The 42413-nt window shown below is 37.1% G+C and carries 36 protein-coding genes, 1 tRNA gene, 3 pseudogenes and 1 riboswitch; of the genes and pseudogenes, 20 read left to right on the top strand and 20 right to left on the bottom strand.

All coding sequences use genetic code 11. From position 1 onward, the window contains the following. Positions 1–267: 267 nt before the first annotated feature. From ACHJH3_RS10260 to ACHJH3_RS10250, 3 genes are read right to left on the bottom strand one after another with little or no spacing between them, the layout of a single operon-like run. On the bottom strand, positions 268–3189 hold the full coding sequence (locus tag ACHJH3_RS10260; RefSeq protein WP_407064718.1) for a type III restriction-modification system endonuclease: 2922 nt from the start codon (positions 3187–3189) through the stop codon (positions 268–270). Then, positions 3189–5147: a site-specific DNA-methyltransferase gene (locus tag ACHJH3_RS10255; protein ID WP_407064717.1), complete on the bottom strand. Its 1959-nt coding sequence runs from the start codon at positions 5145–5147 to the stop codon at positions 3189–3191. The genes ACHJH3_RS10260 and ACHJH3_RS10255 overlap by 1 nt, the downstream gene beginning before the upstream one ends. Before the next feature lie 39 nt (positions 5148–5186). Continuing rightward, complete coding sequence (locus tag ACHJH3_RS10250; RefSeq protein WP_407064716.1) at positions 5187–5663, bottom strand: hypothetical protein; 477 nt, start codon at positions 5661–5663, stop codon at positions 5187–5189. Positions 5664–5822: 159 nt separating this feature from the next. On the opposite strand from ACHJH3_RS10250, the gene ACHJH3_RS10245 reads away from it, so the two are divergent. Continuing rightward, positions 5823–6830: an IS1595 family transposase gene (locus ACHJH3_RS10245; protein ID WP_407064715.1), complete on the top strand. Its 1008-nt coding sequence runs from the start codon at positions 5823–5825 to the stop codon at positions 6828–6830. Here ACHJH3_RS10245 and ACHJH3_RS10240 read toward each other — a convergent pair. Then, the gene (locus ACHJH3_RS10240) at positions 6819–7244 is read right to left on the bottom strand and encodes a hypothetical protein (protein ID WP_407064714.1); all 426 of its coding nucleotides are present in this window, start codon (positions 7242–7244) and stop codon (positions 6819–6821) included. The genes ACHJH3_RS10245 and ACHJH3_RS10240 overlap by 12 nt on opposite strands. 570 nt (positions 7245–7814) lie before the next feature. Then, a riboswitch (TPP riboswitch) is annotated at positions 7815–7914 on the top strand. Positions 7915–7938: 24 nt separating this feature from the next. On the opposite strand from ACHJH3_RS10240, the gene thiS reads away from it, so the two are divergent. The 6 genes from thiS to ACHJH3_RS10210 are packed head-to-tail and all read left to right on the top strand — an operon-like array spanning position 7939 to position 12158. Next, positions 7939–8133, top strand: coding sequence for a sulfur carrier protein ThiS (gene thiS, locus ACHJH3_RS10235; protein WP_407064713.1), 195 nt, complete (start codon positions 7939–7941; stop codon positions 8131–8133). Next, entirely contained in the window at positions 8133–8735 is a 603-nt protein-coding gene (gene thiF, locus ACHJH3_RS10230; protein ID WP_407064712.1) for a sulfur carrier protein ThiS adenylyltransferase ThiF, read from the top strand. Before thiS ends, thiF begins: the two co-directional genes overlap by 1 nt. Next, positions 8666–9496: a thiazole synthase gene (locus ACHJH3_RS10225; protein ID WP_407064711.1), complete on the top strand. Its 831-nt coding sequence runs from the start codon at positions 8666–8668 to the stop codon at positions 9494–9496. The genes thiF and ACHJH3_RS10225 overlap by 70 nt, the downstream gene beginning before the upstream one ends. Positions 9497–9517: 21 nt before the next feature. After that, the gene (gene thiH / locus ACHJH3_RS10220; protein ID WP_407064719.1) at positions 9518–10651 is read left to right on the top strand and encodes a 2-iminoacetate synthase ThiH; all 1134 of its coding nucleotides are present in this window, start codon (positions 9518–9520) and stop codon (positions 10649–10651) included. Continuing rightward, the gene (locus ACHJH3_RS10215; protein WP_407064710.1) at positions 10644–11228 is read left to right on the top strand and encodes a thiamine phosphate synthase; all 585 of its coding nucleotides are present in this window, start codon (positions 10644–10646) and stop codon (positions 11226–11228) included. Before thiH ends, ACHJH3_RS10215 begins: the two co-directional genes overlap by 8 nt. Before the next feature lie 60 nt (positions 11229–11288). After that, positions 11289–12158: an EamA family transporter gene (locus ACHJH3_RS10210; RefSeq protein WP_407064709.1), complete on the top strand. Its 870-nt coding sequence runs from the start codon at positions 11289–11291 to the stop codon at positions 12156–12158. 377 nt (positions 12159–12535) lie between these two features. Here the strand turns inward: ACHJH3_RS10210 and ACHJH3_RS10205 are convergent. From ACHJH3_RS10205 to ACHJH3_RS10195, 3 genes are all read right to left on the bottom strand, one after another. Continuing rightward, positions 12536–12622: transfer RNA gene (locus ACHJH3_RS10205), tRNA-Leu, on the bottom strand. Between the two features lie 113 nt (positions 12623–12735). Then, the gene (locus ACHJH3_RS10200) at positions 12736–13038 is read right to left on the bottom strand and encodes an HU family DNA-binding protein (RefSeq protein ID WP_169942840.1); all 303 of its coding nucleotides are present in this window, start codon (positions 13036–13038) and stop codon (positions 12736–12738) included. A 129-nt stretch (positions 13039–13167) separates the two neighbouring features. After that, entirely contained in the window at positions 13168–13905 is a 738-nt protein-coding gene (locus ACHJH3_RS10195) for a YaaA family protein (RefSeq protein ID WP_407064708.1), read from the bottom strand. Between the two features lie 141 nt (positions 13906–14046). On the opposite strand from ACHJH3_RS10195, the gene ACHJH3_RS10190 reads away from it, so the two are divergent. The 3 genes and pseudogenes from ACHJH3_RS10190 to ACHJH3_RS10180 form a co-directional block, all read left to right on the top strand. Beyond that, entirely contained in the window at positions 14047–16299 is a 2253-nt protein-coding gene (locus ACHJH3_RS10190) for a flagellin N-terminal helical domain-containing protein (protein ID WP_407064707.1), read from the top strand. Positions 16300–16380: 81 nt separating this feature from the next. Next, positions 16381–16695, top strand: a pseudogene (locus tag ACHJH3_RS10185) (DNA translocase FtsK 4TM domain-containing protein); the annotation flags it as partial. Between the two features lie 312 nt (positions 16696–17007). Next, positions 17008–18477 (top strand): annotated as a pseudogene (locus tag ACHJH3_RS10180) (DNA translocase FtsK); the annotation flags it as partial. 47 nt (positions 18478–18524) lie between these two features. On the opposite strand, the gene truA reads toward ACHJH3_RS10180, so the two are convergent. The 7 genes from truA to glmU are packed head-to-tail and all read right to left on the bottom strand — an operon-like array spanning position 18525 to position 25015. Then, on the bottom strand, positions 18525–19379 hold the full coding sequence (gene truA, locus ACHJH3_RS10175) for a tRNA pseudouridine(38-40) synthase TruA (protein ID WP_407064706.1): 855 nt from the start codon (positions 19377–19379) through the stop codon (positions 18525–18527). A gap of 1 nt (position 19380) precedes the next feature. Further along, on the bottom strand, positions 19381–20406 hold the full coding sequence (locus ACHJH3_RS10170) for an LptF/LptG family permease (RefSeq protein WP_407064705.1): 1026 nt from the start codon (positions 20404–20406) through the stop codon (positions 19381–19383). Next, a complete protein-coding gene (locus tag ACHJH3_RS10165) occupies positions 20399–21196 on the bottom strand; it encodes a prepilin peptidase (RefSeq protein WP_407064704.1) in 798 nt (265 codons plus the stop codon). The genes ACHJH3_RS10170 and ACHJH3_RS10165 overlap by 8 nt, the downstream gene beginning before the upstream one ends. Continuing rightward, positions 21193–21864, bottom strand: a complete 672-nt coding sequence (gene uppS, locus ACHJH3_RS10160) for a polyprenyl diphosphate synthase (RefSeq protein WP_407064703.1) — start codon at positions 21862–21864, stop codon at positions 21193–21195. Before uppS ends, ACHJH3_RS10165 begins: the two co-directional genes overlap by 4 nt. Before the next feature lies 1 nt (position 21865). Further along, positions 21866–22549, bottom strand: coding sequence for a hypothetical protein (locus ACHJH3_RS10155; protein ID WP_407064702.1), 684 nt, complete (start codon positions 22547–22549; stop codon positions 21866–21868). Further along, positions 22546–23721 carry a bifunctional phosphopantothenoylcysteine decarboxylase/phosphopantothenate--cysteine ligase CoaBC gene (gene coaBC, locus ACHJH3_RS10150; RefSeq protein WP_407064701.1) on the bottom strand — a complete coding sequence of 392 codons (1176 nt, stop codon included), beginning with the start codon at positions 23719–23721 and terminating at the stop codon, positions 22546–22548. The genes ACHJH3_RS10155 and coaBC overlap by 4 nt, the downstream gene beginning before the upstream one ends. After that, the gene (glmU, locus tag ACHJH3_RS10145) at positions 23708–25015 is read right to left on the bottom strand and encodes a bifunctional UDP-N-acetylglucosamine diphosphorylase/glucosamine-1-phosphate N-acetyltransferase GlmU (protein ID WP_407064700.1); all 1308 of its coding nucleotides are present in this window, start codon (positions 25013–25015) and stop codon (positions 23708–23710) included. Before glmU ends, coaBC begins: the two co-directional genes overlap by 14 nt. 208 nt (positions 25016–25223) lie before the next feature. Here glmU and ACHJH3_RS10140 point away from each other — a divergent pair, with 208 nt between their 5' ends. The 7 genes from ACHJH3_RS10140 (at position 25224) to ACHJH3_RS10110 (ending at position 33294) form a co-directional block, all read left to right on the top strand. Then, positions 25224–25988, top strand: coding sequence for a motility protein A (locus ACHJH3_RS10140; protein ID WP_169942818.1), 765 nt, complete (start codon positions 25224–25226; stop codon positions 25986–25988). A gap of 8 nt (positions 25989–25996) precedes the next feature. Next, complete coding sequence (locus ACHJH3_RS10135) at positions 25997–26773, top strand: OmpA/MotB family protein (protein ID WP_173031151.1); 777 nt, start codon at positions 25997–25999, stop codon at positions 26771–26773. A gap of 9 nt (positions 26774–26782) precedes the next feature. Beyond that, on the top strand, positions 26783–27517 hold the full coding sequence (fliP, locus tag ACHJH3_RS10130) for a flagellar type III secretion system pore protein FliP (protein ID WP_173031150.1): 735 nt from the start codon (positions 26783–26785) through the stop codon (positions 27515–27517). A gap of 108 nt (positions 27518–27625) precedes the next feature. Beyond that, positions 27626–28909 (top strand): TolC family protein, encoded by a 1284-nt coding sequence (locus tag ACHJH3_RS10125; protein ID WP_407064699.1) that lies wholly within the window; start codon positions 27626–27628, stop codon positions 28907–28909. Continuing rightward, entirely contained in the window at positions 28906–29649 is a 744-nt protein-coding gene (locus ACHJH3_RS10120) for an efflux RND transporter periplasmic adaptor subunit (protein ID WP_407064698.1), read from the top strand. The genes ACHJH3_RS10125 and ACHJH3_RS10120 overlap by 4 nt, the downstream gene beginning before the upstream one ends. Further along, complete coding sequence (locus tag ACHJH3_RS10115) at positions 29650–32670, top strand: efflux RND transporter permease subunit (protein WP_407064697.1); 3021 nt, start codon at positions 29650–29652, stop codon at positions 32668–32670. It begins immediately after the preceding gene. A gap of 9 nt (positions 32671–32679) precedes the next feature. Further along, positions 32680–33294 carry a tetratricopeptide repeat protein gene (locus tag ACHJH3_RS10110; protein ID WP_407064696.1) on the top strand — a complete coding sequence of 205 codons (615 nt, stop codon included), beginning with the start codon at positions 32680–32682 and terminating at the stop codon, positions 33292–33294. Here ACHJH3_RS10110 and ACHJH3_RS10105 read toward each other — a convergent pair. The 5 genes from ACHJH3_RS10105 to ACHJH3_RS10085 all read right to left on the bottom strand — a co-directional run bounded on the left by ACHJH3_RS10105 (position 33291) and on the right by ACHJH3_RS10085 (position 37571). After that, positions 33291–34457: a sensor histidine kinase gene (locus ACHJH3_RS10105; protein ID WP_407064695.1), complete on the bottom strand. Its 1167-nt coding sequence runs from the start codon at positions 34455–34457 to the stop codon at positions 33291–33293. The genes ACHJH3_RS10110 and ACHJH3_RS10105 overlap by 4 nt on opposite strands. Further along, a complete protein-coding gene (locus tag ACHJH3_RS10100) occupies positions 34450–35112 on the bottom strand; it encodes a response regulator transcription factor (RefSeq protein WP_170019923.1) in 663 nt (220 codons plus the stop codon). The genes ACHJH3_RS10105 and ACHJH3_RS10100 overlap by 8 nt, the downstream gene beginning before the upstream one ends. Continuing rightward, complete coding sequence (locus tag ACHJH3_RS10095; RefSeq protein ID WP_407064694.1) at positions 35112–35405, bottom strand: hypothetical protein; 294 nt, start codon at positions 35403–35405, stop codon at positions 35112–35114. The genes ACHJH3_RS10100 and ACHJH3_RS10095 overlap by 1 nt, the downstream gene beginning before the upstream one ends. Positions 35406–35535: 130 nt before the next feature. Further along, entirely contained in the window at positions 35536–36588 is a 1053-nt protein-coding gene (locus tag ACHJH3_RS10090; RefSeq protein ID WP_407064693.1) for a hypothetical protein, read from the bottom strand. 68 nt (positions 36589–36656) lie between these two features. After that, the gene (locus tag ACHJH3_RS10085) at positions 36657–37571 is read right to left on the bottom strand and encodes an AEC family transporter (protein WP_407064692.1); all 915 of its coding nucleotides are present in this window, start codon (positions 37569–37571) and stop codon (positions 36657–36659) included. Between the two features lie 183 nt (positions 37572–37754). Between ACHJH3_RS10085 and ACHJH3_RS10080 the strand changes: the two genes are divergently transcribed. The 3 genes from ACHJH3_RS10080 to ACHJH3_RS10070 are packed head-to-tail and all read left to right on the top strand — an operon-like array spanning position 37755 to position 42242. Continuing rightward, positions 37755–38954, top strand: a complete 1200-nt coding sequence (locus ACHJH3_RS10080) for an efflux RND transporter periplasmic adaptor subunit (protein ID WP_407064691.1) — start codon at positions 37755–37757, stop codon at positions 38952–38954. Positions 38955–38956: 2 nt separating this feature from the next. After that, on the top strand, positions 38957–40891 hold the full coding sequence (locus tag ACHJH3_RS10075; protein WP_407064690.1) for a MacB family efflux pump subunit: 1935 nt from the start codon (positions 38957–38959) through the stop codon (positions 40889–40891). Position 40892: 1 nt separating this feature from the next. Then, entirely contained in the window at positions 40893–42242 is a 1350-nt protein-coding gene (locus tag ACHJH3_RS10070; RefSeq protein ID WP_407064689.1) for a TolC family protein, read from the top strand. Positions 42243–42257: 15 nt separating this feature from the next. Here ACHJH3_RS10070 and ACHJH3_RS10065 read toward each other — a convergent pair. After that, positions 42258–42344: pseudogene (locus tag ACHJH3_RS10065) on the bottom strand (hypothetical protein); the annotation flags it as partial. Positions 42345–42413 lie beyond the last annotated feature (69 nt).

The following is a 42413-nucleotide window of genomic DNA, read 5'->3' as shown; positions in this document are numbered from 1 at the left end:
AAGAGTATCTATTTGGATTTTTTGATTTAGAGAGTGATTGTATGAGGAGGATGAAATGGAGGATGGAAAGTAAAGAGCGATATTATGTAGCAAATACACCCAATTCAAAATTTTAAAAATTTATTAATATAAATATCCGAATCAAGAACAATAAAATGGCGACAAAGAAACTACTAGGATTTCCAATCTCATTTAATTGGAATAGTCATTAAAATTACTATATCTAAGGTTTCCATTGAGCTAAAATAATATCCTTATTTTCCAAATTTATCTCATCATAATTTCACTAATTAAATCTTTAATTTTTTGAGTTGCAAATTGCGTCTTAAAATCTATTTTTACATTATCGTCGACAGCTTCAAAGAATTTCTTTGCGTGAGCTATTTTTTGTTTTTCATCGCTCAATAAATCACGCTCCTCTTTATTTTTAACTTCTACAATCAAATGCAATGTTTTATTTGCTTCTTTATCTTGTATGACGTATGCAAAATCTGGACTGTATGAGCCGCCGCCGCTAACTGGAATTCTAATTGAATTTTTAGGAATTTTTGTAAATACCGTTATTGTATCAATGTTTTCAGATATATTTTCTTTTTCAAGCTCCGAGTCAAAGTATATCTCATCAAACAAATAACTACTTACAGCTACCCCATCGCTTTTTTCTGCTCCTAAATTTCCAGCCTGTATCTCGCTAAGTGGTTTTCCGTCCTTGTCCGTAAATTTCGTAGGATGTATGTTTATTAGATTTTGGATTTTTTGGTATTTTACGGAAAAATTACTAATGGAATTGTCTAATATATATTTTGAAAAACCGTGCTTAATAAATCTAATGGTTTGATTGCTTAAAAAGTTGTTGATATCTATCTTGTCTTGCTCTCGATAAATTTTACAAAAAGCCTGGTGCAAAGTATTGATATTAGCCTTTAATTCGCTAGATAGCTTTAACAGAAATTCGCCGTATTTCATATACGATATCGGTAGTATTTCCTCACTTATATTGAAAGATGTTTCATAATACCCCATATTGCCGTCAAATTTCATAGTTTGCTCTTTTGAAACTACTGCGCCGACTTTGAAATTTGATTTATTTTCTTTCAAAAAGCTGGTAAGTAGGCCTAAAAAGGTTTTTTCATCCTTAATGTTGTATTGCAATATAGCTTTTTGATTGATTTTTTCCCAAAGCTCTTTTAGCTCGTCGTATTTGCCGACTCTAATATGCGCCGCTTGTTTTTTATCGCTGGAGTTAATAATTTTAGATTTTCTCACGCCTCTATCAATAAACGCTTGCGGATATAGCTTTTTAAGTTCATCAAAGCCGTTTTCTTTAAAATTTCTACCAAAGTCGATAATGCCTTTTTCACCTATTTCATTAAGCAAGCTATCGCTTTCAAGGTTTTCATAGCTATTGCAAATGGCATGAATTAACTCATCGCTTAGTTTCTCGTTTTCACTAAAATCGGCGATATTGGATTTAGAATTTATCTCACTGATTAGGCTTTCGGCAAAGTCTTTTTCAGTAAAATCCACAAAATAGTTTAAATAAAATCCGCCGTCTTTTATGCGTGAGCCGTATTCATTCACTGGTAGTCTTAGTCCGCGTCCGACTTCTTGTAATTTTGACGTAACGCTACCGCTGGAGCGCAGTTTGCATATACCAAATACGTTAGGGTTGTCCCAACCCTCTCTTAAAGTCCATTTTGAAAAGATGAAACGACGAGGATTATCAATACTTAAAAGGCTTTCTTTATCGTGTAAAATTTCGTTTATCTCTTGCTCTATCTTTTCGTCATTATCGTTATTATCTTTTGAAAAATATCCGCCGTGCGTAAGCGTTATATCAGATAGAGATTTTTTGAGATATTCGATATAAGCTCTGTTCTTATCACTTTTAGACTTTTCGTTTTCTAAAATCTTGTTTATTTTAGATTCAATAAGTTTTTCAAAAAAAAGTCTGAAATTTCCATCTTTATTTCTATATCCATCGATATCATCTATAAAAAACAGAGTGAGCGGCTTAATCTTATCTCTTCTTTCAAAGAAAGCTTGTTCTAGCTTAAAATGTTCCTCGACGGCTTGTTTTACCATTTTCTCGGCAAGAGTTTCATTGTAAGAATAGGGATTTATGACGCTATTTTTGGCTAGCTCCAGGCCATTTGACAAAAGCACGAAGTTTTTTGCGATATTCTCTATTTGTAGATTACCCAAGTCGGGGTGTATTTCTTTCATCGGTTGCGCTTTATGGATTATGTGCTGTTTGCCATCAAGTTCAAAGGTTGCTTCATTTTTGTTAAAATCTATAAGCTTTAGTCTCGCATTCTCTTGCGCCGTATCGTTAAAATCACTAATGAAAATCTTAACACCTTTAACCAGGTCATCATTAAAAGCCTGAACCGAATTTAGCCTATAAACTAAATTTTTTTCTTCTCCATCAAACGTTGCTCCAAATCTAAATATCCATTGAGCTTTTATCTTTTCTATATTTTTAAAGGTTTTATTGTCTTGTTTAAATCTGTGCGGTTCATCTATGATGATTATCGGGCTTATACTTTCAAGCGCCTCAAATGGATTATCAAACATATCATTTAGCATTTTTTGATATCGTTTGTCCATAGTGTCCGAATTTAACATACCTTGATTAATAATCAAAACCTCGATTCCTTTATCTGGTTGAATTTGCTTGCTTACAAAATCGCTTATAGCTTGCGGTAAAACTTCTTTTTTTGCCTTAGTATTTTTCTTGCTCTCAACGATATATAAATTTATTTCTTTTGAATATATATTTCTAAAATGTTCTCTAGTGGCACTTGATTCCAAAAAATTTATCGTTCCAGCTTTGATTGAAAGAGTCGGCACGACGATAATAAATTTACATTGACTTAAATTTTGATTTAGCTCAAACATCATTTTAGTATATGTATAGGTCTTACCAGTGCCAGTTTCCATTGAAATATCAACGATATTGCTATTTTTATCGTGATATTTTTTAGTGTCAATGTCGTTGTCTTTTTGAATTTCTTTTATATTTTTTGAAAATTGAGCTCTGTCTAAAAATATTATACGAGGATTTGAGTAGTTGGCTAAAATTTGGTTGTTATTAATTTCTCTAATGGTATTGTTGAAAATAGCAAGGATGGATTTAACGGCTTTTTCTTGGTGCGGCAAATTGTGTTCGTAAGTAAAACCGGCCATTAGATATCCCTTATGATAATTTTTAGCTCGATTGACTTTGCATTGGTTATGACATTGAGGTTGTGGCAAATTTCGTTTTGCATTGCGCTTTCAAAGTGTTTCCCGTATATCACTATAACATTGGGTTTAAATGTTTTATCGGAGTCTATTTTTTCTACCAATGCCACTAAATCGTCGTGCGTGAAGTTTGGATTAATTAAATATAGTTTCTTGTCGCCGTCATAGTGCGCAATATATTCCTTTAGTTTTATTTCTTCGAGGTTTTTATCTAATTTAATACCGTCATAAAGTTTCCAAGTAGTTACAATAGCGTTTGCGTCGCACTCGTATAATGGTAACGACGCATTATTATCGAATCGCTCCATATCCTCTATAAACTTATCTTTTTTGATAATCTCGTAAATCTTAAAATCCAGGTCAAATTTAGACATATCTTTATCTTGATTTACTTCGACCAGCTTATTTTTGGCTCTTATTAGTCTTTCTCTTGTAATGTCAAAAATGCTAGGTTCTTGTATTCGCAGCTCATTTTTACAAAAATCATAAGCTATTTTTTGACTTTTATTTTCTGATTTTAATTTCTCGTCGAGTTGGACTAATATAAATTTGCGGCTACCGCCATCTTCTAAGTTTTGAGCCATTGCAGCGTGAGCTGTCGTGCCAGAGCCAGCAAAGAAGTCCAAAATGATATCGTCATCATCGGTGCCAACTTGCATTAATTTTTTAAGTAAGTTTGTAGGCTTTGGTGTGTCAAAAACTTTTTTACCGTTAAATAAAGTTTGTATTTCTTTTGTAGCCTCTGTGGTAGTTCCGAATTCTGTAAATATAGTCCTAGTTTTTATAATTTTTTCTTTTTCAACTTCATCAAAATATGTTACTTCATAAGGAGTTAAACGCCCCCTTGAATTTTCCTGCCAAAAAATATGATCTTTGTCTAAATTTTCAGGTTTTTTACGCCAACGACCATCTTCGTTATTTGGCGCAACTGGATAAAAATCATTGCCGCTTGGGTCTTTGATGGGGTAATAAAGAGTTGGTCTATCAATTCGCAAGGCATTATCGCCATCTTTTTCAAGTTTTCTAATTTTTGCTCTTCTATTATTGATTGTTTTATTAAAATCAGTTTCATTATACTCATCTGTTTTATCAAGTATTTTCCAACTTTTCTTTGTGTAACATAAAACATATTCGTGTTCTTTTTGAAAAAATTCTGAATCACTTCCGCCACCACCTTTTTTCTTTTGCCATATTAAGTTGGCAATAAAATTCTCTTCCCCAAAAATTTCATCGCAAAGCATTTTTAACTGCGCCTGCTCGTTATCGTCTATTGAGATAAATATCACACCGTCATCCTCAAGAAGCTGTCTAGCAACGTAAAGCCGAGGATACATAAAGGTTAGCCAAGCTGAATGAGAATTTGAACCTTTGTCTATAAATTCAAGTATTCTTTGTGCCTCTTCTTCACTAATTCCAGCCTTTTGCGACAATTTTTCTTTAGTAAATTCTCTTTTGTCTTGATAGATGAAGTCCGTGCCAGTGTTATAAGGCGGGTCTATATAAATCATCTTGATAGACTTATAGTAGGCATTTTTAAGATGTTTTAAAACCTCTAAGTTATCGCCTTTGATGAGTAAATTTTCAGTGGTCTTATTAAGATTAAAGTTCTTATCTTCGCTCATTACGCTAAGCGGCTTTTCATTTGCTAGTAGCCTTGCGTAAGACTTACCAAGCCAATCCAGGGTATAGCTTTCTTTGGCAAAGTTTATCTTGCTATCTCGCAAAGCCTTATCAAGCTTAGATTTTATAAACTTACCGTCCTTATCAAAGCAATTTGGAAAAATATCCTTTAATGCTTGAATTTGCTCGCTATTTACGGTAATACCAGAATTATCGCTAATATTCTCTTTATCCAAAATCGCAACCCCTTGTTGTTTATTATATTTATTTTGAAATTTCATATTATTTTGAGCCCCTTAAAATCCCTAAAATATTATAAGTTATTGATCTCTCAATATCTGCCAAGTTCTAACAATCCTTGTCGTATCCTCACCCTTAAGCATCGCAAGCAAATCAAGCAAGGCTGGTATAGCAATCGGTTTTTGAACCTCTCCTAGCCATGCCGTATAGGTGCTGTGAGCTACACCGATTCTTTGAGCCATCTCCTTTTGAGAGATATTTCTTAGCTCTTTATCTTCGATTTGCTTATGAATTTTATACACTATGTCAGATAGCTTAAAGAATTTTTTATTGTATCTCCAACTACTTATAACCATAAGCATCCGTTCATCGTCGAGCATCGATAACATTTTAAGCATAGCACTCATGGCCGACGGCTCGTTTTTGCCTCTTAGCCACTCTACATAGGTAATAGTAGCTATATTTAACCTAGTGGCTATCTCTTTCTTGCTAATTTTTTGCAGCTCCTTGGCTTCAATGCCTTGATGAATTTGAAGCAAAGTTTCTTTTAAGCTCATCCATTTCCTTTCGTATTCATAATTTTAGTAAAAAAAGACTTAAAAATCCATGCCATATATTATACAATATTTTAATTACTGATTTATATTCAATATTAAGCTATTTATAATATATTATTCAGTATAATTAAACCTGTAATATATAAAATAAGGTTAGATATGGCTCAACACTTTTTACTATCGGCCGAAGCTCGCAAGCTATCTCTTATTAAAATTGCCAGAATGAATGACTTCCAAGCTATTGCAGCTTTTAAACAAGTTCGTTGGTTTGAAACCAAAGGTAACCCGGTATGCCCTTGTTGCGACAGTAGCGGCAAAATTTACTTCATAGCCTCTCGCAAGCAGTTTAAATGTAAAGAGTGCGCTAGCTTCTTTAGCGTTACGAGCGGCACGATTTTTCATGGACACAAACTATCGTTACAAACGATACTTATGGCTATTTGTATATTCGTTAATGCTGCTAAAGGAATCTCGGCGCTACAACTCTCTCGCGACTTGGGCGTTCAATATAAAACCGCTTGGGTATTACTTCATAAAATTCGCGAAAGCCTAATGGATTATGATAGTTCGCGACCGTTTCAAGGCGTAGTCGAAATGGACGGAGTGTATGTTAACGGCTATATTCGCCCTAAGAATAGGTTAGAAAAAAGAATAGATCGTAGAAAGGCATATAAGCCCAATAAACGAGTGGTTATATCGCTCAGGCAAAGAAACGAATTCGGTATCGGAGCAAATCGCACGAGAACGTTCATTTTAAGAAGCGAAAATGGGGTGGAGTTAAGTCGTATAGCTCATAGATTTATCGTAAGAGGCAGCGAAGTGCACACGGACGAGAATATCGGATATTCAAATTTTATCGCTCATTACGATCACAGAGTGGTTAATCATGCCGTAGAGTATTGCGGTATAAACGGAGAAAACAACAATCAAAGCGAAAGCTACAACTCAAGGTTTCGCAGGCTTCAATACGGACAATGCCATAAGCTCGGCACGTTATATCTATCTAATTATGCCAATGAGATAGCTTACCGCGAGGATACAAGGCGATTTAATAACGGCTTTATCTTTCGAGATATTTTAAAGAAGTGCTTAGATAGAGGAATTTCAAATGAATTCTGCGGTTATTGGCAAGGAAATCATATAGTAGCCGAAAGATTAGGCATTTAGGACTTTTATACGATATCGTTTTGCGTCGTTTGCAATACGGCATTCTATTACGTCCTGACGAACTAAATTCTCTAAAACGGTGTAAATTCCGCCGTATATCGATTTATGAAGCTCTTGCGGTAGAGCTTTTGCTTTCATTACATACTCTGTTAATTCATTTATATCGACATTGTCGTTGTTTTTTATATATTCTATAACGAGTCTTGTTAGCTCTTTATGTTTAAAATATCTTTCTCTCGTTTTCTTGGGTGCTATTTTTCTTAAGTCGTAGTTCAGATCAAATATCTTTATACTTTTTGAGATAGTTGAAATTTCATCTCTTACCTCTTTTATCGCTTCCTGATATGATTTAATTCTGCCTTGAAGCTCTGCGTGTTTGGCTACTAAAGCCGATATTACGTGAGTTTCTGCCATATTTTTCCCTTTTTACTACAATTGTTATACGCGATTAATATGGTTAGAATTTTATCTGATTATTTTATAGAAGTTGGTTGCGGTTGCTACATAATACCGGTAAAGAGAGGATAAGAAGAAGATAGAAAAAGAGTGAAATATAAACTTATATTCCCACTATGAAATTAAGATGGCAATTATTTGACTGGAAGTGCTGGTTGCAGGATATTTAAAATTAAATTTGGTATAAGAAAATTTATACAATAATACTATCTATTAATATTTTTTGGAGCTTTTATGACTATTTATGAGCTAAAGCCAAAATTCCAAAATCTCCTACGTCCGCTTACGACTAAGCTTTTTAATCTAGGCATCACTGCAAATCAAGTTACCATTTTTGCCTGCATTGTATCCGTATTCATAGGATTTTTGCTGGAAATCAATTGAATTTTGGCTTACTTTGATTTTAAGAGTAAATTTATAATTAATTGTGATTTTTATAAAGTAACAATAGGCTTGTGGTAGGTATAAAATTTATTATTTTAGTTTCGTATTGCCAAGCGGCAAATTTAAAAAATTAAGTTATAATCACGCATGTGTCAGGGGAGCGTTAGCTGAGATTAGGTGCAAGCCTTAGACCCTTAAACCTGAAGCGGATAATGCCGACGTAGGAAGATGCGCTACTTCTGATGCAAATTTAATCCAAAGACAAAATATGCTAATTATAAACGGCAAAGACGAGAGCGAATTTATAGGGCGAAATTTGCAAGATTTTCTCTCAAGTAAAAATTTTAAAATAGAGCAAGTTGTAGCCGAATTAAACGGTGAAATTTTGCCAAAAGATAAATTTGATACCATTTTAAACGATGGCGACAAGGTAGAGATAGTCTGCTTCGTGGGTGGCGGCTGATGAGTAGAATGTTTAGCCGAAATGTAGCAGGAGCTACAGAAGCTCTTAATAAGCTTAATATCGCTATTTGCGGAGCGGGCGGGATAGGCTCGAATTTAGCCGTTATGCTTGTGCGCTCAGGCGTTAAGAAGCTCACGATAATTGATTTTGATACGGTTGAATTAAGCAATCTAAACCGCCAGCACTACTTTATAAAAGATATTGGCAAGCCAAAAGTAGTGGTACTTAAAGAAGTTTTGGAAAGTATTTCGCAAGTGCAAATCGAGGCGATAGAGGCTAAGATAACCGGTCAAAACGCAAAAGAAATCTTAAAAAACTTTGACGTGATTTGCGAAGCGTTTGATAACGCCGAACAAAAGGCTATGCTTGCAAATTTCGTGCTTGCAAATTTAGATAGCGTGTTTATAGCAAGTAGCGGAATGTCGGGAATTAGCGGAGAGATGAAAGTGCGAAAAGTAAATGAAAAATTTTATGTTTGCGGTGATGAAACAAGTGATATGAAAGATGGTGTAATGAGCCCAAGAGTAAGTATATGTGCGGGCATGATGGCGAATTTGGTGCTAAACTTGGCTTTGCAAAGAGCAAAAAAGGAGCATGCGTGAAAGATGATTTTTTAGAGCTTAGCGGGCATAAATTTAGTTCCCGCTTCATCTTGGGTTCGGGCAAATTTTCTCTATCTTTACTTGAGGCTGCGATAAAAGACGCAAAAGCTCAGATCGTTACACTCGCGCTTCGCAGAGTAAATGAAGGCGGAAGTGAAAATATACTTGACTTTATCCCAAAAGATATCACCATCCTGCCAAACACTTCAGGAGCCAGAAATGCAGATGAGGCCGTGCGTATCGCAAAGCTTGCACGCGAGCTTGGATGTGGCGACTTCGTTAAAGTCGAGTGTATAAAAGACAGTAGATATCTGCTACCCGATAACTACGAGACGATAAAAGCGACGGAAAAACTTGCGAATTTGGGCTTTGTCGTAATGCCTTATATGTATCCTGATCTAAACGTGGCTCGCGATCTTGTAAATGCGGGTGCTGCTTGCGTGATGCCTCTTGGAGCGCCTATCGGTACAAATAAAGGGCTTGCCACTCGTGAATTTATCAAAATTTTAATAGATGAGATAGAACTGCCCGTGATAGTTGATGCGGGCATCGGAAACCCTGCTCAGGCTTGCGAGGCTATGCAGATGGGTTGCGCTGCGGTAATGGCAAATACCGCTATAGCAACTTCAGGAGATGTGCGAGCGATGGCAAAAGCTTTTGCGCTCTCTATTGAGGCTGGTAGGCTTGCTTATCTGGCGGGGCTTGGCGAGATTAGCGAAGCGGCAAGAGCGTCTAGCCCGCTAAGTGGATTTTTGGAGTAGGGCGTGAAAAATTTTGACGTGATGAGCTATATGGACGGCATGCAACGCATAGATGAAAGCTTGATGAATCGTGTCTTAAATTTGCGTGAAAACTACAACTATGAGGGCTATACAAAGTCTGATGTAAAAAGAGCTCTTGGTATGAGTCGTGTCGATGCAGAAGGGCTTCGTGCGCTTTTAAGTCCTGCGGCTGGCAAGTTTTTAGAAGAGATGGCGGCGCGCGCTCAAAGTGAGATGAAAAGGCATTTTGGAAACGGCATTGAGCTTTTCACCCCGCTTTATATCTCAAATTTTTGTGACAGTAACTGCGTGTATTGCGGATTTAGCTCGCATAATAAAATTTCGCGCTTAAGACTAAAGATAGACGAGATAAAAACAGAGCTTGAAAGTATCGCAAAAAGCGGGCTTAAGGATGTGCTAATCCTTACGGGTGAGAGCGCTAAGAAGCGCGATTTAAAATATATTGGCGAAGCTTGCAAGGAGGCTTCAAAGCTATTTAGCAATGTCGGAGTTGAGATTTATCCGCTAAATTCCGATGAATACGCATACTTGCATGAGTGCGGCGTGGATTATGTGATAGTGTTTCAAGAAACTTACAATCCCGAAAAATATGCCAAGGTTCATATCGGCGGACAAAAGATGAGCTTTGCTTACCGCTTTAATGCCCAAGAAAGAGCTCTTATGGGAGGAATGAGAGGTGTCGGATTTGCCGCCTTGCTTGGGCTTGATGACTTTAGAAAAGATGCTTTTGCGACGGCGATTCATGCAAATTTCATTCAGCAAAAATACCCGCATGCAGAAATCGCGATATCCTGCCCTAGGCTAAGACCTGCTAAAAATAAAAGTGAAGTAAATGCGGGCGAAGTTGATGAAAAAAGCCTTTTTCAGGTGATTTGCGCTTATAGAATTTTTCTTCCTTTTGCTAATATCACGATCTCAACGCGCGAGAATGCGAAATTTAGAAACGGTATTATAAAAGTAGCCGCAAGCAAAATTTCAGCAGGAGTTAGCGTGGGAGTCGGCACTCACTTGGATGGAGTCAAAAGAGGCGATGAGCAGTTTGAGATAGACGATACTCGTGGTGTGGATGAAATTTATAAAGATATCTTAGCGCTTAATCTGCAACCTGTGATGAGTAATCATATCTATGTTTGAGCTTATTTGCATTACAAATCGCCATTTAAGCAGTGATTTTTTAGGCGATTTATCGCGCATAGTTAGCGAAAAAAAGCCAAATGCTGTCATCTTAAGAGAAAAGGACTTGGATGAGTGTGAGTATAAACATTTGGCCTTAGAGGTGCTAAAAATCACTAGAAATTCAAGCACTAGGCTTATTTTGCATACTCATTTGGATATTGCTTTAAGGCTTGGAGTTAAAAATTTACACCTTCCTTTTGGAGAGTTTTTAAAATTTAACGAGACAAAAACGAAACGAGACTTGGTTAAAAATGAAAATTTAACTATCGGAGTTTCGGTTCATTCTCTTGACGAAGCCATTATGGCACAAAATTTAGGTGCAAAATATGTCATAGCGGGGCATATTTTTAAAACCAAAAGTCATGAGAGTACGCCACCTAGAGGACTAGAATTTTTAAAAGAAATTTGTGCAAATTTAAACATCAAAACATACGCTATAGGTGGGATAAATGCTAAAAATTTAAGCCAGATAAAAGACGCTGGAGCTAGCGGAGCTTGCATGATGAGGGAGTTTTTGAAACTTGATCAAAGCTAGCGGGAAGCTAGATTTAAGGCTATTTTATTATCATTTTAAAATTTTTATTAAGGATAATCGGTGAATAAACTTGTTTTTGTAACGTTGCTTTGGGCTTTTAGTTTTAGTTTGATAGGGGAGTTTTTAGCAGGCAGGGTAGATAGCTATTTTGCGGCATTTTCGCGTGTTGTTTTAGCGCTTTTAGTCTTTTTGCCTTTTATGAAATTTGAGGCAAAAAATGCCGCCATATATGCTAAAATCACACTTATCGGAGCTATTCAAATAGGAGCTATGTATATCTTTTACTATAACTCGTTTTTGTATCTAAGTGTGCCTGAAGTAGCGCTTTTTACGATATTTACACCTTTTTATGTGAGCGTGGTTTATGATCTTTTCGCTAAGCGTTTGCGACCTCTTTATCTACTTAGCGTTGCGGTTGCGGTTTTGGGAGCTTTTATCATCAAATACGGTGGCGTAAATAGCAATTTTTGGCTTGGATTTTTAATGGTTCAGGGCGCAAATTTATGCTTTGGCGTTGGGCAGAGTGCGTATAAATTTTTACTTGAAGATAAAGGATTTAACGAACAAAAGGGTCTTTTTGGCTGGTTTTTTGTAGGAGCTTGTTTGGTAACGGGATTTGCGTTTGGCATGTTTGGAAATTTTGAGAAAATTTCACTTGATATGACTCAGTCTTTAGTGCTTCTATGGCTTGGAATCGGAGCTAGCGGGCTTGGATACTTTATGTGGAACAAAGGTGCGTGCGAGGTTGATAGCGGCACTTTGGCAATCATGAATAACGCGCTTATACCTGCTGCCATAATTGTAAATTTAGTGTTTTGGCATAAAGACGCAGACATTGTTCGTCTTATCATTGGCGGAGCGGTCATATATATCTCACTTTTGGTTCACAATAAAATAATTACTTATTATGAAAGAAAAAGTGTGGCCTAAATTTATTAAACTCTTTTGGCTTGTTTTGAAATTTGATAGCTAAAAGAGTTTAATTGTGGTTTAGGTTTTTAAATTTTATACAAAACAGTTGCTGTGTTTGTGGTATTCTAAGTAAAACTTTTTAATTTTAGTCATTATAAGTATTGCAATGATTCTTTGAAATATTTAAGCAAGGTAAAACATCTACTTCAATTTGTTTTATGTATTGTTATTCTCTTTGCGGATTTTTATAAAAAATCCGTTAAAAATTCCGTAAAAAATCTAGCAAGAGATAAAAGAAAATAATTAATGAAAAAGTATTTTTAGTAAAATATCATGTTTTAGAGTGTCTATTGATAAAAAATCAAAAAAATATAAAAAGCTTTGAAAAGTATACATGGTGCCCGAGGTCGGACTCGAACCGACACAAGGTTGCCCTTACCAGATTTTGAGTCTGGCGCGTCTACCAGTTTCACCACTCGGGCCAAAAAAGAATTGTATTTTACCTAAAAGAGATAAAAGATATATTAAATTTTGAAAGAATATTTAAAATTAGGATAAATTAAGAAGCTCCGCAAGGAGCTTCTATGAAAAGAAATTATTTCTTTTTGCCTTTTTTGCCGGCGCCGGCTACAACAGCTTCTTTAAGTTTTTTGCCAACTTTAAATTTGACAGCTTTGCTAGCAGGAACATCAATTACTTTTTTTGTTCCAGGAACTCTTGCTTTTCTAGCAGCTCTATCAGCTGTGCTGAAAGTTCCAAAACCTATAAAGCTAACGCTACCGCCAGCAGTAAGCGCCTCTTTGATTGTCTCTAAAGCAGCGTCAACAACTTTTAGAGAATCTTTTTTAGAAAGACCAGCCTTGTCGGCAACAGCTTGAATAAATTCAGCTTTTTTCATAGAACCATCCTTTTAAGAAGTGATATAATCGCATTTTACAACGTTTTTTAAAAAAACACAATAGTTTTTTAAGCTAAATTTGAACAAAAATAAGTTTTTTTTAATAAAAAAGGCTCAAATTTAAGATTTTTATAAAATTTCCACCAAAAATTCGTTTTTAAGACCGCTTTTTTTGATATCAATTAGCATTAAGTTATTTATCGTTAGTTTTCCAAGTTCTTCAATCGTTTTTATATCTGCTTTAGCAACCTCTTTTAGCGCTATTCCTCGGTATGCTTTAGCGTAATGACTAACGACTTTGCCATCTTTTATAAATTTAAAAGTCGCGAAAGGAACTTTAATGTCATAAAATTTTTCATAAAATCCCGCGCGAAGGTCTAAAACCGCTTCATCGTCTATCCATGCGTCAATCTCATTTGAGAAGTTATCTTTGTAAAATTTCTCTATATTTAGTCCGTTTATTTTTTCGCCCTGTTTTAGTTTGTATTCTGCTATTTCATCGCCTGCCAGTATGCCACCATATAAATTTGAAAATATGAGCACGTTTTTATCTATGAAATTTTGAGCGTCTTTATCTAAATTTCTATAATCTAAATGTTTATACGCAACTCCGTCATATCTTAAAACCGCTTTTATAACGCTTCTTTTAAAAATATCTTCTCTTAGATCATCGCATTCATAGCTCTTTTTATATCCAAATAGCTTTAAAATTTGATCTTCCGAAGCGGATTTTAAAAATTCATTATAAGCGTTTAAAATTTCCATTCTTTTTTCATATAAATTCGGAAATATAAAGCTATCTTTGCTCATAAATTTCGTAGATTTTATGGCGGTTTTGGCTTCGCTTGGGGAAAACAAAATTTTCATCATGATGCCTTATGGTTTGAAATTAAAATTTAAAAACAGATCATACTCTAAACTAAATAAATTTTAGATTTTGACGATATTTTGCACGTTGGAACTTTATTTGCTTTTAAAGTTTAATGAAAATTTAATTAGGAATTTGCGATGCGAATTACAAACCAGATGATGAAATTTAACGATAATTACAACTATCAAACAAACATGAGAGAGCTTCACAGGCTAAACACTCAACTTTCAAGCGGGCTTAAGATACAAAATTCCTTTGAAGATAGCAGTATCTATAATGACGGAATGAGGCTTGATTACGAAGTTGCAACTCTTGAGCAGATAAAGGACGCTACATCTAAAGCAAGCAGTTTTTCTTTAAATACCGATAAATCTTTAAAGGATTTTAAAGAAAAGCTTGAGCTGTTTAAGTCAAAGCTCGTTCAAGCTGGTAATCAACATCACTCAAAGACCTCCAGAGAGGCTCTTGCAAATGATCTGCAAGGCATAAAAAATCATCTTGTAAATATCGCAAACACATCAATCAACGGACAATTTTTGTTTTCGGGAAGCGCCATAAACACTAAGCCTATCAACGGAACTACAAATGAGTATTTTGGAAATTCTCAGCTTATGAACGTAGTTGGAGGTTCGAAGGTAAATTTGCCTTATAATCTAACTGGAAGCGAGCTATTTTTGGGCAGGGATATGGATTATAACAAGCGATTAAGCGCTAATGTTTCGTTAACCGATCAGAGCATACTTAACAGGAAAGATAACGTAAGATACCTAAATGAGGAGAGTAAGCTTCAAAATATGATAGGCTTTAACTATCTAAAAGATGAAACAGGGCTTTCGGATCTTGACTTCGTCGGACCAAATGCTAAGAAATTTCAAAATACGACCTTTTTCCTTCAAGGTAAAAAGCCTGACGGGACTTCATTTACGAGCAAATTTAAAATGACTTCCGACGCCTCCATAAAAGATCTGCTGGAAAAAATAGGCACCGAATACGGCAACACTCCAAACAGCAAAGCCGTAGAAGTTACGATAAACAACCAAGGGCAAATCAATATAAAAGATCTAACCAAGGGAAATCAGGTTATTGATTTTCATATGATAGGCGCTACGGCAAAGATTGCGGACGTAAATTCTTTAACTAATGCAAATATAAACAACGCTTCTAATGCATTTAACGCCATTAATAGCATGAAAGACCTGAAAGCTCTTAAAGACGCCAATCCTAATGATTTTGTGATAACCGAATTTGTAAAGAGTAATTATACAAATTTGGACGGCAGTAAGTTTAATGCTTTTGATTACGATAAAGTAAATTTTAAAAACGAAGGAAAGCATGTAATAGGAACCGTTTCGCAGATTTCAAGAGCGACGGGTAATTATGCTACGGATAAGACGACTTTAAGCGAAGTCGCGGGAACTAAAAATTTATATGACGGTGAAAAAGGCAAATACAATCTAAATGGTCAATCTTTGCATATGAGTATAAAATCAAAGAATGGCGGAAACTACACCGTTTCTATGACGTTTAGTCTGAATGGGCTAAATCCGAATTTTACTATAAAAGGAACAAAGCCTGACGGTACAGCAGTAAACTATAATACTCCCGTATGGGATAGTGTATACAATCCAGTAACGGACAGTATAGATGGCGTAAGAACTCATGCAAAAGATGTAACTTTTAGACAGCTTAATGATATTATTTCTTTTGTGGCTAGCGATAATATACCAAATCCTGATGCCATAGTTAATCCTCCTGGATTAGCCCCGCTTGAGAAATCTTTTTTAGCGTATCAGCAATCTATTAAAGACGCACAAGGAAGCGTTGAAGTAAATATGGATCATAGAGGCAGGATAAAAGTTACCGATATGCAAAATGCAAATACTTCTATAGAAGTTGGAATTTTTGATAATAGAAATTCGGATAAATTTGCAGGAGATAGCACAGGAAATACTCCTGCTACGTCTCAAGGCGTGGGCTCGGTATTTACTTTTTCTGCAAATAACGGCATTACTTTAGATGAGCCAAGCGTTGATATATTTGCCGATCTTGATAAGATGATAGAGGCTGTTAGGCTTGGGCAGTATAGAGCCGATGCAAACGGTCCTGATCCTAGAAACTCCGGAATCCAAGGAGCTATCGAAAGAGTAGATCACATCTTTGATCATGTAAATAAGCTTCATACGAAAGTAGGAGCGCTTTCCAGTTCGCTAAAAGATACGAATTTAAGAGCGGGAATCCTCTCCGTAAACGTCCAGACGGTTAAGTCGGAAGTCATAGATGCCGACTATGGAAAAACCTATATGAATTTGATGCAAAAGGTAATGAGTTATCAAGCCATGCTTCAGTCGGTTGCAAAGGTAAATCAACTAAGTCTCTTAAACTATATGTAAAATTACGCTATAATCAGACTTTTAAATAAAGGATTTAAAATTTTACGAGAGTCGATTTTAGTTATAGTTGTGTTTTTTTTGATGTTTTTTGGAGCTGCCACGATAGCTCCTGATGCAAATTTCGTAGGAAGCTTCGGTAAAATTTTAGGTGAAGTAAATTACGAACTATTCGGCTTTATAGCTTACATTTATCCGTTTGCTTTGATATTTTTTGCCTACTACGTATATAAATTTTTTAAGAAATTTGATCTTGACTTTGCTCAGCTTGCGCTTGGGCTTGTTATTTTATTTTTTGCATTTTTGATGTTTCAAGCTATTTCAAGCTCCACTCAAGCAGGTATCATAGGCAGTGTTTGTATAAACGCACTCAAAGATGTAGTGGGAGTGATAGGCTCATGGGTTTTTATAGTGATGCTTTTTGTGCTTGCATTTGGGCTGATAGCTCAAGAAAATATAGCGGTAGTGTTAAAAAAAGCTTTTGTAGAACCTACCGCAAGAGATACTTATGTCGATCATAAATTTGAGCAGCCAAGACAGATAACTCAGAAAAAATCCACACAAAAAGCCAAAAAAAGAGAGATAAAAGATAAAGATATCACTGATAATGAAGATAGCGATAGTGAAAATTTAGCAGATTTTATCGATGTAGAGGCCGAAGATGTAGGCAGTAAAAATATATCTACCATAAACGGCGTTGAAATTTTAAATGAAGTGGCAGAAAACAAAAAGCTTCTTGACGAGATAGAAAAAGGCAAGATTGAAAAACCAAAGGATTTCGCACTTCCGCCACTTAAATTTCTAAACGATCCACCAAAGCGCTCTCATAATTTCAATGAAGTTGAGATCGATCAAAAGATATCCGATCTGCTTGATAAATTGCGTAAATTTAAGATAGACGGCGACGTCGTTCGCACTTATACGGGGCCTATCGTTACCACATTTGAGTTTCGTTTAGCTCCGCATATAAAGGTGAGTAAAATTTTGACCTTGCAAGATGATATTGCTATGGCTTTGCGCGCTCAGACTATCCGTATCCAAGCTCCAATCCCCGGCAAAGACGTAGTGGGTATAGAAGTGCCAAACCAAAATATAGAGACGATATATCTAAAAGAAATTTTAGATAGCGAAATTTATAAAAAAGCCTCAAGCCCTCTTACTATCGCGCTTGGCAAAGACATAGTAGGGGCGCCTTTTATCACCGATCTTAAAAAGCTTCCGCATCTTCTTATAGCGGGAACTACCGGAAGCGGTAAGAGCGTGGGCATAAACGCCATGCTTTTAAGCTTGCTTTATAGAAATAGCCCTCAGACTCTGCGCCTTATGATGATAGATCCTAAGATGCTTGAATTTAGCATTTATAACGATATCCCGCACCTCTTAACTCCCGTTATCACTCAAGCCAAACAGGCTATCACTGCGCTTGCAAATATGGTTGCCGAGATGGAGCGCAGATATAAGATTATGAGCCATACCCGCACGAAAAATATCGAGAGTTATAACGAAAAGATGAAAGCCGAAGGCGGCGAACAGTTTCCTTATATAGTGGTTATCATCGACGAATTAGCAGATCTTATGATGACAAGCGGCAAGGATGTGGAGCTGTATATAGGACGACTTGCACAGATGGCTAGGGCAAGCGGAATTCACCTAATCGTAGCTACTCAGCGACCAAGCGTGGATGTGGTAACGGGTCTCATAAAGGCAAATTTGCCAAGCCGTATCAGCTATAGGGTGGGGCAAAGGATCGACAGTAAGGTAATCCTTGATCAAATGGGCGCTGAAAGCCTCTTGGGGCGCGGCGATATGCTATTTACGCCTCCCGGAAGCCCGGGTATCATCAGGCTTCATGCGCCGTTTGCCAGCGAAAAAGAGATAGAAACGATAGTGAATTTCTTAAAAGAGCAGCAAGAAGTTGTTTATGACGAGAAATTCTTAAAAGAAGACGGCGCAACTTCAGGCTCCGGGGGCGAATGTTCCGGCGAGGCTCTTGCTGGTGAGCTTGACGAGCTTTACGAAGAGGCTAAAGAGATCGTCCTGAGTGAGCAAAAAACTTCCATCAGCTACCTTCAAAGGCGCCTTAAGATAGGATACAATAGAGCTGCAACGATAATCGAGCAGATGGAGCAAATGGGTGTGCTAAGTCCTGTTAATGCCAAAGGACAAAGGGAGATTTTGTAAATTTGGCTTTTTAGATAAAACTTTGCTTTTTAATTGATTTTGAGCGGTTAGTAAAAAACTCGATTTAAATAAAGCCCGTTTGGCGGTGCGGGCATACGAGTAATAGCTCTTTGGTCGTAAATCGCCTTGTATAAAAGCTCTTTTGCTTTTTTGAAATTTTTATCTTGGATAGAATTTATATCTGTAGTATCGCTTAAATTTGCACTAACACCCAAATTTTCACTATATCTAGTAAATTGACTTTCGTTTTTAGTATTAAGTTCCTTTAATTTGCCGATTTGAGCAAGCTCTAAAGCCTTGAAAACGCTAGCTATCATAAGGCGAATCTGAGCCCTTAAAAATCCGTTTGCTTTAAAAACTATAATAGTTTTTTCTCCATAAGGGTAGCAAAACGCTTTTTTTATTTTGCGCACGGGGCTTTTTACTTCGCTTCCAAGCTTCATAAATGCGCTAAAGTCGTGCTCTCCGATAAAGAGCGCAAGAAGCTCATTGGCTTTTTTTAGATCAAATTTTGGTAAAAATGTATGATACTGACTTAAAAATGGACTAAAATCGCCATGGTTAATAATGTATCGATACTGCCTAAATTTAGCGTCATAACGCGGATGAAAGATTTCATCTACTTTTGAAATTTGTTTTATGTGAATATGCGGATGAGCGTGACGGTTGATTAAATTTGCAAGCCTTTTAAAGTCCTTAAAATGCTCGCCACACTCTACGCATGCGACTTGATTATTTGCATGTACATCTTTATCGGTTCTTGAACTTGAGATGATTTTGCCAAAAATTCCTACATGTGTCAAAGCCAAGCTTAATATGTCTTCTACGCCGTTTTCGTGCGGTTGGGTTTGAGAGCCTTGAAATTTAGACCCGTCGTAACTAAATATTAGTTTTATCTTCAAGCTAATATCTCTTAACGATTTTCTTTTTATAAAATATAATAGAGCTTATTAAAAATAGCAAAAATACCGATGGTATCGCTATCATCGCCTTTGATGAGAGCAGCATGATAAGCGCAAAATAAACAAACAGTACACCAAAAATTCCAAAATATATAAAGCCTTTTTCATATCTGTAGGTAACCACTCCAAAGCTTATGGCAAATAAAGTAGTCGCAAGTGGAAACAGGGCGATCAAAGTAAAAGTTGCAAAGTCTTTGGCTCTTTTTTTGTTGGTTTTGATATCTTTCCAATACTCTATAAACGAGAGTGTTTTTGATATGTTGTCGTTTGAAAACGTATGAAGCTTCATGTATTTAAAGTCCGCTTGATGCCATACGTCGTCTTTGATATCGTAAATTTTGCCGCTATTTAGCTGAAGTTCTAAATTCGAAGCGTTGTTTATGATCTTTGCGTTATCGGCTATGATCACTCTTTGAGCTCCTGCTTGAGGAGAATAAAGAGTAACTCCCTCGTATGTCGTGCCGTTATCATCGATTTTTTCGCTTTGTATATAGACCATCCAGTTTGAAAATCTTTGTCCGAATTGAGTTGTTTTTAGATTAAGCTTGGCAACGGTTTTTTTGTATTCTATAAAATTTTCGTTTAGCTCAACTGCAGTAGGTATCAAAATTATCGCAACTACAAGTAAAAACGCCGAAACAAGACCGCTTAAAATGATAAAAAACCTAGCTATGAAATTTGGCGAGTGCCCCAAGGTAAATATAACAATGCTTTCGTTTTCTTTCGATAGTCTAAAAAGCGTCATTGCTAAAGATACGAAAAACGCTATAGGAATAGTAAATAAAAGCACCCGCGGCAACATAAACAAATATAGCTTAAATAGCTCAAAAAATGTTATCTCTATATATGAAGTTATGCGCGCAATCTGTATAAAAAATACAATCGACATAATCAGAAATAGAGTCGAAAATAGCGAAGCAAAAGTGCTTATGAAATTCGTAAAAAGATACCTGCTTACTCTACCCATACAAATACTCTAAAAACTCTAAAAAATTGGCTTTAAAAACATAAACCGTAAGCAGCCCAAGGCTTAAAAAAGGCACAAAAGGTAGCTCATATCCTCTTTTTCTAACCGCCATATAAGCAGGCAGAGTTAAAATGGCTGCGACATATATCGCCATTAAACCAAGCTTGATACCTAAAATCGCTCCCATAACTCCGGCTATAAATATATCGGCACTTCCCATAGCTTCGCGTTTCATAGCAAGGCTTACGACAAATCTTAACAGCCAAAAGGCAAACATAAAAATAGCAGCGCTTATAACTCCATCAAAGTTAAACTCAAAGCCTTTGTATGACCCCAAAGTAGGCATTAGCGAATACATAATGGCAAAGACCACACTTGTAAAAAGAAGCGGATCGGGAACGGCTTTGTATCTAAAATCAATGGCGCTAAGACAAAGTAAAATTATAAAACAAACACCGATAACAAGAGCTTTTATAAGCTGCATATAATCAATATCTGAAATTTGAGCATTTGATGTTTCGTGAAAAAACGCAAGCATCATAAGAATTCCGCTTAAAATTTCCACCAAAGGGTACTGAAAGCTAATTTTTTCTTTACAAAATGCACATTTACCGCCCAAAAAGAGCCAAGATAAAATTGGCACATTATGATAAAATTTAAGTGGCGTTTTGCAGCTTTGACAGTGCGATGCAGGGAAATTTATGCTCTGTCCAAGCGGCATTCTGTATATCAAAACATTTCCAAAAGAGCCTATTGCTGCACCTAAAATAAAATAAAATATCGCTATCATAATCCACCAAACCTTCTTTTTGTATTTTTAAACTTATCAACTATATCACCTAGCTCGCTACTCGTAAAATCAGGCCAGAAAGTATCTGTATAAGCAAGCTCTGCGTAACTTGCCTGCCAAAGCATGAAATTTGAAAGTCTTTGCTCTCCTCCCGTTCGCACAAGCAGATCGATCGCTTCGCTCTCATCAAGACAAGCGTTTAAATTCGCTTCGTTTAACTCCAAATTCTGCTCGTTTAGCCTCTTAAAAGCTCTTAAAATTTCATCTTTTGCACCGTAGTTTATTGCTAAATTTAGCTTTAGTTTTTTATTTTCTTGCGTGAGGTTTTCAAGGTTTATTATCTCTTCTTTTAATCTCTCATTAAAAGCGTTTATGTCGCCTATGGCTTTAAATTTGATATCGTGTTTGATAAAAATTTCTCGCTTTGAAATAAGAAATTTTAAAAGCAGATCCATTAGAAATTTAACCTCGTTTTCAGGTCGCTTCCAGTTTTCTGTGCTAAAGGCATAAAGGCTTAAAATTTCAATTTCTTTTTCAATGCAAAACCCGCAAACATCCTCAACTACCTTTGCGCCGCTTTCGTGCCCTTTGGTTCTCATGAAGCCTTGTTTTTTCGCCCATCTTCCGTTTCCGTCCATTATGATCGCCAGATGCTTTAGTTTGTTCAAATTATCCCTTAAAATCAATTATTTTACCATTTGGCGTATAAATTTCACTCACGCTACCTAGTCGTATCTCGCACTCAAATTTTTCATTAAGAAGTTTTGCTACCTTATTAAAAGGCGTGGTTATTGATGAAATTTGAGAATTTTTAAATTCAAAAATTAGCGGAGCGAAATTTCCAAAAACGAGATAAACACTACTTGCTTTTAGCTCTTTTTTTATTTGAAAAATTCCTAAATTTTCTCCGTAAGCAAAAGGAATATGAATGATATCTTTTTGAAGAGCAAAAAGCATATCTGTATAAATTTCAAATTTTTCTTTGTTGCTTTCTTCCGCTAGTTTTAAAAAAATATAATCATAAAACCATTTTAAATTAGGCTCATTTATTATTTTTTCCAACAACTCAAGTCCGTTTTCAAGAGTGTGCAAAGGGCTGAAATTTGGTTTTTCGTATAAATTTTGTATTATGATATTTTCACTTCCAGCGCCTATCTCGCCCCAGTATTCCTTGCCTATTTTAAGCTGTTTCATACTTTTTGTGCTGAGTGTTTTATTTTTAAATTTTAAGTTGTAGCGGTTGTAGCCCGTTTTTTCAAGCACTTTTATGCTTATAGGCAAAGATGCGTTTAAAACTACTCCGCTTTGATTTCCGCTAGCTATTTTTTGTATTTTAGAAATGGTTTGTATCATAGCTCGCTTGCCAAATTTACGATACTAAGAGCTATATTTTGTTTGCTGTCAAGCGGTATTGTTTGCTCGCTTTTTTTAGTTATAAAAGTTACTTCGCTAACATCTGAGCCGAATTTTACGTTTTGATCAAGCAAATTTAGGCAAACCGCATCAAGCTTTTTATCTAAAAGCATCTGTTTTGCTTTGCTTTCAGCGGTTTTTGCCTCCGTTTCCATTTTAAAGCCTATTTTTTTTACATTTTTAAATTTGTCTAAGGAGGCTAATATATCGATATTTTGTTTTAAATTTAGCTGCCAAATTTCACCTAGATTCTCTTTTTTAAGCTTTCCCTTTGCAGATATCTGGGGTATGTAATCACTCACCGCTGCTGCCATAACAAGCAAATTTGCATCTTTTAGCTCATCTTCAAGAGTATTTTTTAGCTCGTTTGAGCTTTTAAATTGAAGCGTTTTATAAGGCGTATTTTCGCATTCAAAGCTTGCAATCAGCGTTACATCCGCACCTACGTAGTAAAACGCATCAGCCAAAGCTCTTGCCATCTTTCCGCTTGATAGGTTTGTTATGGTTCTTGCTTCATCTATATTTTCGCTTGTGGCCCCGCCTGATATAACGACTTTTTGACCGCTAAATTTAGCCTTGCTAAGAGCCTTTTTAACCTCGTAAATTATAGTTTGATTATCGGCTAAAGCGCCTTTTCCCATATCTTTACAAGCCAGCATTTTATAGACAGGATCTATAAATTTAACGCCGCTTTGTCTTAAAAACTCAAAGCTTTTTTGAGTTGAAAAATGATTAATCATCTTATCGTTTGCCGCTGGAGCTATTAAGATCGGTGCGGTAGATGCGATGAGAGTTTGCATAAATACATTATCGCAAATGCCGTTTGCAAGCTTGTTTATCGTATTTACCGAGGCCGGAGCTATTAAGATGAGATCCATTTTAGCATAAGCTATATGGTTAAGCCCCGCTTGCCAGTTTTCGCTCTCACTTGTTAAAATTTGATGTTCGCTAAGCGCTTCAAATCCAAGTGCGGAGCAAAATTTCAAAGCTCCATCGCTAAGCATAACATATACATCAGCGCCTTCTTTTTTAAGTATAGATAAAATTTCGTAAGCCTTATAAAATGCGATACTTCCACAGACCGCAAGTAGGATTTTTTTATTTTTGAGCATCTTTTTCACCGAAAAATTTATAGAAAAATCCGCTTTTGTTTACTTGTTTACTCCTGCTTATCGCAAGCGAGCCGCTTGGTACGTCTGAGGTGACTGTGCTTCCTGCGGCTATGAGCACGTCATCTCCTATCGTTACGGGAGCTATGAGCTGAGTGTCTGAGCCTATAAAGACGTTTTTGCCGATTATTGTTTTGTGTTTTGATTTTCCGTCGTAGTTGCAAGTGATAGTTCCGCATCCTACGTTTGTGCCTTCATCTATCTGCGCATCCCCAAGATAGCTTAGGTGACCCGCTTTTACGCCGTTTAGATTTGAGGCTTTTACCTCTACGAAATTTCCTATGTGAGAGTTTTTGATAACGCTTTTTGGGCGAATTCTACCAAGAGGTCCTATGCTTGAGCTTTCTATTATGCTATCTTCTACTACACTTGAGCTTTTGATGACCGAGTCTTTTATCTCGCATGGACCGATTATACTTACGTTTTCTTGCAGTTCGCATTCTCCTTCAAATTTCGCTCTACTATCTATATAAATAGAGTCTGCCAGACGCATCAATACGCCCTGTCGCATCCAGTTTTGTTTGATTTCCTCTTGCATTATTCTTTCGGCTACGCTTAGCTGAAATTTGTCGTTTATTCCCATGAAATTTTGCTCATCTACCGTTACTGCCGAGCATTTGAAATTCAGTTCGTTTGCTATTTTAACGGCATCGGTTAAGTAGTATTCGTTTTGTGCGTTTTGATTTTTTATAAGCGGTAAAATTTGCTTTAAAACTTCGGTTTTAAAGGCATAGCATCCCGCATTTACGTTTTTTATCATCCTTTGCGTTTCGCTTGCGTCTTTTTGCTCTACTATCGCTTCAACCATGCAGTTATTTACGATGACGCGACCATATCCGTGCGGATCTTTGGCTTCAAACACGCTTACTGCTATATCGGCACTAGCCGCGTTTAGTCTAATGATATCATTTGTTTTAATTAGCGGCATATCACCACATAGGATTATTGTTTTTTCGCTATTTAAATTTACGTTTTTAAGTGCGCCTGCGGTACCCGGGAAAAGTTTTAAATCCTGCTCGTAAATTTTGGTTTTAGGAAAAATTTCTTTGATTTTAGCTTCAACCAGCTCTTTTTGATAGCTTAAAACAACGCTAACATCATTGCTTATCTCGTAAGCTTTTTTTAAAATATGTATTATCATCGGTTCGCCGCAAAGCTCAAAAATCACCTTTGGTTTTGTCGATTTCATTCTTGTGCCAAGTCCTGCGGCAAGTATGACTACGCCGATGTCGCTCATATTTTTTCCTTGAATTAAAATTTGCTAAATTTTATCTTACGCTTGCTAAATAGTTGATTAACTATTATGATAACTGATTTTTTATCTAATTCTATTAAAGTAACCATCGTAAATTTTTATAAGTTAATCAAAATTTAACTGCTTTTCAAGTAAAAATAACTACAATAATAAGAAAATTTTAAAATTTAAGCTTTAAAGAGAGTCTGAGATGGATTTAGGAACCGTTGTCGGTTGGATTTTGATTATGGTTTTGCTGTTTGGTGCGATGGCTATCGGCGTTGGTATCGGACCTTATATCGACATTCCTTCCGTGATGATCGTTTTTGGCGGAACTATCGGATGCTTGATGGTCGGCTTTAAGATGGAGCAGATGAAAAAGCTCTTTACTTTTTATGGAATCGCCGTAAAGCCTAGGACATTCAATCTTCAAGAGATAGTTAAAAAGATGGTTGAATACTCCACAAAAGCTCGTAGGGACGGGATTTTGGCTCTTGAAACGGACGCAAATAACGAAACTGACGAATTTCTTAAGAAGGGTCTATCTATGGCGGTTGACGGAAATGAGCCTGACGATATAAGAGCTTTGCTTGAAATAGATATGGAGCAAACCAGCTCAAGACACACCGATAATATCAAAATTTTTGATCAGATCGCAGGTTTTGCAGGCTCGATGGGTATGATAGGAACTCTCATCGGACTTGTCGCCATGCTTTTAAATATGTCCGATCCTTCCGCTATCGGTCCTTCTATGGCAGTAGCCCTCATCACCACACTTTACGGAGCGATGATAGGAAATATCCTTGGAGCGCCCGTTGCAAATATCTTAGGTATCCGAGATAAAGATGAAAGTCTTGCAAAAACGATTATAATTGAAGGTATTATGGCTATCCAAGCGGGCGATAATCCTCGTACGCTTGAGATGAAGCTTCTTTCTTTCTTGCCGCCTAAAGAGCGAGTAAGTCAGTTTAACTAAGGCTAAAAATGGCTAAGAAATTAATCGATCCCGCCGATTGTCCTAAATGTCTGCCAAGTTGGCTTGCGGCTTTTGGGGATTTGATGTCTCTTTTGCTCTGTTTTTTCGTGCTTTTATTATCAATGAGTACGATGGATGCCAAAAAGCTTGAAGCGGCGGTAGGATCGCTCGCGGGGGCTTTAAGCGTGCTTGAAGGAGGTGCTAAGCCTGATGTAAGCCCTGAACAAAATCAAGACTCTCACGCCACAAGAAATAAAGAACGAACCGATGTTCAGCTAAATTTCGACCAGACCGTAAAATCCATAAATGAGCTCTTGCACGCTAGCGGCTCGCCTGAAGTTACGCTTGATGAGAGTGAAAGCGGCTTTATCATAAGACTTCCTGCAAGCTTGCTCTTTAGTAAGGGAAGTGCGGTTTTGAGCAATGATGATGCTATTTTGTTTTTAAAGCGTATCGCTATGGTTATAGATAAGCTTCCGGGCGATATTGTAGCAAACGTAGTAGGACACACGGATAACGAGCTTCCAAATAGCGATAGTATATACAAAAACAACTGGGAGCTCTCTTCAGCCCGTGCCATAAGCGTCGTAGATGAGCTTATCAAAGACGGCGTAAGCCCTAAAAAGCTTATGGCTTCGGCAAAGGCCGAATTTGAGCCCTTTGCTTCAAATTCCACCGAGCAGGGCAGGGAGAAAAATCGTCGCGTAGAAATTCACTTCATCTCGCAAGATAAAGGAGACAGGGCAAAAACGCAACAAAGCATACTTGATATGCAGGGCAAGTAGGAAGTGTAAGTGAAAAAACTTCTATTTTTGCTATTTTTTGCTTTAGCTGTTTTTGCGGATGACAACTTAACTATCCCGACCGTAAATTTAACCCTAACGGCACCCGATACGCCACAACAACTCGTAACCTCGCTAAATGTATTAATCGTCTTAACCATACTAACCCTTGCACCTTCGCTTGTTTTTATGATGACAAGCTTTTTGCGTCTTATTATTGTGTTTTCATTTTTACGCCAAGCCATGGGAACTCAGCAGATGCCGCCATCTACCGTGCTTATCTCGCTTGCCATGGTTCTTACGTTTTTTATCATGGAGCCTGTGGTTAAGCAGTCTTATGACGTAGCCGTTAAGCCCTATCTGGATGAGAAGATAAGCTATCAGGTTGCGTTTGAAGAGGGAGTTAAGCCGTTTAAAGAATTTATGATAAAAAATACCAGAGAAAAGGATTTGGCTCTGTTTTTCCGCATAAGAAATTTGCCAAATCCGCAAAATATCGAAGAAATTCCGCTAACTATAACTATGAGCGCATTTATGATAAGCGAGCTAAAGACCGCTTTTGAGATAGCGTTTTTGATATATCTGCCGTTTTTGGTTATAGATATGGTTGTAAGCTCCGTGCTTATGAGTATGGGTATGATGATGCTTCCTCCTACTATGATTTCTCTACCTTTTAAGCTGCTTATCTTCGTGCTTGTAGATGGCTGGAATCTGCTTGTTATGAATTTGGTGCGGAGTTTTCATTAGATATTTAGTACTAAAATTTGAATAAAGGATGGCAAAGATGGCATTTAAGTATGAATTTAATCTATTTTATCTTTTTAGCAGACATCTACTAAGCCTTATGGGTTTAGAATGAAAAAGGCTTATCTAGCGCTTGCTCTTGGTTTAAGTCTAAGCGCAAGTAGTCTAAGCGAGATCATAAATTTAGCTCACAGCTCAAATTTAGCTCAAATTTCAAGCATGCAACCTCAAAAATCACAGCTCAAGCATGAAAGCGTTCGTAGCTCTTATATGCCAAATTTAAACTTAAAAGGCGGATACAATTATCATTTGCTAGATCCTAGCATACTAACTCCAAAGCAAAGCTTACAAATTTTAGCAAGTATCGAGTTTTTGTTATATGACGGAGGCAAAAGAGAGGCGAGCTTAGCCGCGCTTAAGCATCTGCACGGAAGTGAAATTTTAAAAAACGAGGATTTTAAAAACTCTCTTGCTCTTGATATTTGCAGGCTTTACTTTAACTTTATTGCGCTAAATGAGATCATAAAAGCAAAAGAGGCTCAGATAAACTATCTTAAAAACGCCCTTGATAGGCTTGAGAAATTTTACTCCGCCGGACTTGCGGCGATTGATGAGTTTGAAGCGATCAAAGCTAAATTTCACGCTGCAAAGGTTGAGGCGCTAAGCTATAAGCAAAAGCAAGATGAGATAAGCAGCAAGATAAATCTGCTTACAAATGCAATTTTAACCCCTTCAAGCGGCTCTAGGATAGATGAGCCAAATTTGGCGCAGGGTTCAAACAAAACGGCTCTTAAAGTCCTTGAAGAAGAATTTAAGGCAAGCCGTGAGGATATAAAGATCGCAGGCTCAGCTACGCTTCCTCAAATTTTCATTAAAGACACTTACTCCGTCTACCGAAATGACTTTGATAACGACTTCTCTTCGCTTGATCCTAGGTTTCAGGCTATAACGCCGTATCTTGATACGATTTTTAAGAAAAGACACAGGACAAACGAGATAACCCTTGGTTTTTCTTGGAAAATTTTTGATTTTGAAGCAACCAGCAAAGAGAAGCAGATCAAACAAATAGCGTCAAATCAAGCCGCTTTGAATTTGGAGCAAAAGAGGCTTGAAAATAGGATAAATTTGCAAAATTTAAAAAACGAATTAAATATCTTAAAAGAAAAAATTAACGCCCATGAGCTGGCACTAAAGGCCGCTAATAGCTCTTATGAAGCGGTTTTTAAAAAATATGAAGCGGGACTTAGCGGATATGTGGAGTTTTTGCAGGCGTTAACGGCTAAATTTGAAGCCCAAAGCGGGCTTGAGCTGAGCAAGGATGAATACGAGATAAAAAAGGCCGAGTTTTTGTATGAAAACGGCGAGGAAATTTTAAAGCGAGTAGTAGAGCGATGAATAGAATTTTAGGAATTTTAACCACTCTTTGCCTGATACTATCTGCGCAAGAGCAAATTTATGCAAATTTTGACGTAGTGGCTAAACACAGCGCAGAGCTTGCCATAAAGAGCTTTGGTATAGTTAAAAAGGTAAATGTAGATGTTTCTGATATGGTAAAAAAGGGCGATGTCTTAGTTGAGCTTGAAAACGAGAGTGAAAAAATAGCGCTTGAAGCGGCTAAAAATGATTTAGAACTTGCAAATTTGGCTCTTAAGCACGCTAAAGACATATTGGAACGCTTTAAAAAAGTAAAAAGCGTAACTTCTACTCAGGCTTACGAGGATGCGGAATTTGAGTTTAAGCGAGCTAGTTTAGCGGTGCAAAAGGCAAAAATCGCTATCAAAAACGCAAACGAAATGCTTGAAAACAAACTTCTTAAAGCGCCTTTTGACGGCACAATATCCAAAAAGAGCATCGAAGTAGGCGAAGGTGTAGGCGGAGTGGCTCAAAGGCTCATTGGTATATTTTCATATCCTGAAGTTAAGCTTGTGATCAGCTATGATGAGAAATTTAAAGATGTAGTAAAAGTAGGAAGCGAGTTTAGGTATAAGCTTGACGGCTCAAACGAAGAAATGGTAGGCGCTATAGCCTTAATTCATCCTAAAGTAGATACGAAAACACGTAAAATTTACGCTGAAGTTTATGCGCAAGGTCTTATGCCGGGGCTTTTTGGCGAGGGATATATAACGGTGAAATAGATGTATAGATTTGCCATAAATAGACCCATAACCACGCTGATGATATTTATGTCGCTTGTCGTTTTTGGCGTCATGTCGCTACAAAGAATGCCCGTAAATCTCTTTCCTGAAATTGAAATTCCGCTCATTAAAATCACTACTTACTCGGGTGGAGATATGAATTTAATCGAGTCAAAAGTCACTAAAAAGATAGAAGATGAGATCTCTACTATTGACGGCATAGATAAAATTCACTCATACAGCTACAACAATCTAAGTGTGGTGCTTATACAGTTTGACCTTGAAAAAGATATCAACGTAGCTGCCGATGATGTGCGAGATAAGGTTAGTAAAGCGGGCGTTGAAGGTAGAAGCGAGATAGAAAAGATCAAAGGAACGGGCGATAGAATTTTAAACATATTTATAAGCTCAAATAGTGGCGATGAAGTCGCTCTTATGAAACTTGTAGATGAGAAGGTAAAGCCATTTTTGCAGCGCATTGACGGGATAGGCAAGGTTGATGATACGGGATTTTTGCAGCCTCAGGTGAAAATTTACCTTGATCCTTTTAAGCTTGATAAATTCGGTTTGAATTCAAACGATGTCGCAAATTTGATCAAGACTCAAAACTTAAAAGCCCCTTTGGGCAAGCTTGAAAACGAAAATTCCGAACTCTTTTTAAAGAGCAATTTTGATGCAAGCAGTATAGATGAGCTTAAAGAGCTTAGGCTTGCAAGCGGGATATTTTTAAAAGATGTCGCGCGTATAGAGCTTGATAAAAAAGATACCGATAGCATCGCCGTGATGAACGGCAAGCAAGGCGTGATGCTTGAGCTTTTAAAGATAAGCGGAGTAAATGCGCTAGCTACGATAGAAAACGTAAAAGCTAAGATAGATGAGCTAAGGCAGATCGTGGGCAGCGAGTATGAGCTAAAAATCGCCTTTGATAACAGTGAAAACATCACAAAGCACATCAGGCAGGTTGGATTTGATATGGTGCTTGGGGTTGTTTTAACCATCTTTATAGTATTTTTCTTTCTTAGGAATTTTAGCTCTACCGTTATCTCGGCACTTTCCATACCTACGAGCATTATTGGGACGTTTTTTATTATTGATATGCTTGGATTTGATCTAAATCGCCTCACTTTGATAGCACTTACGCTTGGGATCGGAATTTTTATCGATGACGCGATAGTTGTTATAGAAAATATCTCAAAAAAGATGCAAGAGGGCGAGACAAACCCGCTAAAAGCAAGTTTTGCGGGAGTGGGCGAGATAACATTTAGCGTGCTTTCTATAAGTGCCGTTTTGCTTTGCGTATTTGTGCCTATTGCGTTCATGGAAGGCATTGTGGGCAGATACTTTAACTCCTTTGCCATGAGCGTAGCGGGTGGTATCGTGGTGTCGTTTTTTGTATCCATTATGCTTATACCAAGCCTTGGGGCTAGGTTTTTAAATGCGCAAGAGGGCAAATTTTTTCATTTTACGGAGCCTTTTTTCGTCGCTCTTGAAAACGGCTATGCGTGGCTTTTGGCGATTATTTTAAAATTTAAAACTCTATTTGTTGTTTTAAGCCTTGCCTTGCTTGCGCTTTGTATGAGCCTTGCCATGAAAGTCGGCATGGATTTTATGCCTATTGAAGATAATGGCGAATTTGAAATTTTCATTAAAGCCCAGCCTGGAATTTCACTTGTTGCTATGAGTGAAAAGTCCTCGGTCGTGCTTGATGAGCTAAATAAAGACTCACGTGTGGATTATGCCTATATGCTCGTAGGATATACCGACGCCAAGGATGCTTTTAAGGCTAAAATTTACGCTAAATTAAAAGACATAAAAGAGCGCAAAGATAGACAGTCTCAGATCATGGAAGAGTATAGAAAGAAGCTCAAGATCGATGATTTGAATATCAAAATTTCAGCCCTTCCTATGGTTGATGCAGGCGGAGCAAACGAGCCTGTGCAGCTAGTTATCACAGGCGATAGCCTAGAAAAACTTGATGAAATTTTATCTCAGGCTAGGAAAATTTTAGAGAGCGTTAGCGGAGTTGTCGATATAAGCAGCGACAACGAAGATAGGATAAATCAGCTTGAAATTTCGGTAAATAAAGAAAAAGCTAAGCGTCTTGGCATAAGCGAATATGATATCACAAGGGTGGTTTACGGCTCTTTTGGGCAAAATTTCCTCGGCTCTTTTGATGACGGCAATGACCAATACGACATAATGCTTAGGTTTGATGACGAGCATAGAAAGGATATAACTTCACTTGAAAAGCTGCGTATAAGAAGTGCAAGCGGCGAGAGTGTCGCGCTAAATTCGGTCGCAAATTTTAAGCTTACTAAGACCTTTTCATCGATTATGCGATTTAACAAACAGCGTCAAATTTTAATCGTAGCAAATGTGGATAACATCCCGCTTGATAACGTGCAAAAAGTTGTCGATGAGCAAATCCCAAGCATACTGCCTAAAGGATATGATTACCGCATGACGGGCTTTATAGAGCTAATGAATGATACGAACGAGGCGTTTATATTCACCATTAGCCTTAGTGTAATTCTCATATACATGATACTAGCCGCACTTTATGAGAGCCTTATCATGCCTTTTATCATCATGATATCTATGCCGCTTGCATTTGGCGGAGTTGCCGTGGGGCTTTATCTAAGCGGAAATTCGTTCAGCCTTTTTGTGATGGTCGGAGCGATTTTGCTATTTGGAATGGTCGGCAAAAACGCCATTTTGGTTGTGGATTTTGCAAACAGATACGCAAACGAGGGCATGCATGTAAATGAAGCCGTCATAAAGGCGGGCTCAAAGCGGTTAAGAGCGATACTGATGACAACCTTTGCGATGATATTTGCCATGCTTCCGCTTGCTCTTTCAAGAGGAGCGGGCTATGAGGGCAACTCGCCTATGGCGATATCTATCATCTCAGGGCTCATTAGCTCTACGATCCTTACGCTGTTTTTGGTACCTGCGCTATTTGGCATAACATATAAGGTAGATAAGTTTATCGGTAAAATTTATAAAAGAGATGAAATTTAAGGACGCAAAATGAGCTTTAAGAGTTTTTATCGGCTTGTTTTTATCGCGGTTTTATTTAGCGGATGCGCCTCTTTAAACCAGGCTAAAAATCAAAATTTGCATAGCAATTCAAGCAAAACCGAAGTCAAGCAAGAGTATATATGTAAGGATAAAACATCAAGCGAATGCAATGATATGGGCGTTGAATTTGAGCTTGCAGACGATCTTAAAAGTGCAGAAATTTGTTACAAAATAGCCTGTAAAAGCGAGCTTGGAGTAGCTTGTTCAAACCTAGGTTCGCTTTATCAGAGATTTGACGGACATGAAGAAGGTAGCGAAGTTGTAGGGCTGTTTTTAAAAGCTTGCAAACTAAATAGCAAATACGGCTGTTATAACGCGGGCAATTCATATAGACTAGGCACCGAGACGGGGCATAATTTCGTGCGAGCCATAAAGCTGTATGAAAAAGCCTGCATAGATCTTAAGCACTCAAAGAGCTGTACGAATTTAGGCGGTATGCATCAGTTCTCTTTAGGGGTTGAGGGCGGCAGTAGAGATGTGGCTAGGAAGTATTATAAGATGGGTTGCGAGCTTGGCGATGAGGTAGGATGTAAAAATTTCTCCTTGCTTGAGGATAAATTTTAGCTCCAGCTTACTTTAAAAGTCGTGTTTTGACCGATCTCGCTTTCGCAAATTATGCTTAAATCGTTGCTTTCGCAAACTCTTTTTACCAAATTCAGTCCTATACCAAATCCGCCTTGGTCGTTGTTAAAGCGTGTGTAGCGATCGTAAATTTTCTTTTGTTGCTCTTTGCTGATACCTTCGCCGCTATTTGTGATGGCAAATTCATTTTTGCTTAAAATTATGCTTACAAATCCGCCTACATTTGAATATTTTATAGCGTTACTGATGAGGTTATCTATCATTCTTCTTACCTCATAGAGGTTTGCATTTATACTCGCTTCGCTTAAATTTATTTGCGGGATGATTGAGCGTTTGGCAAAAAACGGAGCGAAATATTCAAGCCGTTCGTTAAATAGATTTTTTAAATTTATCTGCTCTTTTTTGCTTGCGTCGCTTTTGCTAAAGGATAGATATGTAAGATCTTCGTAGATATTGCTTAGGCTTCTGGCTGCCAGTTCGATGTTATTGAGTCGCTTTAAATTTTTGCTGCTAAGCGTGCTTTTATCGGTTGTTTCTATACTCATCATTATTATGCTAAGGGGCGTGTTTATCTCGTGCGTTGAGTCTTTTATGAAGCGATTTAGCGCATTTATCTTGGCATGAAGCGGCTCCAAAGAAAGCTTTGCCAAGTAGTAGGCTATAACCATGATAATTGTAAGTATCAGAAGTAAATTTCCTAAAATTTTAAGCTTTAAGATATTTAAATCGCTTCTTATATCCCTTCCTTCAAGTAATATATTTGCCGTTGAGAGCTCTCCAGTGGCATTGCTTTCCATGCTTTGAAGCGCTTCATATATAACTACTTTACCCTCTTTTAAAAACGCTACGTTTTTTTTGGTATCTTGCAGACACTCAGTGTCTTGATAGATTATCTTGCCTTCTTTTGAAACGATACACGCGCTTACTTGCTTTTCTTGCATGAGTGCAGCTGCGGAATTTATGCCGTTCATGCTGGCTTTCATGTAAATTCCCATTTTTATCTCTTTGAGATTTTTTACTTCGTTTGAGATAAGCGCCTCTTTTGCCATTTTGTAATCGTTTATTGAAAAATAGCTTAAAAATAGCGCGCTGGTGATTAGATAGAGGGATAAAATTTTAGATATTATCTTGGTTTTTTCAGACATAGATGTAGCCGTCACCTCGTTTATTTATGATGCTGTCCTTGCCTAAAATTTGGCGTAAAGTCCTTATATATACGCGCAAACTTTGCTCGCTTGGCTCTTCGTCATAGCCCCAAATTTTATCATATATAACCTCTTTTGTAAGAAGCTTGTTTTTGTTTTGTAAAAATAGCGCTAAAAGCTCGCTCTCTTTGTTTGAGATATTTACGTTTTCGCCGTCTTTTTGAACTGTTTTGCTGTCTATGTGAAATCTAAACCCGTCGGCAATTTCGATAAAGTCATCGTTTGTATGAGAGAAATTTCGCCTAAGTAAATTTTTGATACGCAAAAGCAACTCTTTAAGCTCATAGGGTTTTTTAAGGTAGTCATCGCAACCGCTTTTATAGCCCACCTCAAGATCTTCTATTGTATTTAGGGAGGTCGTAAATATAGCAGGAGTATCTACGTCAGCCTTCCTTAAAGACGATAGAAGCGAAAATCCATCGCCTTTAGGAATTTTAACGTCAAGTATCAAGATATCGAATTTTTGCTCATAGGCTAGATCAAGAGCGGTTTTAGCATCTACGCAAGCGGTTATCTTATAATCTCTCTCGCTTAGATATTCCGTTATCATTTCGCTTAAAATTTCATCATCTTCTACGAGCAAAATTCTTGTCATTACATTATGCCTTCAGGTTTTTTCATCTCTTTTTTCATTTCATCTTTTTTCATCATCATTTCATCTTTTTTCATCATCATTTCATCTTTTTTCATCATCATATCATCTTTTTTATCAGACATATCTTTTTTCATGTCGCCTTTCATCTCGTCTTTGTGCATTTTCATATCATCTTTCATCTCTTTTACCATCGGCATATCTTTAGACATCATATCATCTTTTTTCATATCTGCCGCCATAGCACCACCAACAATAAACATAGCGCCAAGCGCAACTAAAACTAACTTTTTCATTTTGTCTCCTTGTGATAAAATATGCTGAAATCTTAACCAAGAAGTATAAAGCGAGTGTTAATTTTGATTTTGTGCCATCAAATCTTAATTATAAAAGCCTATAAGTCACGATCAAATAGTCAAATTTGTTTTAAATTTTCATATCCAGTTTGCTTATCTTTCTAAGCTCTTCTAGAATTTTTGTTATATCGTTGCCTTTTTCTTGTTCGGCTTTTAAAAATTTTAGAAAGAATTCCTTGTTTATTTCGTCTTTATAAGTTTTGCTCTTGCTTGTAGCTTTGATTGGCTTAAATTCGCTCTTTTCTTCTTTTTGTATAAGCTCTTTTACGCTCTCTAGCGCTTGAGAAATTTTCTCCACGCTATCACTGCTTGAAATAGCTATATTGAGAGTGTATTTATGCTTTTTTGTCTCCATTATGTAAGTTCTTAAGTCGCCATCTTTTTTGGCTAGATAAAGCCTCTCTTTATCAGGTCTCATATCTTTAATTTCGCTGATACCGCCGTTTATCTCAATTTCAGCCCTCTTTCTTATCGCATAATCAAGCCATCTGCTTTTAAATTCCTCTATATCCATATCAGAATCTAAAATCTGCAAGGACTCATCTTCTAAAAGACCGCCTAAATTTTTAACTATTCCTAATCCAAAAGATCTTTTGCTTTCCTTGCCTATGATATTGTTGTTAAGCGCATCCACGCTTACTGCATCGTTTCCGTAGTTACGAAACATATCTATACCCAGCACTTTGGTACTATTTACGAATTTTTTTAAATTTTCAACTTCTTCCTTGCTCATTGATTGATCAAATCCGCTTAATTTGCCCCAGATACTTATCTTGCCTTCTGCAGTATAACCGCTTAAAGCAAAAGCTTTTTGCATATTTTCTTTAGAGTAAAAAACACTAAGTTCTTTTTGCGGTTTAGTAAAGCCCATTTTTACGGCTAGCAATTTATTAAGATGTTTTTTTGATAACTTTTTAGGATCCACTGCGTTTGCCCAGTTTTCAAGCTCGCTTGGAGAAAGATCATCGGGATCTACTTTATCGTAATCGATCTTTAAATTTGTATTATGATTTATTTGGTTATTAAAATTCTCGGGATTGCCGTCTTTTTGCAAAGCTTTTGGTTGATTGTCTTTAAGGCTGAAATTTAAATTCGCGCTAAAACTATTTATACCGCTTATCATAATACTCCTTTGTTGTTAGGCGTTTATGATAAATCGGCAAAATTTAAGAATTATTTATATTAAATTTCTTACAAAAATCCGCAGATAAAATATACCAAAGGAAGACTGATAAAGCTAAATGCAACGCCTGTGGCTACGGCTGAAACTGCAAGCTGACTGTCTAAATTTGCTTTCATTATCATCGCGCTTGCTAAAACCATCGGCGGCATGGCACACTGAAGAATTCCTATGAGCCATTTAGGGCTAAATTCAACGCTAAATATTAAAGCTATAAGGATAAATATAAGAGGAGCTACTAGCATTTTGCCTGCGATTACGATTAAAGTGGCTTTATATGAGCTTCTTATGCTTCTAAATCCAAGTCCGATACCTATAGCAAAAAGGGCAACCGGAACTACGCTTTGGCTAAAAAGATTAAGCGCGGTAAAGATAACTGAAGGAAGCTCGATACCTCTAAAAACAAGTCCTGCGATAAGTGCGATAAATGGCGGAAATTTAAGCACTTTTATCGTGTTTTGAACCAAAGAGACCTTTGTGGGGGCTCCAAAAGATAGTATGAATGGACCAAGTATTGATATGGGTATGGATGTGGCGAACTGATCGTAAAATATAACTTCATTCAGAGCATCTTCTCCAAAAAAGCCCGTTATGATAGGCATACCGATAAAGATGGTATTACCAAACATCGCCAGCAATAAAGCGCTAATGGCTGTAGCTTGGCTAAATTTAAACACCTTGCAGATAAAAAACACGATAAAAGCGGCCACAAACGAGGATAAAAAGCCTGTTAGGATTATGTTTATGAGAGTTTTATCTATACTTACGTGATAAATTTTATCAAATATCAATGCAGGCAGAGCAAAACATAGTGCGTAATCTATAAAAATACTCGCTTGCTTTTGCTCGAAAATTTTAACTTTTTTTGCAAAATATCCTGAGGCTATCAAAATAAAAATAGACAAAAGCGGCGTGAACATAATCAAAACCCAAAATTTTAAAATGAAAGCCGAAATTATATGCCAATGGTTATTAAAGATAGATAAAATTTATCTCAAAAAAATAACCAAAGCTAATACTATACCTTGGTTTAAAGATATGGATTTAGCATATTATTCGCAAAAATTTAATATAATATTTGGTTTAAATTTAAAAACAAAAGTAAATACATGAAAAATTTTATAAAATTTGTAATTATCGCCGCTATAATAGCTGCTTGTGGATATTTTGTATACGAAAAATACTTCAAAGAAGAGAAAAAAGATGAGTTTATAACATCTGTGGCGGTTAGAGGAGATCTTACTAAAAGCATTGATAGCAACGGCGAAATTTATGCAAACGAGCTTATTGATGTGGGCGCGCAGGTTTCAGGACAGATAAAAAAGCTATATGTAAAGCTTGGTGATAGGGTAAAAGCGGGCGATATGATAGCTGAAATAGACTCTGCAACCCAGCAAAATAATGTAGATACCAAAAAAGCTCAGCTTGGAATTTATGAGGCGAAATTAAATAGCGCAAAAGTAGCTCTTGAGATCACCGAGAGTAAATTTAAGCGTGAAAAAGAGCTTTTTAGTAAAAACGCTACTTCAAAAGAAGAATTTGAAAATGCCAAAAATTCTCTTGCCGTTACAAAAGCAAATATAAAAGAGATAGAGGCTCAAATAACTCAGACTAAAATTTCTTTAAATACCGCTCAAATCGATCTTGGATACACTAAGATAGTTGCACCAAAAGAGGGCACTATCGTATCGGTTCAGGTTGAAGAAGGACAAACGGTAAATTCAAACCAGACAACGCCTACTATCGTAAATATAGCTGATTTAACCAAGCTAAAGCTAAAAATGGAGATAGCTGAAGGTGATATCACTAAGATAAAGGTAGGATCAAAGGTCGAGTATTCGATCCTTTCAGAGCCAAATAAGAAATTTCAAACTCAAATTAGCTCTATTGATCCAGGGCTTACCACTCTAAGTAACGGCAAATACAGTCAGACATCAACTTCTGCTAATTCAAGCTCAAGCTCTTCGGCGATTTATTATTATGCAAATGCCGTGATTGACAACAAAGATGAAATTTTACGCATAGGAATGACCACTCAAAACGTAATCACTCTGGCAAACGTAAAAGACGCGATCATAATACCTAGTATCGCCATAAAAAAAGAGGGCGGCAAAAACTACGTAAGCGTGCTAAAAGGCGATAATTCGGTAGAAAAAAGAGAAGTCGTCGTAGGACTAACGGACAATCTTAAATCACAGATCATAAACGGCGTTAGCGAAGGTGAAAAAGTCATCACCTCAAGAAGCTCGGCGGCTGAGATAAACGATATGCTGATGTATGAAAGCTCTCGCAGAAGACCTAGGATTTGATATTGAGCGCGCTTATAGAGCTTAAAAATTTAAGCAAAAAATTTATACTCGGTGAAACTAGCTTAGACGCTCTTAAAGATATAAATTTAAGCATAAAAAAGGGCGAATTTATAGCTATCATCGGGCAATCAGGCTCAGGTAAATCTACACTGATGAATATCCTTGGCTGTCTTGATAATCCCACAAGCGGAGAATATCTGCTAGACGGCGCGGATATATCAAAATTTAACTCGGACGCTTTGGCTAAACTAAGGCGCAATAAATTCGGCTTTATTTTTCAAAGATATAATCTTTTAAGCACTTTAACTTCGCTGGCAAACGTATCTTTGCCAAGCGTTTATGCAGGCGTGAGTAAAGAGCAAAGAGAACAAAAAGCGACTGAAATTTTAAGCGATCTAGGGCTTGGCGATAAGCTTGAGTCTTTGCCTAATAAACTAAGCGGCGGACAGCAGCAGCGCGTAAGTATAGCAAGAGCGCTTATAAACGGCGGCGAGATTATCTTAGCCGATGAGCCTACAGGAGCACTTGATAGTGCAAGCGGGCTAATGGTGATGGAAATTTTAACAAATTTGCACAAAGAAGGTCATACTATCATCATCGTAACTCACGATCCAAATATCGCAGCTTACGCAAACCGCGTTATAGAGATAAAAGACGGCGAAATTTTAAAAGATAGCATAAAGAGCGATGAAATTTTCCCTTCTAAATTTATAAAACCGAAGCAAAAAAACATAATAAGCTTTTACAAAGATCAGTTCATAGAGAGCTTTAAGATGTCTATAAACGCGATATTTAGCCATAAGCTTCGCTCGCTTTTAACCATGCTTGGCATCATTATCGGCATAGCTTCGGTTATCTGCGTAGTTGCGCTGGGGCAGGGTTCGCAGCAGCAAATTCTCTCGGGAATTCGCGGTATCGGAACAAATACTATAGATATCTATCCCGGTAAGGGATTTGGCGATCTGCGCTCGGGCAGGATAAAGACTCTAACGATATCTGATGCTTTAACGCTATCTCATCAAGATTATCTTGATAGCGTTACCCCAAACGCTACGGCCAACGGAACTCTTACTTATATGAACAAATCCGCCACCGCAAGCGTTAGAGGCGGAGGAGCGCAGAGCCTTGACGTGCTTGGACACAAGCTTGAAAGCGGCAGAAGCTTTACCGAAGAGGAGGTTAGGGACTCAGCCTCCGTTATCGTCATAGATCAAAACACCAAAAACGAATTTTTTCAAAACACCGACCCTCTTGGCGAGACGATTTTGTTTAACAAGCGCCCGTTTCGTATCATCGGAGTTTTACAGCATAATAACAATATGAGCGATTCAAGCACGCTAAGGACGTATTCTACCTATACGGCTGTTATCAATAAACTAACCGGCGATCGTCATATAAACTCTATCACCGTAAAGGTAAAAGATGAGGTAAATGCGCAAATAGCCGAGCGTAGCTTAACTGAAATTTTAACCCTTAAGCACGGCAAAAAAGACTTTTTTACCAGAAATTCAGACACCATAAAAAAGACCGTTGAAGAAACCACTAAGACAATGACGCTTCTTATCTCTTGTATCGCGTTTATTTCGCTTGTAGTAGGAGGTATAGGGGTGATGAACATAATGCTGGTTTCGGTAACCGAACGCACCAAGGAGATAGGTATAAGAATGGCTATAGGCGCACGCCAAAGCAATATCTTGCAGCAGTTTTTGATAGAAGCTGTGCTTTTATGCGTGCTTGGCGGAGTAATAGGCGTAATGCTTGCTTTTGGGATAGGCTATGCGTTTAATAAATTTGCGGACGAATTTATGATGATATTTTCAAACTCTTCGATTATCGTAGCACTTCTTACCTCAAGTTTTATCGGTATAGTATTTGGCTATATGCCCGCAAGAAGCGCTTCAAAGCTAAATCCTATCGAAGCGCTTTCAAGGGAATAAGATGAAAAAAATTTTGGTATTTATTTTTGCAGTTTTTTTAAGCGGGTGTGCGGTAAAAAGCATAAATGAGGATTATAGCAAGCTTATCTTGGATGAAAATTTAAGCCTAAATTTTGAGTTTGAGCAAGAGTGGTGGAAGGGATATGAAAGAGCTGAGCTAAACGAGCTTGTAAGGCTTGCCTTAAAAAACAATACAAATTTGCTAAAAGCTGCGATAAATATAAATAAAGCCTTAGCTCAAGCAGGGATTGTAAGCGCAAATTTAATCCCGAATTTTAATGCAAATTTCACGTCCGATATAAGCAAAAATTTAGAAGGTGGAAGTTTAAGCAAGAGTTATAAAAGCGGTATTTCGCTAAATTATGAAATAGATTTATGGCAAAAGCTTGCAAATTCTCGTGACGCTGCTTTTTGGGAGCTTAATGCCACTAAATTTGATGCCGAGGCTACTAGGCTTGCACTCATAAATAGCGTCGTGGATAGCTATTTTGAGATAGCTTATCTAAATGAAAGTCTTGAGTTTTATAAAGCGGCACTTAAAAATTATATTGAGCTTGAAGCGATAACAAAGGCTAAATTTGAGCTTGGCAAAGGTGAAGAGCTATCTTTAAAGCAGATTCAAAGCTCGCTTTTAAACGCTCAAAATATGATTTTAACTGCGCAAAAAAATCTAAATTTAGCGAAGCAGACTTTAAGAATCCTGCTTGCAGAAGGACCTGAATTTGAGTTTAAATTCGCTTCGTTTTCATTTGATGATATAAAATTTCTAGGAGTAAATCTGGACGTGCCGCTTTACGCTATAGCAAATCGCCCCGATTTAAAAGCGGCTATCGCTCGCATAGAGGAGAATTTATTAAACGTCAAGGTGAGTCAAAAGAGCTTTTATCCAAGTGTAAATATAGGAGCAAGTCTAAGCGGAAGCGGCGATCAGGTAAATGAAGCTTTTTCGCTTAAATTTTTTGGTGGAAATTTAAGCCTTAATTTGCCGTTTTTAAACTACTCTCGCCTTCAAAATAATTTAAAAATTTCAGAAGCGAATTTTGAGCTAGCCAAGATAAACTACTTTGAAACTTTGATAAAAGCGCTTAATGAGCTTGATACGGCTTATAAAAATTTAAAAAGCGATAGCGCTCTTTTAATAAATTATGAAAAGCAAAGCGTAAATTTTAAAGAGATAAGCGAAATTTATAAGCTTAAATTTGATGCAGGCAAGGGCGAGCTGAAAGACTACCTGCAAGCTAGAAACAACGAACTTGATGCACGTTCTAACCTCATCTTGCAGCGATATAAAATTTTACAAGACGAGATAAATATATACAAGGCGATGGCGGGCAGGGTTAAGCTACAATAGTAAATTTAATCCCACGAAATTACAACACTTCCCTTTAGGAGACAGATCAATCCCAAGGGAAGTGCCAAAACGTCTAGAGCTTACAGGCCCAAAAACGATCATTAACTAAAACCTCTTCCTCTTCACATCATCTGCTATATCTTTAGCCATACTATCAACTTCAGCTGTTAC

It is taken from the genome of Campylobacter canis, assembly GCF_045504005.1.
GTDB lineage: Bacteria > Campylobacterota > Campylobacteria > Campylobacterales > Campylobacteraceae > Campylobacter_A > Campylobacter_A canis.
Note: the sequence above shows the minus strand (reverse complement) of the source record. Positions and strands in the feature narration are given on the sequence as shown.

Coding starts and splice junctions, on each gene's coding strand:
- ACHJH3_RS10260 (WP_407064718.1), bottom strand. CDS start 3,189: ATGGCCGGTTTTACTTACGAACACAATTTGCCGCACCAAGAAAAAGCC.
- ACHJH3_RS10255 (WP_407064717.1), bottom strand. CDS start 5,147: ATGAAATTTCAAAATAAATATAATAAACAACAAGGGGTTGCGATTTTG.
- ACHJH3_RS10250 (WP_407064716.1), bottom strand. CDS start 5,663: ATGAGCTTAAAAGAAACTTTGCTTCAAATTCATCAAGGCATTGAAGCC.
- ACHJH3_RS10245 (WP_407064715.1), top strand. CDS start 5,823: ATGGCTCAACACTTTTTACTATCGGCCGAAGCTCGCAAGCTATCTCTT.
- ACHJH3_RS10240 (WP_407064714.1), bottom strand. CDS start 7,244: ATGGCAGAAACTCACGTAATATCGGCTTTAGTAGCCAAACACGCAGAG.
- thiS (WP_407064713.1), top strand. CDS start 7,939: ATGCTAATTATAAACGGCAAAGACGAGAGCGAATTTATAGGGCGAAAT.
- thiF (WP_407064712.1), top strand. CDS start 8,133: ATGAGTAGAATGTTTAGCCGAAATGTAGCAGGAGCTACAGAAGCTCTT.
- ACHJH3_RS10225 (WP_407064711.1), top strand. CDS start 8,666: ATGTGCGGGCATGATGGCGAATTTGGTGCTAAACTTGGCTTTGCAAAG.
- thiH (WP_407064719.1), top strand. CDS start 9,518: ATGAGCTATATGGACGGCATGCAACGCATAGATGAAAGCTTGATGAAT.
- ACHJH3_RS10215 (WP_407064710.1), top strand. CDS start 10,644: ATGTTTGAGCTTATTTGCATTACAAATCGCCATTTAAGCAGTGATTTT.
- ACHJH3_RS10200 (WP_169942840.1), bottom strand. CDS start 13,038: ATGAAAAAAGCTGAATTTATTCAAGCTGTTGCCGACAAGGCTGGTCTT.
- ACHJH3_RS10195 (WP_407064708.1), bottom strand. CDS start 13,905: ATGAAAATTTTGTTTTCCCCAAGCGAAGCCAAAACCGCCATAAAATCT.
- ACHJH3_RS10190 (WP_407064707.1), top strand. CDS start 14,047: ATGCGAATTACAAACCAGATGATGAAATTTAACGATAATTACAACTAT.
- ACHJH3_RS10170 (WP_407064705.1), bottom strand. CDS start 20,406: ATGGGTAGAGTAAGCAGGTATCTTTTTACGAATTTCATAAGCACTTTT.
- ACHJH3_RS10165 (WP_407064704.1), bottom strand. CDS start 21,196: ATGATAGCGATATTTTATTTTATTTTAGGTGCAGCAATAGGCTCTTTT.
- ACHJH3_RS10155 (WP_407064702.1), bottom strand. CDS start 22,549: ATGATACAAACCATTTCTAAAATACAAAAAATAGCTAGCGGAAATCAA.
- coaBC (WP_407064701.1), bottom strand. CDS start 23,721: ATGCTCAAAAATAAAAAAATCCTACTTGCGGTCTGTGGAAGTATCGCA.
- glmU (WP_407064700.1), bottom strand. CDS start 25,015: ATGAGCGACATCGGCGTAGTCATACTTGCCGCAGGACTTGGCACAAGA.
- ACHJH3_RS10140 (WP_169942818.1), top strand. CDS start 25,224: ATGGATTTAGGAACCGTTGTCGGTTGGATTTTGATTATGGTTTTGCTG.
- ACHJH3_RS10135 (WP_173031151.1), top strand. CDS start 25,997: ATGGCTAAGAAATTAATCGATCCCGCCGATTGTCCTAAATGTCTGCCA.
- ACHJH3_RS10125 (WP_407064699.1), top strand. CDS start 27,626: ATGAAAAAGGCTTATCTAGCGCTTGCTCTTGGTTTAAGTCTAAGCGCA.
- ACHJH3_RS10120 (WP_407064698.1), top strand. CDS start 28,906: ATGAATAGAATTTTAGGAATTTTAACCACTCTTTGCCTGATACTATCT.
- ACHJH3_RS10115 (WP_407064697.1), top strand. CDS start 29,650: ATGTATAGATTTGCCATAAATAGACCCATAACCACGCTGATGATATTT.
- ACHJH3_RS10110 (WP_407064696.1), top strand. CDS start 32,680: ATGAGCTTTAAGAGTTTTTATCGGCTTGTTTTTATCGCGGTTTTATTT.
- ACHJH3_RS10105 (WP_407064695.1), bottom strand. CDS start 34,457: ATGTCTGAAAAAACCAAGATAATATCTAAAATTTTATCCCTCTATCTA.
- ACHJH3_RS10100 (WP_170019923.1), bottom strand. CDS start 35,112: ATGACAAGAATTTTGCTCGTAGAAGATGATGAAATTTTAAGCGAAATG.
- ACHJH3_RS10095 (WP_407064694.1), bottom strand. CDS start 35,405: ATGAAAAAGTTAGTTTTAGTTGCGCTTGGCGCTATGTTTATTGTTGGT.
- ACHJH3_RS10090 (WP_407064693.1), bottom strand. CDS start 36,588: ATGATAAGCGGTATAAATAGTTTTAGCGCGAATTTAAATTTCAGCCTT.
- ACHJH3_RS10080 (WP_407064691.1), top strand. CDS start 37,755: ATGAAAAATTTTATAAAATTTGTAATTATCGCCGCTATAATAGCTGCT.
- ACHJH3_RS10070 (WP_407064689.1), top strand. CDS start 40,893: ATGAAAAAAATTTTGGTATTTATTTTTGCAGTTTTTTTAAGCGGGTGT.